Source organism: Bradyrhizobium sp. sBnM-33 (assembly GCF_032917945.1).
Classification (GTDB): domain Bacteria; phylum Pseudomonadota; class Alphaproteobacteria; order Rhizobiales; family Xanthobacteraceae; genus Bradyrhizobium.
This window is the reverse complement of record NZ_CP136624.1, coordinates 6,213,841-6,267,946: the sequence shown is the minus strand read 5'-3', so window position 1 is coordinate 6,267,946 and position 54,106 is coordinate 6,213,841. Positions and strand designations below refer to the sequence as shown.

General features: G+C 60.4%; 61 protein-coding genes and 10 pseudogenes (2 of these 71 running past the window's edge). 31 read left to right on the top strand and 40 right to left on the bottom strand.

The features are described 5' to 3' along the window. Positions 1-648 carry the 3' portion of a LysR family transcriptional regulator gene (locus tag RX328_RS29690; RefSeq protein ID WP_213257389.1) on the top strand. The gene continues 315 nt to the left of window position 1, outside the view, so 648 of the gene's 963 nt are visible here — the last part of the coding sequence; its start codon lies off the left edge, out of view; its stop codon occupies positions 646-648. Between the two features lie 102 nt (positions 649-750). Then, positions 751-1,815 carry an IS110 family transposase gene (locus tag RX328_RS29685; RefSeq protein ID WP_317258531.1) on the top strand — a complete coding sequence of 355 codons (1,065 nt, stop codon included), beginning with the start codon at positions 751-753 and terminating at the stop codon, positions 1,813-1,815. Between the two features lie 859 nt (positions 1,816-2,674). Here the strand turns inward: RX328_RS29685 and RX328_RS29680 are convergent. Continuing rightward, complete coding sequence (locus RX328_RS29680; RefSeq protein ID WP_249727323.1) at positions 2,675-3,097, bottom strand: group 1 truncated hemoglobin; 423 nt, start codon at positions 3,095-3,097, stop codon at positions 2,675-2,677. 733 nt (positions 3,098-3,830) lie between these two features. Between RX328_RS29680 and RX328_RS29675 the strand changes: the two genes are divergently transcribed. After that, positions 3,831-4,154, top strand: coding sequence for a VOC family protein (locus RX328_RS29675; RefSeq protein ID WP_317258530.1), 324 nt, complete (start codon positions 3,831-3,833; stop codon positions 4,152-4,154). Between the two features lie 118 nt (positions 4,155-4,272). On the opposite strand, the pseudogene RX328_RS29670 reads toward RX328_RS29675, so the two are convergent. From RX328_RS29670 to RX328_RS29645, 6 genes and pseudogenes are all read right to left on the bottom strand, one after another. Then, positions 4,273-4,502, bottom strand: a pseudogene (locus RX328_RS29670) (pentapeptide MXKDX repeat protein). A 111-nt stretch (positions 4,503-4,613) separates the two neighbouring features. Beyond that, positions 4,614-5,861 (bottom strand): MFS transporter, encoded by a 1,248-nt coding sequence (locus RX328_RS29665; protein WP_213257263.1) that lies wholly within the window; start codon positions 5,859-5,861, stop codon positions 4,614-4,616. A gap of 109 nt (positions 5,862-5,970) precedes the next feature. Next, the gene (locus tag RX328_RS29660; protein WP_213257261.1) at positions 5,971-6,459 is read right to left on the bottom strand and encodes a cupin domain-containing protein; all 489 of its coding nucleotides are present in this window, start codon (positions 6,457-6,459) and stop codon (positions 5,971-5,973) included. A 146-nt stretch (positions 6,460-6,605) separates the two neighbouring features. Continuing rightward, entirely contained in the window at positions 6,606-6,887 is a 282-nt protein-coding gene (locus RX328_RS29655) for a hypothetical protein (RefSeq protein ID WP_312018168.1), read from the bottom strand. A 25-nt stretch (positions 6,888-6,912) separates the two neighbouring features. Continuing rightward, positions 6,913-7,509 (bottom strand): annotated as a pseudogene (locus RX328_RS29650) (phage terminase large subunit family protein); the annotation flags it as partial. A 106-nt stretch (positions 7,510-7,615) separates the two neighbouring features. After that, positions 7,616-8,293 carry a hypothetical protein gene (locus RX328_RS29645; RefSeq protein WP_317258529.1) on the bottom strand — a complete coding sequence of 226 codons (678 nt, stop codon included), beginning with the start codon at positions 8,291-8,293 and terminating at the stop codon, positions 7,616-7,618. Between the two features lie 135 nt (positions 8,294-8,428). Here RX328_RS29645 and RX328_RS43885 point away from each other — a divergent pair. Beyond that, positions 8,429-8,790: pseudogene (locus tag RX328_RS43885) on the top strand (DUF6876 family protein). A gap of 175 nt (positions 8,791-8,965) precedes the next feature. Then, positions 8,966-9,247, top strand: coding sequence for a hypothetical protein (locus tag RX328_RS29630; RefSeq protein ID WP_213257250.1), 282 nt, complete (start codon positions 8,966-8,968; stop codon positions 9,245-9,247). 112 nt (positions 9,248-9,359) lie between these two features. Here RX328_RS29630 and RX328_RS29625 read toward each other — a convergent pair whose 3' ends face one another. The 4 genes from RX328_RS29625 to RX328_RS29610 form a co-directional block, all read right to left on the bottom strand. After that, complete coding sequence (locus RX328_RS29625) at positions 9,360-9,623, bottom strand: PepSY domain-containing protein (RefSeq protein WP_213257248.1); 264 nt, start codon at positions 9,621-9,623, stop codon at positions 9,360-9,362. Continuing rightward, complete coding sequence (locus RX328_RS29620; protein ID WP_249727321.1) at positions 9,620-9,847, bottom strand: hypothetical protein; 228 nt, start codon at positions 9,845-9,847, stop codon at positions 9,620-9,622. The genes RX328_RS29625 and RX328_RS29620 overlap by 4 nt, the downstream gene beginning before the upstream one ends. Then, positions 9,840-10,391 (bottom strand): PepSY domain-containing protein, encoded by a 552-nt coding sequence (locus tag RX328_RS29615; RefSeq protein ID WP_213257246.1) that lies wholly within the window; start codon positions 10,389-10,391, stop codon positions 9,840-9,842. The genes RX328_RS29620 and RX328_RS29615 overlap by 8 nt, the downstream gene beginning before the upstream one ends. Positions 10,392-10,533: 142 nt before the next feature. Then, a complete protein-coding gene (locus RX328_RS29610) occupies positions 10,534-11,247 on the bottom strand; it encodes a hypothetical protein (protein WP_213257244.1) in 714 nt (237 codons plus the stop codon). A gap of 250 nt (positions 11,248-11,497) precedes the next feature. Between RX328_RS29610 and RX328_RS29605 the strand changes: the two are divergent. Then, positions 11,498-12,528: pseudogene (locus tag RX328_RS29605) on the top strand (IS110 family transposase). Positions 12,529-12,922: 394 nt separating this feature from the next. Next, entirely contained in the window at positions 12,923-13,228 is a 306-nt protein-coding gene (locus RX328_RS29600; protein ID WP_249727327.1) for a hypothetical protein, read from the top strand. 330 nt (positions 13,229-13,558) lie between these two features. Here RX328_RS29600 and RX328_RS29595 read toward each other — a convergent pair whose 3' ends face one another. From RX328_RS29595 to RX328_RS29545, 11 genes and pseudogenes are all read right to left on the bottom strand, one after another. After that, on the bottom strand, positions 13,559-13,867 hold the full coding sequence (locus RX328_RS29595; RefSeq protein ID WP_213257283.1) for a hypothetical protein: 309 nt from the start codon (positions 13,865-13,867) through the stop codon (positions 13,559-13,561). A gap of 9 nt (positions 13,868-13,876) precedes the next feature. Next, the gene (locus RX328_RS29590) at positions 13,877-14,188 is read right to left on the bottom strand and encodes a ParB/Srx family N-terminal domain-containing protein (protein ID WP_213257285.1); all 312 of its coding nucleotides are present in this window, start codon (positions 14,186-14,188) and stop codon (positions 13,877-13,879) included. 1,602 nt (positions 14,189-15,790) lie between these two features. Further along, entirely contained in the window at positions 15,791-15,967 is a 177-nt protein-coding gene (locus tag RX328_RS29585; RefSeq protein WP_213257287.1) for a hypothetical protein, read from the bottom strand. Positions 15,968-16,037: 70 nt separating this feature from the next. Further along, on the bottom strand, positions 16,038-16,571 hold the full coding sequence (locus tag RX328_RS29580; protein WP_213257289.1) for a hypothetical protein: 534 nt from the start codon (positions 16,569-16,571) through the stop codon (positions 16,038-16,040). Between the two features lie 93 nt (positions 16,572-16,664). Further along, positions 16,665-17,309 (bottom strand): hypothetical protein, encoded by a 645-nt coding sequence (locus tag RX328_RS29575; RefSeq protein WP_213257291.1) that lies wholly within the window; start codon positions 17,307-17,309, stop codon positions 16,665-16,667. Between the two features lie 10 nt (positions 17,310-17,319). Then, positions 17,320-17,488: pseudogene (locus tag RX328_RS29570) on the bottom strand (SOS response-associated peptidase); the annotation flags it as partial. A gap of 21 nt (positions 17,489-17,509) precedes the next feature. Continuing rightward, positions 17,510-17,962 (bottom strand): hypothetical protein, encoded by a 453-nt coding sequence (locus RX328_RS29565; RefSeq protein WP_213257293.1) that lies wholly within the window; start codon positions 17,960-17,962, stop codon positions 17,510-17,512. 126 nt (positions 17,963-18,088) lie between these two features. Then, the gene (gene tcmP, locus RX328_RS29560) at positions 18,089-18,424 is read right to left on the bottom strand and encodes a three-Cys-motif partner protein TcmP (protein WP_317258528.1); all 336 of its coding nucleotides are present in this window, start codon (positions 18,422-18,424) and stop codon (positions 18,089-18,091) included. 13 nt (positions 18,425-18,437) lie between these two features. Then, a complete protein-coding gene (locus RX328_RS29555) occupies positions 18,438-18,671 on the bottom strand; it encodes a hypothetical protein (protein ID WP_317258527.1) in 234 nt (77 codons plus the stop codon). A 1-nt stretch (position 18,672) separates the two neighbouring features. Beyond that, positions 18,673-19,422, bottom strand: a complete 750-nt coding sequence (locus tag RX328_RS29550; RefSeq protein ID WP_213257298.1) for a DUF5131 family protein — start codon at positions 19,420-19,422, stop codon at positions 18,673-18,675. 138 nt (positions 19,423-19,560) lie between these two features. Continuing rightward, positions 19,561-20,949 carry a tyrosine-type recombinase/integrase gene (locus RX328_RS29545; protein ID WP_213257300.1) on the bottom strand — a complete coding sequence of 463 codons (1,389 nt, stop codon included), beginning with the start codon at positions 20,947-20,949 and terminating at the stop codon, positions 19,561-19,563. 921 nt (positions 20,950-21,870) lie between these two features. Between RX328_RS29545 and RX328_RS29540 the strand changes: the two genes are divergently transcribed. Continuing rightward, on the top strand, positions 21,871-23,058 hold the full coding sequence (locus tag RX328_RS29540) for an IS4 family transposase (RefSeq protein ID WP_317258526.1): 1,188 nt from the start codon (positions 21,871-21,873) through the stop codon (positions 23,056-23,058). Between the two features lie 187 nt (positions 23,059-23,245). Here RX328_RS29540 and RX328_RS29535 read toward each other — a convergent pair whose 3' ends face one another. The 3 genes from RX328_RS29535 to RX328_RS29525 all read right to left on the bottom strand — a co-directional run bounded on the left by RX328_RS29535 (position 23,246) and on the right by RX328_RS29525 (position 26,185). Further along, positions 23,246-23,596: a hypothetical protein gene (locus RX328_RS29535; protein ID WP_213256179.1), complete on the bottom strand. Its 351-nt coding sequence runs from the start codon at positions 23,594-23,596 to the stop codon at positions 23,246-23,248. Between the two features lie 129 nt (positions 23,597-23,725). Then, a complete protein-coding gene (locus RX328_RS29530) occupies positions 23,726-24,310 on the bottom strand; it encodes a peroxidase-related enzyme (protein ID WP_213256181.1) in 585 nt (194 codons plus the stop codon). Positions 24,311-24,421: 111 nt separating this feature from the next. After that, positions 24,422-26,185: an ATP-binding protein gene (locus tag RX328_RS29525; protein ID WP_213256183.1), complete on the bottom strand. Its 1,764-nt coding sequence runs from the start codon at positions 26,183-26,185 to the stop codon at positions 24,422-24,424. 487 nt (positions 26,186-26,672) lie between these two features. Between RX328_RS29525 and RX328_RS29520 the strand changes: the two are divergent. Then, positions 26,673-28,575, top strand: a pseudogene (locus tag RX328_RS29520) (putative bifunctional diguanylate cyclase/phosphodiesterase). Positions 28,576-28,672: 97 nt separating this feature from the next. Next, positions 28,673-29,932, top strand: coding sequence for an MFS transporter (locus RX328_RS29515; protein ID WP_213256237.1), 1,260 nt, complete (start codon positions 28,673-28,675; stop codon positions 29,930-29,932). A gap of 29 nt (positions 29,933-29,961) precedes the next feature. Here the strand turns inward: RX328_RS29515 and RX328_RS29510 are convergent, their stop codons facing one another. Continuing rightward, complete coding sequence (locus tag RX328_RS29510) at positions 29,962-30,939, bottom strand: tripartite tricarboxylate transporter substrate binding protein (RefSeq protein WP_213256185.1); 978 nt, start codon at positions 30,937-30,939, stop codon at positions 29,962-29,964. Positions 30,940-31,029: 90 nt separating this feature from the next. Here RX328_RS29510 and RX328_RS29505 point away from each other — a divergent pair, with 90 nt between their 5' ends. The 9 genes from RX328_RS29505 to RX328_RS29465 all read left to right on the top strand — a co-directional run bounded on the left by RX328_RS29505 (position 31,030) and on the right by RX328_RS29465 (position 38,423). Next, positions 31,030-31,755 (top strand): TetR/AcrR family transcriptional regulator, encoded by a 726-nt coding sequence (locus RX328_RS29505; protein ID WP_213256193.1) that lies wholly within the window; start codon positions 31,030-31,032, stop codon positions 31,753-31,755. Between the two features lie 34 nt (positions 31,756-31,789). After that, positions 31,790-32,659, top strand: a complete 870-nt coding sequence (locus RX328_RS29500; protein WP_213256195.1) for an amidohydrolase family protein — start codon at positions 31,790-31,792, stop codon at positions 32,657-32,659. Between the two features lie 13 nt (positions 32,660-32,672). Beyond that, complete coding sequence (locus RX328_RS29495; RefSeq protein ID WP_249727174.1) at positions 32,673-33,026, top strand: hypothetical protein; 354 nt, start codon at positions 32,673-32,675, stop codon at positions 33,024-33,026. After that, a complete protein-coding gene (locus RX328_RS29490; protein WP_312018132.1) occupies positions 32,942-33,676 on the top strand; it encodes a Bug family tripartite tricarboxylate transporter substrate binding protein in 735 nt (244 codons plus the stop codon). Before RX328_RS29495 ends, RX328_RS29490 begins: the two co-directional genes overlap by 85 nt. A gap of 55 nt (positions 33,677-33,731) precedes the next feature. Then, a complete protein-coding gene (locus tag RX328_RS29485; protein WP_213256197.1) occupies positions 33,732-34,457 on the top strand; it encodes a PIG-L deacetylase family protein in 726 nt (241 codons plus the stop codon). Then, positions 34,454-35,146 (top strand): 4-carboxy-4-hydroxy-2-oxoadipate aldolase/oxaloacetate decarboxylase, encoded by a 693-nt coding sequence (locus RX328_RS29480; RefSeq protein WP_213256199.1) that lies wholly within the window; start codon positions 34,454-34,456, stop codon positions 35,144-35,146. Before RX328_RS29485 ends, RX328_RS29480 begins: the two co-directional genes overlap by 4 nt. A 7-nt stretch (positions 35,147-35,153) precedes the next feature. Then, positions 35,154-35,999: a hypothetical protein gene (locus RX328_RS29475; RefSeq protein WP_213256239.1), complete on the top strand. Its 846-nt coding sequence runs from the start codon at positions 35,154-35,156 to the stop codon at positions 35,997-35,999. 142 nt (positions 36,000-36,141) lie between these two features. Continuing rightward, entirely contained in the window at positions 36,142-37,092 is a 951-nt protein-coding gene (locus RX328_RS29470) for a catechol 2,3-dioxygenase (protein WP_213256201.1), read from the top strand. A gap of 122 nt (positions 37,093-37,214) precedes the next feature. Beyond that, positions 37,215-38,423 carry a cytochrome P450 gene (locus RX328_RS29465; protein ID WP_213256203.1) on the top strand — a complete coding sequence of 403 codons (1,209 nt, stop codon included), beginning with the start codon at positions 37,215-37,217 and terminating at the stop codon, positions 38,421-38,423. 233 nt (positions 38,424-38,656) lie between these two features. Here the strand turns inward: RX328_RS29465 and RX328_RS29460 are convergent, their stop codons facing one another. Next, positions 38,657-39,586: a hypothetical protein gene (locus tag RX328_RS29460; RefSeq protein WP_213256205.1), complete on the bottom strand. Its 930-nt coding sequence runs from the start codon at positions 39,584-39,586 to the stop codon at positions 38,657-38,659. A gap of 151 nt (positions 39,587-39,737) precedes the next feature. Next, positions 39,738-40,019, bottom strand: coding sequence for a hypothetical protein (locus RX328_RS29455; protein ID WP_213256207.1), 282 nt, complete (start codon positions 40,017-40,019; stop codon positions 39,738-39,740). Between the two features lie 319 nt (positions 40,020-40,338). Here RX328_RS29455 and RX328_RS29450 point away from each other — a divergent pair, with 319 nt between their 5' ends. The 5 genes from RX328_RS29450 (at position 40,339) to RX328_RS29430 (ending at position 43,429) form a co-directional block, all read left to right on the top strand. Further along, a complete protein-coding gene (locus RX328_RS29450; protein WP_213256209.1) occupies positions 40,339-40,593 on the top strand; it encodes a DUF6538 domain-containing protein in 255 nt (84 codons plus the stop codon). 14 nt (positions 40,594-40,607) lie between these two features. Further along, entirely contained in the window at positions 40,608-42,320 is a 1,713-nt protein-coding gene (locus RX328_RS29445) for a tyrosine-type recombinase/integrase (RefSeq protein WP_213256211.1), read from the top strand. A 230-nt stretch (positions 42,321-42,550) separates the two neighbouring features. Further along, positions 42,551-42,682 carry a hypothetical protein gene (locus tag RX328_RS29440; protein WP_283772447.1) on the top strand — a complete coding sequence of 44 codons (132 nt, stop codon included), beginning with the start codon at positions 42,551-42,553 and terminating at the stop codon, positions 42,680-42,682. A gap of 248 nt (positions 42,683-42,930) precedes the next feature. After that, a complete protein-coding gene (locus RX328_RS29435; protein ID WP_213256213.1) occupies positions 42,931-43,161 on the top strand; it encodes a DUF6894 family protein in 231 nt (76 codons plus the stop codon). Between the two features lie 46 nt (positions 43,162-43,207). Further along, the gene (locus RX328_RS29430) at positions 43,208-43,429 is read left to right on the top strand and encodes a hypothetical protein (protein ID WP_317258525.1); all 222 of its coding nucleotides are present in this window, start codon (positions 43,208-43,210) and stop codon (positions 43,427-43,429) included. A gap of 95 nt (positions 43,430-43,524) precedes the next feature. Here the strand turns inward: RX328_RS29430 and RX328_RS43880 are convergent. From RX328_RS43880 to RX328_RS29420, 3 genes and pseudogenes are all read right to left on the bottom strand, one after another. Next, positions 43,525-44,000, bottom strand: a pseudogene (locus RX328_RS43880) (DNA ligase). Between the two features lie 44 nt (positions 44,001-44,044). Beyond that, positions 44,045-44,440 (bottom strand): hypothetical protein, encoded by a 396-nt coding sequence (locus RX328_RS43875; protein WP_409410904.1) that lies wholly within the window; start codon positions 44,438-44,440, stop codon positions 44,045-44,047. Positions 44,441-44,518: 78 nt separating this feature from the next. Further along, complete coding sequence (locus tag RX328_RS29420) at positions 44,519-45,217, bottom strand: Crp/Fnr family transcriptional regulator (protein WP_213256219.1); 699 nt, start codon at positions 45,215-45,217, stop codon at positions 44,519-44,521. Positions 45,218-45,311: 94 nt separating this feature from the next. Between RX328_RS29420 and RX328_RS29415 the strand changes: the two are divergent. Further along, a pseudogene (locus RX328_RS29415) lies at positions 45,312-45,526 on the top strand (DUF3606 domain-containing protein). A 146-nt stretch (positions 45,527-45,672) separates the two neighbouring features. Here the strand turns inward: RX328_RS29415 and RX328_RS29410 are convergent. Continuing rightward, positions 45,673-45,870, bottom strand: coding sequence for a hypothetical protein (locus tag RX328_RS29410; protein WP_213256221.1), 198 nt, complete (start codon positions 45,868-45,870; stop codon positions 45,673-45,675). Positions 45,871-46,083: 213 nt separating this feature from the next. Between RX328_RS29410 and RX328_RS29405 the strand changes: the two are divergent. Beyond that, positions 46,084-46,212, top strand: a pseudogene (locus RX328_RS29405) (DUF3606 domain-containing protein); the annotation flags it as partial. A 142-nt stretch (positions 46,213-46,354) separates the two neighbouring features. Here the strand turns inward: RX328_RS29405 and RX328_RS29400 are convergent. Further along, positions 46,355-46,555 carry a hypothetical protein gene (locus RX328_RS29400; RefSeq protein WP_213256225.1) on the bottom strand — a complete coding sequence of 67 codons (201 nt, stop codon included), beginning with the start codon at positions 46,553-46,555 and terminating at the stop codon, positions 46,355-46,357. A gap of 263 nt (positions 46,556-46,818) precedes the next feature. Between RX328_RS29400 and RX328_RS29395 the strand changes: the two genes are divergently transcribed. After that, positions 46,819-47,907: a DUF4142 domain-containing protein gene (locus RX328_RS29395; protein ID WP_213256227.1), complete on the top strand. Its 1,089-nt coding sequence runs from the start codon at positions 46,819-46,821 to the stop codon at positions 47,905-47,907. A 770-nt stretch (positions 47,908-48,677) separates the two neighbouring features. Here RX328_RS29395 and RX328_RS29390 read toward each other — a convergent pair. Continuing rightward, positions 48,678-48,863 carry a hypothetical protein gene (locus RX328_RS29390; protein WP_213256229.1) on the bottom strand — a complete coding sequence of 62 codons (186 nt, stop codon included), beginning with the start codon at positions 48,861-48,863 and terminating at the stop codon, positions 48,678-48,680. A 206-nt stretch (positions 48,864-49,069) separates the two neighbouring features. Between RX328_RS29390 and RX328_RS29385 the strand changes: the two genes are divergently transcribed. Further along, the gene (locus tag RX328_RS29385; protein WP_213256231.1) at positions 49,070-49,378 is read left to right on the top strand and encodes a hypothetical protein; all 309 of its coding nucleotides are present in this window, start codon (positions 49,070-49,072) and stop codon (positions 49,376-49,378) included. A gap of 22 nt (positions 49,379-49,400) precedes the next feature. On the opposite strand, the gene RX328_RS29380 is transcribed toward RX328_RS29385, so the two are convergent. Both RX328_RS29380 and RX328_RS29375 read right to left on the bottom strand, forming a co-directional pair. After that, positions 49,401-49,655, bottom strand: coding sequence for a hypothetical protein (locus RX328_RS29380; RefSeq protein ID WP_213256233.1), 255 nt, complete (start codon positions 49,653-49,655; stop codon positions 49,401-49,403). Further along, positions 49,652-50,275 carry an SOS response-associated peptidase family protein gene (locus tag RX328_RS29375; RefSeq protein WP_317258524.1) on the bottom strand — a complete coding sequence of 208 codons (624 nt, stop codon included), beginning with the start codon at positions 50,273-50,275 and terminating at the stop codon, positions 49,652-49,654. Before RX328_RS29375 ends, RX328_RS29380 begins: the two co-directional genes overlap by 4 nt. Before the next feature lie 107 nt (positions 50,276-50,382). Here RX328_RS29375 and RX328_RS29370 point away from each other — a divergent pair, with 107 nt between their 5' ends. Continuing rightward, entirely contained in the window at positions 50,383-51,417 is a 1,035-nt protein-coding gene (locus RX328_RS29370; RefSeq protein ID WP_317258523.1) for an IS110 family transposase, read from the top strand. Between the two features lie 276 nt (positions 51,418-51,693). Here RX328_RS29370 and RX328_RS29365 read toward each other — a convergent pair whose 3' ends face one another. After that, positions 51,694-51,891: a hypothetical protein gene (locus RX328_RS29365; protein ID WP_249726243.1), complete on the bottom strand. Its 198-nt coding sequence runs from the start codon at positions 51,889-51,891 to the stop codon at positions 51,694-51,696. A 260-nt stretch (positions 51,892-52,151) separates the two neighbouring features. On the opposite strand from RX328_RS29365, the gene RX328_RS29360 reads away from it, so the two are divergent. Continuing rightward, entirely contained in the window at positions 52,152-52,577 is a 426-nt protein-coding gene (locus RX328_RS29360) for a hypothetical protein (RefSeq protein WP_213249675.1), read from the top strand. A gap of 211 nt (positions 52,578-52,788) precedes the next feature. Here RX328_RS29360 and RX328_RS29355 read toward each other — a convergent pair whose 3' ends face one another. Then, entirely contained in the window at positions 52,789-52,980 is a 192-nt protein-coding gene (locus RX328_RS29355) for a hypothetical protein (RefSeq protein ID WP_213249676.1), read from the bottom strand. Between the two features lie 69 nt (positions 52,981-53,049). Here RX328_RS29355 and RX328_RS29350 point away from each other — a divergent pair, with 69 nt between their 5' ends. Next, positions 53,050-53,208: an FAD-dependent monooxygenase gene (locus RX328_RS29350; protein ID WP_249726261.1), complete on the top strand. Its 159-nt coding sequence runs from the start codon at positions 53,050-53,052 to the stop codon at positions 53,206-53,208. A gap of 98 nt (positions 53,209-53,306) precedes the next feature. On the opposite strand, the pseudogene RX328_RS29345 reads toward RX328_RS29350, so the two are convergent. Further along, a pseudogene (locus RX328_RS29345) lies at positions 53,307-53,525 on the bottom strand (alpha/beta fold hydrolase); the annotation flags it as partial. A 261-nt stretch (positions 53,526-53,786) separates the two neighbouring features. Next, positions 53,787-54,106 carry the final stretch of an ABC transporter substrate-binding protein gene (locus RX328_RS29340; RefSeq protein ID WP_213249678.1) on the bottom strand. 655 nt of this gene lie beyond the right edge of the window, so the window shows 320 of its 975 coding nt (coding positions 656-975); its start codon lies beyond the right edge, outside the window; its stop codon occupies positions 53,787-53,789.

Below are 54,106 nucleotides of genomic sequence, written 5' to 3'. Positions count from 1 at the left end.
TGCGAGGAGAATCTCGCGACGGGCCTGCTGCCGACCCTGATTGATCAGCTATCGCGTCAATACCCCGGGCTCGTTTTCGACCTTGCGCTGGGCGATCCAGCAACGCTGCAGCGCCGCGATCTGCTCGGTCGGAAGGTAGAGCTTGCGATCATGCGCTCCGAGGTCCACGAGTTGGACGAAGGTTTGGAGCAGACCATCCTGTACGATGATCGGCTCTGGGTCGTCGCTGGCGCGAACAGCCCGTGGGTGGCGCGACGAAAGGTGAGCCTCGCCGATCTGGTGCAGGAGCGCTGGTGTTTGCCCCCGCCGGACCATCCAGTGGGCGCGCTGGTGATCAAAGCCTTCGATCGCGCCGGGCTCGTTCCTCCGGCGCGCACTGTCACCGTGGCGTCGGCACAGTGCACCAGCAACCTCGTTGCGCGCGGGCAATATCTCGGCGTCCTCGGCAGCCTTTTTCTGCAATTCAACCCGCCGAGCGTCCAGCTCAGGGCGCTGCCAGTGACTTTTCCGGTGGCGGCTCCTCCGATCAACATCGTCACGCTAAAGCAGCGTGCGCTTAGCCCAGTCGCAAGAATGTTCGCCGAGTTTGTCCGCAAGATCGCAAACCCTGCCGCGAAAACACGGCGGGCGCGCGCGCCGCTTAATTAGGTCATGAAATTCCGCGATTTCCGCTAATGGGATGGTCCGGCCGTGCTCCGGCCCTGCCAGCACGAGAAGCTGGCAAGGGGCGCTCAAGACAAGGAGCACGCCATGTCTCAGAAAATCAACGCAGCGATCGCCGTGATCGGCATCGATATTGGCAAAAACTCGCTCCACATCGTGGGGCATGATCACCGCGGTGCCATCGTGCTGCGGCAGAAGTGGTCACGCGGCCAGGTGGAAACGCGGCTCGCCAACCTGCCGCCGTGCTTGATCGGTATGGAGGCCTGCGTAGGCGCCCATCATCTCAGCCGCAAACTCCAGATGCTTGGCCACGACGCCCGCCTGATGCCGGCGAAGTACGTGCGTCCGTATTCGAAGGGACAGAAGAATGACTTCCGAGATGCGGAAGCCATCGCCGAGGCGGTCCAACGCCCGACGATGAAGTTCGTCGCGACCAAGACCGCCGAACAGCTCGCCCTTCAGGCACTGCACCGCGTCCGCGATCGATTGGTCGGTCAGCGTACCGGCGTCATCAATCAGATCCGTGCGTTCCTGCTGGAGCGGGGCATCGCCGTGCGGCAAGGCCTGCATTCCCTGCGGTTCGAGTTGCCGGGCATCTTGGCGACACGCATCGATGTGCTCTCGCCTCGCATGTCGCTCATCATCGAGGGCCTGGTGGAAGACTGGCGCCGGCTGGATCAGCGTATCGAGAGGCTATCTAGCGAGATCGAAACACTAGCCCATCAAGATGAGGCCTGCCGGCGACTGATGACGGTGCCTGGTATTGGCCCGATCATCTCGAGCGCAATGGTGGCCGCGATCGGCGCTGGAGACGTGTTCTCGAAAGGCCGCGACTTCGGCGCCTGGCTTGGACTTGTGCCGAAGCAGACATCGACCGGCGACCGCACGATCCTCGGCAGTATATCAAGGCGCGGCAATCGCTACCTGCGCGCGCTGTTCGTGCAAGCCGCTTGGGTTGTGCTGGTCAAGATCAGGGGTTGGGAGCGCTATGGCCTCAACTCTTGGATCCGAGCCGCCAAGAAACGATTGCATCACAACGTGCTGGCGATTGCGCTCGCTAACAAACTCGCCCGAATTGCCTGGGCGGTCCTCAACAAGGGACGCGCCTTCGCGAGCGTCAAGACGGAGGAGACAGCGTCCCGACCTGCTTGACCCTCGCGCCGTGCGCGGGGCCGTCAAGGCGCAGCCTGGCAGCAGAGAGCAAGACGTCAGGAAAGCACGACGGCCGGCCTTGACCCCTTGCGCGCGGCGCGTCTGCGCGCGCAGGCCGGGACGAAGGAACGACCGCCAGGCACAAACAAAGGAACAGCGCGAAGTGAGGAGCTATCGATGACGTAACAACACCCCTTACCCGCCGAGGTCTGCGAGAAGATGAGACGACGATGGAGAATCGGTCTTCCCGGCGCATGCGAACACTGGTGACCCAAATGGCCCGGTCGAGGCCTGTCCGCTAACCAGATCACATGCGCGCTGATATCCATGATGGCCCGGAGCACTGCGCTCCAAGCAGAGGCCGGATACATTGATGCAAGACCGCATCTACCGGATCATCGAAATCTTCTTGCACCGCACGGCCGGACCATACATTGGGTCAATCGCGTCCTTTTGGCTCTCGGCCGGCTAATTCCGCTCTTCCCCTGATAGTGTTGCGAAACTCCCAAAACGCGGTGCGAATAATTTTCCGCTAAAAAGCGAACCAAGCGACAGTCGTCGATCGATGTACCCCAGCGCGCCAGCGAAGTTGCTAGTGAGTTGCGCTAGTCGATGTGGTCCTCCACATTCTTACTCGATTGTCGCGCCTATGGCCCGGGAAAACTATCTTCGGTGACCCAAAAAGACTTTTGCAACACTATCCCCCTGTAAGCGGATGTCGTAATGGCCAGTCGTCATGCCTCAAAGGTGCCAGAAACAGTCTCTTTGCACCGTAGCTCGTCGGTCATCTCGTCGGGCGCAGCAACACTTCCCGCCCAGCTCTGGCTGGCGGGACCGTGGACTGAGCAGCACGGCAGCTTCAGCCGCGCTTAGCGGCCGCGACGTAGCCAGCCGTGACCTCGTCCTTGTGGGCGGCGAAGGCTGCCAGTACTTCAGCCTTCTCGCGTTGGGGGATCTTCGCGAAGTCCAGCGTCCGTCCAAGTTCGGCTGCGACCTCATCGAATTCGGCCGGAGAGATCCTGAGGTTCCGGTGGGCCTCCTCTAGGCCAACAGGCGTCTTGCCGGGCTTGGTGGCGGTGAACTGGAAAGGCCCACCGGAAACGTTGCAGACCCACAGCGTGCGCATGAACTTGAGACCGGGCAACTTTTTTAGGTTCTTGGTGTGCCATTCCCGCAGTTGCGGGTTCTTGGACTTCTGGCCGACGATGGGGTTCTTGACGACGGCGTCGCTGAAGTGATCGATGACCGCCGCGATGGCGAATACGCCCCCATAGCCGCTCATACAGACTTTTCTTAGACGTAGGTTCCTTTGCTTGCGCGTAGGCGTTATCAGCCCCCGCTAAAGCGACTGGGGCGGCGCTCAGCGCCAGTCCCGCGACCAAGCAGCTTCGTCTTGTGATGGAATTCGAAAGGTCCCGTGTCATTGGTTGTCCTCCTTGGTTATGTTCGAAGACATTCCCATCTCGCGCCGCGTGCGCGCCGCACGAACTCGGTATTGTCCGGTGCCAACGGGTTCATCCGCAGGTCCATGAACCTGTCGCTTCGGCGCTTGTGCCTCGCTGCCTACCTTGGATGGTATTGAAAGGAAAAGGTTCCCGGCAAAAACTGGAGGCGCGTCGCATCCACAGGACTGCAGGACGCAATGGCGAAACGTTCGAGAACGTCTGCGTTGGGTCAAGTTTCGGGCCTGGCCGTCGTCCAGACCAATGGCCGCTTTTTCTATCGAGAGCAGACATGAGCGCAGGCCGACCCAGGCCTGTTTGGATGCCACAAACTGCTATTCGCCTACCTGCACTCGGCGCCAACCTCAGCATCCGTCGGGTTGGCCACGGCTGTTCGGTTCACGAGTCGCAAAGTGCGGTGTCGGATCGAATTGTCCGCAACGCTCGGCCCGCCCGAAAACGCCGCGCTCGTTGAAACGCGACGCAGATCTGTACGTTGACCCATCTGTGCGGTGAAGACGGAGCGCGGACAATGGCATCATCCGATACGTTGTGACGGATATAGATAGATCGGTGGAATTCTATCGCGAGAAACTCGAGTTCTCGGTGGACATGCACAATCCTAGCAAGTTCGCGGCGCTAATTCGTGATGATCTGAGGCTCTACTTGAGCGCCCCAGGGGCGGGCAGCGGAGGAACTGCTGGCGGCAATCCGGAGCCTGGTGGATGGAATCGGTTCATGATTATTACGAAAGATATAGACGGTCTCATCGGCCGGTTGAACGCTGGTGGGGCCAAGTTTAGAGGAGAAATTAGCGAGGCGGGAGCCGGTCGCGCGAGGCTTCTGGAAGATCCATCGGGTAACCTGATTGAACTGTTTGAGTTCAAGGAAAAATAAGTGATGTGACTGCCTGTCTACTAGGAAGCTCGAGGATGACGGTGCGGTTTGTGTATAGGGACTAACGCGGCCAAACGTCGGCTTAGGGTAAGTCCGGGCGCGTAACTCGGCAGTCCGCCTAATTCTTCATGCTGTCCTTCGACATGAAGTCGTGCTTCTTCATGCCGTCCTTGGATATGGCACCGTCGTTTTTCATGCCATCCTTGGAATCGCGTCCTTGGACAGGCTGTCCTTGGCCATCCCGTCCTTGCCCATTTTGTCCTGTGCGAATGTTGCAGGTGCGGAAGCGAGTCCCACCAAGAGAGCGAGAGCGGAAATCGAGAGCAAGGCGCGCAAAGTCTTTGTCATGTTGAGTACCCTTTGTTGTGCTTGTTCGCGGTTAACCGCTGTTTCGATTACGTCGATCGATCGGCCTTCGTTACGAACAGCGATCGAACGGTGGTGAACAAATCGCTGTGATCAATCGGCCGTCGTTGCCGGCATCATTGGCGTCTCTCCTATTGTTGGAAGTTTGAGCTGCGTGGTAAGCCATGCGGCAATCGCGAGTGACGCGCCGACGCCGGCGACGCACGCACTCCAGTCAAAACGGTCGAACAATTGGCCGAGAACGGCGCTGCCGACCATGCCGCCGAAGAAATAGCAGGCGAGGTAGGTTCCGCTGGCGACTCCGCGATTGTCGTGTGCGGCCTGGCCGACAAAGCCCGTCGCCGAGGCCTGCGCGAAGAAGGTGCCGACGCCGACCAGCACCATGCCGATCAGAACGTGCGGAAGATGAGAGGACAGCATCAGGGGCAGTCCAACAGCGGCGACCGCGAGCGCAGCCCAGATCACAGGCGGGGTGCCGAACCGCGCCACCGCCTTGCCGGCGAACATCGTCGTGATCACGGAGGGCGCAAAGACAAAATAGACGAAGCCGAGATCCATCCGTCCCAGTGACAGCGGCGCGCGCACCAGGACGAAATTGACGAATGTGAAGGTGCCGATGAAGGCAAACAGGATGCAGAAGCCGATCGCAAAGGCGGCGCGCAGCGACGGGCTCCGCCAATGCGTGACCGTCGCCGCGAAAGGCGATTGCGTCGTGGAGATCGTGTGCATCGACCTGACGCGCGGGATCGTGAAGTACACCAGTACCGCGCCGGCGAGGTTGAGCAGCGCGAAGAAATAGAAGTTCGACGCCAGCCCGAGCGCATCAACGACCGCGGCCGAGACCAGCCGTCCGATCAGGTTGCTGGCGACGTTGCCGGTGATGTAGGCGGCAAAGGCGCCGCCGGCGTCCATCGAGCTGCACTGTTCACCGAGATAGGCCAGCGTCAAGGCGAACGCCGAGGCCATACATAGCCCCTGCAGGACGCGAAGGGCCGTGAATACCGTGAGGTCGGGCGCGCTCGCCAGCAAGGTGGTGGGGACGGCGAGCAGCACGAGACTCAGGAGAATACCAAGCCGGCGATCGATATGCGGGCTGAGAAAGCCGACCACGAGGCCGGCGAGGGCCATGCCCATGGTGCTGGCATTGACCGCAAAGCCCATCGCGGCCGGCGTGACGTTGTAATGCCGGGTCAGTGAGGGCAGAATCGCCTGCGTCGCGAACAGATCGACCACGGTAAGAAAAGCCGTGAGGCCGATGATCAGGGATCGCAGGACCACGCCCGGCGAGTGACTGTGCATATCCATCGCATGCGGCTTCATAGGCGCGGATAGGTCGGTCATGAGGCGTCTCGCTGGGCGATGGAGAAAGGGGGATGTGACGCCTGGGCGTGTGGGGCAACACGGGGGATCCGAGGACGTCACATCAGGCAACGGGCGCCAGAGGCGCGCGTTACATGTTGTGGTCGTGCGGATCCTTGCGGACGTCGCCGACATAGAGAATGACGGTTTCATTGCCGAGATTCTTCCACCAGTGCGAAGTGCCGGATACTTCGGGCCGGATCTCGCCGGCCTTGTGGATGATCGGCTCGGCGCAATTGCTGGCGTATTCGACGATCTCGCCCTGCTGCACGTAAATCAGCGCCGGACGGTCATCATGGCTATGCCACGGCACGATGCCGCCGGGATCGATCGTCAGCTTGCGGAAACGCAGCTCGCGATCCTTGATGTTGGCCGGCTGCTTCTCGAGGTTGATCGCGCCGAGCGTGACATCGGTGACGCCGACCGGCTTGTAGTCGACCTTCTCGCGCACATTGGCCTTCGTCTTGTCGGCCGGGCATTCACCGGCAAATGCCGTCGAAGCCGATGCGACGAAGCCTGCGATGATGCCGGCAAACGCGAGACCCCGCCAGGGCGTGCGGGATGAGTTGGATTTGGACATGTCGTGGTCTCCTCTGTTGTTAGCTTTCCGCCTTTGAAGTCGCCTTGGCCCGAAATGATTTGGCCGGCTACGTCATCACCATCAGGGAAATCACCGGCGAAATGAAATGCCGGTTGGCTCTGGAATCGATAGCGCCGAGCTATGAGCTATCCATGTCCGAGCATGTGCTTGATGTCGGATGAAAACGTCGGATAGGCATAGACGTTATCGCGAATCTGCGCGGCGGTGAGACCAAAGCGCATCGCTAGGCCGAACAGGTTGACCAATTCCTGGCCGGCGTGCCCGACGAAATGCGCGCCGAGAATGCGGTCGTTGGTTTGATCGACAATGATTTTCGACCACGCGACGGTTTCGGCATAGGTCTTTGCCGAGAACCAGTGGCGCATGTCGTTGGTGTGCACGTCGATCGCTGTCCTCGATGACGCCACCGCAGTGCGGGCATCCGAGATAGACCGCGCGCGCCGCTGCCATCGGCGTGCTGTTCGGCGGCCAGCGCATCAGGTTGAACCGCGGGACGAAATATTCCTCGCAATGAGGACAGGGCCAGCACCAGTGGTGCCGGGTGCCTTGCTGCCAGAGTTGCCAAATCGGGCTTTCGATATCTTCCGACATGGCAACGTCCCAAAAGACCAGCTTGCTTTTCTGATCCTCGATCGCCGCGACCTGTCCCTTTTTCGGCGTTGACGTGACCACGCAAACAAAGTCGGCATAGGTATCGCCGCGCCGCTCGACGAGACCGAGTGGCCCGCCTTGCGTGTTCACGTTCGAAACCATTTCGTCGTATTCATCGACCAGCGCCAGCACCGCCGGATCGGACTTCAATGCGGTCGATGATCCCGAATGCGCGAGACGAAACAGCACGCCGCTGACCATCTTTCGCGTTTTCGTCATCCGCTTGCCGCGCGCCAGCTTCATTGTCAGCGTTGGCGACTGATCAAGCAGCGCCAGGACACGCGGCTCGAACTGCTCGGTCAGGAATTGCTTGTTCGGGCCCACGTATAGGATCGGCCCCGGCCGCTGATCGAGCCGCTGCCCGGCGCAATCAAGCATCAATTCCGACTTGCCGGTTTGCGCACCGAAAACGAGAACCGCGCGGCGCTACTTGCCGCTGGCGATCATCCGCTCGGGCTCGATGACGTAAGGCGTAAGCGTCGGGTCACGCGGCCCGGGGACCGCCGCTGTCTGCGGATATATCCGGTTCTCCGCCGCCCATTTGTCGGGCGGAGTTGGACGCGACGGCCTCGCTAGCAGCGCGAGTTTCTGCCACAGCGCGTCCCCTTTCGGCGGCAATATCGGCCACCCTTTCGAGGATGTCATTTACAGCGGTCTCGATTGTTCTTCGGAATTGCAAGTCGCGCGTGACGCGCGCCGGCAGGCCGGCCGTCTGCGCGCGAAACAGTCCGATCATGTCCTCGACGATCGCCATGGCCTCGTCGATTTCCATCAAACGGCGCTCGCGGGTCGCGTTTCGCAATTCGATTTCGCGCGCTCGCGCATCGCGCACCCGGCTGTCGGCCGCGCTCTTTTGCGCGCGCCGGTCACTGTCATTGCGAAGGCGGATATAGCCTTGCACGACATCGACCAGAAAAAACTGGTCGCGCCCTTGCCTCTCGATCCAGCCCTCCTTTGACAGTTGCCGGATGCGCTCCGGGCTCACCATGAGGAGCCGCGCGGCAAGGGCCGATGTGATCAGTTGGCCGCGCCCGGCGCCCGTATCCGGCCCCGGGGGCGCGTTTTGGGCACTCGCCCGGCCCGATCCGCCAGCGGAATTCTCGCCCACCAGTGGCGCCCCTATTGGTGCCGTGGGCCCGCCTTTAACCTTTTGATTTTCCATCGTTATTTCCCTCGGGACGGGGTCAAAAAGATCTTCCAACCACCGACCAGTGGCCTAGTTCTGGGCCGTTCCCCCGGGGCTTTGGCCCATTTCCGCGCCGGTGCCGCCGGGGGCAAAAGAAAGGCGTATGTGGAAATGACGAAGCTAACCCCGGCCGATCTGGCCCACTTCACCGGCACCGCCGAATGGTATCGCCACGGTCTCAACCGGCGCATGCTCTACACCGAAGGCGTGCAGTTCTCGCCGAGAAGGGCGGCGCGTATTGGCTGCTCGACAAGATCGCTTGCCTTCAACTCGAACTGAAGATTCGGGCCGAGGAATTTCAGGTCTGGCGATTGCACGTCATGGATGACCGCACCGCGCGTCTCGTTTGCGACGACGGCAACGATAACGGCACCGCCATCTATTCCGAGGACATCGACTTCACCGATTTCCCTCTCGATCAAATCTCGATTTGGGTCGAGGGCAATGTCATCCTGCTGCCGAGTGAGCACTGATCATGAAATTCGTCGTAACCATCCGCACTGACAATGCCGCGTTTAATGAGGACCGCTCGGCCGAGGTCGCGCGTATCCTTCGCGATGTCGCCAATCAGGTCGAAAAGCACCGCTACATTCCGCCACGCCCTGGACATCAATGGCAACGGCATTCGCAAATTCGCGGAGGTCGATGATGATGACGTTTGACCCGATCGAGACCCGCGCGGTCCAAGCCATCCGTACCGCCGATCATTTCACCGCCACCCTGTTCGTTGGGCGCGGCGAATATCTGGTCGAGCGCCGCGACACCGTTCTCGCGGTGATGCAAGCCGCCAGCGACATTGAACGCGATCCCCGCGCCTGTACCCGGCGCGCGATGATCTACGCCATCGCGGCCGACGGTCACGCCACGCTGCTGACCGCCGCGCTAATCGCAAAACTGCTTTCCCTTCAAACCGTAAAGATGTCCGCTTAACGCCAACAAGCGACACAATAGTTGACATTTTCTAACGAACGCAGGCCAATAGGCGACGTTGCGCCTATGTTTGGCTTGGAATGTCCGTCAACCGAGGCGGCACCCGACGCTCTTAGTCGTCGACCTTTTCGGACGTGATTACGCCGGTTTTCGGATCGGCGTGAAAGTCCATCTTCTGGCCGTTCTTGATGCCTTCGCCTTCCCATTGATCGTCGTCGGCTTCTAGTTTGGTGACCTCCGTATAACCTGACTGAAGAACCTTTTGCTTTACCTGTTCGGCAGGCATCCAGTCCGGTCCCGGCTGATCGGCCTTGGCGAGGTTCAGCGAAACTGCTGAAAGGGCCGCAGTGAAAACAACTGTCGCCAATTTGTTCATTGCTTAGCCTCCTTTTTCTTCGCGGCTTTCCGCTTTGCTTTTAGAATGTCGGCCTGACTGCGATACGCCCGCGCCATGCTCATGTATCGTTGCGAGATCTCGACATCCGTCACGGTCTGGGCAATCCGCTCAGCCTTATCGGCCTGCTTGCGGAGGAATTTGGTCTCTTTCACCATCGTTGGGCCCGACAGAAAGCCCCGCCTGCACATGGCACGCTCAGTCATCCAATTTGCGTGCTGCGCTGAGCACGCGGCCGCTGTCGGGATCCACGTGCACAACGTGCAGCCCGTTCTGCTCGATGTCTACCACGTAAACCACTTGGCCTCCTCTAGACTTAGCCTCGGCGGCGGCAATTATGCCGCCGGGAAACCGTTTCTCAGCAAGTGCAATTGCTTCAGCCATCGTGACCTTGGCTTGATCAACAGCCTCCACTCGTTTCAAATCCTTCGCTGCAACGTTCTTCTGCGTGACCTCGATGACGCTCCCGTTTTGCATATCGACGCTCACCTTGTGCAAGTTGTGCGCGTCGTCTTTTACTAGTTCGATGGAGTAGATGACTTTACCGTCCTTTGTTGTCACCAAATCTGCATCGACCGGTTTTGCTCCAGCGATCTCCTTCTGAGCGACGGAAATCGCATCGGAAAGCAAGACTTTTGCTTCCAGCAGCGCCGCCGTTTCGCGCTTGCTTTTGGCGAGAGCCGGATGGAGCGAGGCGCCTAACGACAGCATAATAAGGAAAATGCTGGTGGTGCTAAGCAGGTACCGCATTGCTTCCTCCTGGATTGCAGAACGGCTCCGCCTCACCATAGCCCGGCCGCCGTCAGGCTGCTACGTCTCTTATGGGTCATATCCGTAAGGCTCGGAATGAGCACATGATTTCTGCTTCTCTTCCAAAACCCGACATGTCGGCTCAAGCTGGAGCGTGGCGGTCGCCGCTGCCGCGCCGCTGTGCCGAGGGGGCCTCGGCCATCGCCTGCTTACCACGCGCAATTCCGCGATACATGCGCGCCCCCCGTCGTTCGATTTCCGAGTAAGGGATTTCCGGGCACGTCAGTCGCGCCCGCGCCGCCGGCTTGAGAAAATAGATATATCGCATCTGGTAACCGTCGAGCGGCACGCCCTGGCCCGACCATGAACCTCCGGTTTTTGCGAAATGCGCCGCGCGGTTCTTTCCGGTCACTTGCGTCATCTTGTGAGTGACCGAGCCGTCGGGCAGTCGCAAAAGACTTTTGTTCAGCTTGATCCCGGTCAAGACGAATCCGGCCGCGCGATAGATCGTGCCGTCGCCGCACTGACATCCATCGGCGAACGAGATCACCCATTCGATGTGCGGATAGTGCTTCCTGATCATCCGCAGCGCGATCGAGAGCGCGCGGCTTTCGCTGTTGCGCGGCAGCGCCTCCGAGAACGCCAGCCGGTTCAATTCGAGAAAGCCGTTCCATGCGGTATCGCGCACCAGCCGTTGGATGTGGCTTTTGTCCATCGACGGGCCGAATGTCATCGCCCCTTCAAGCCTGCCGTTCAAAAAGACGCCGAGCGCGAGGAAAGCATTGTTGACCGTCTTGTGACTGTAATGCAGCCGGATGAAGCGCGTCCGCGTCTTTCTTCGCGATCGGCGCGACACGGATTTCTTTAGCCTGTCCCATGGTTGATCACTGAGTTCGTAGCGAGGCTCCGGAGTGCGGCGGTACCGTCAAGTCGCGGAGGCGCCAATGCTCTGAATTCACTTCAGCTTTGGGGGCATGGCGGATATTGCCAGACTTGCTGCTGGCTCGACCCGGCCGAGAATGATGCTGTGGACGGCGCCCACTCTGCGGCATCGAAGTGCCATAGGGTGGTTGCGTTGAAGCAAACCACTTTGAGGGGAGCCGTCCATGGGCGAGGTTAGCACGATTGGTCTCGATATTGCGAAGTCAGTCTTCCAGGTTCACGGCGCAGATGTTGATGGCGCGGTTGTGATCCGCAAACGTGTGAGCCGCGCCAAGGTGCTGGAGTTCTTCTCGACTTTGCCGGCTTGCGTTGTTGGCATTGAAGCTTGCCCAAGTGCCCATTATTGGAGCCGTGAGCTCCGGGCGCTCGGCCATACGGTGCGGCTGATGCCCCCCAGTTATGTGAAGGCCTATCTCAAGCGCAGTAAGAACGACGCTAATGATGCTGCGGCGATCTGCGAGGCAGTGACACGTCCGTCGATGCGTTTTGTACCGACCAAAAGCGAGCAGCAACAATCAGGCCTGATGCTGCATCGCAGCCGACAGCTACTGGTCCGTCAACGAACGATGCTGTCGAACGCGATCCGTGGTCACCTGGCCGAGCTCGGCATTATCTCGGCAAAGGGGCGCAACGGCACAGCCGAGCTGTTCAAGATCATTGCTGACGAGAAGGATGGTCGGATACCCGCGGCCGCACGGTTCAGCCTCGATGTTCTTGCCGGCCAACACGCCGCGATCACAGCAGAGATCGGAGCTATCGAGAAGCGCATCCATGCCTGGCATCGTTCGAGCGAAGAAAGTCGCCGGCTCGAGCAGATCCCAGGCGTTGGTCCCATCGTCGCCACCGCCCTGGTCTCAGAAGTCGGTGACTGGAAAGAGTTCTCGTCCGGACGAAGCCTGGCGGCCTGGATCGGGCTTGTTCCCAAGCAGCATTCGACCGGCGGCAAGGAACGTTGGGCAGAATTTCAAAGCAGGGAAATCGGTATTTGCGATGGCTGCTCGTCACGGGCGCCATGGCCGTTATCCGATATGCGCGGCAGCATGGCACGCGGCGCCTCTGGCTGGCGCATATTATGGAGCGCCGGCCGATCAAGGTCGCCGCCGTGGCGCTTGCCAATAAGATCGCGCGCATGGCCTGGGCCATGATGGTACGCGGAGAGCAGTTCAAAGAGCCAAGATTGCTGCCAGCAGCATAGACAACAGGAGTTTCAACGATTGGCGAGGGCATGACGACGTAATGCAGATACGGTTGTTCCGGGGATTGGGAGAGCCCGTTTGGGTCAACGCACTTTCAAGTGCATGCGAACGATTGGGACCCGATCCGCGCAGAGCATTAGGGCCAGCGGCCACACCTGCCGCATTAAAAGGCCGGACACGTGACCGCACCCGACCAATGCTGCAAAACGTCAGAAAGTTCTTGCCAGGGCGCCGTCCACACGTGACCCAAAGCGGTCCTTGCGGATCGAATCGGTAGAGAATTTGAGCTCTGTTAACCGATCGTTAATTGCTTAGGTTGAATCCTAATAGGAGCGGATCAGCAACTTCCAGGCTCGGGCGACAAATGGCTGTCGCGTCATTCGGAGAACGCAGATGACTTTGCTGGGCACCGTACGCCAGCCAACTACGTGGGCGTTGGCAGTGAGCCTGTTAGTGTGGAGCGTCAGCCCGACCAGAGCAGAGAACGGTCAGATTGCAGCCGGGATTGCGGGCGGACTGATCGGCGGTGCCTTGATCGGAGGTGCTTTGGCCAGTCGTCCTGTCTACGCGCCGCCACCGCCGCCGGTCTACTATTATCCAGCGCCTGTTGTCGTGGAAGAGCCGATTTGCCGGATCGTGCGCCGAAGCTATTGGGACGGATATGGCTACAGAATACGGGAAGTCCGCTTCTGCGACTGACTCTGCTGCTTCGCGCCAACGAAGTGATTGACATACCTCCTAGTGGCCCCAAGCCGACCAACTTCGTCGCTTGCGGCCGTCTGGTATTAGGGCAGTCAGGACTTCGCATCAGCGATCCTTCGACCGCCGCTTGTGATCCGAAGCTGCCGTCACAACGCTCGCTGGGAAGCGAGCGTTGTGGTCAATCACGTCCATGTGCCCACGTGTGGGAGCCTCACGGCGCAGGTCAGGCCGAAGCTTGATCGCCCATCGCGTCATTTCGCTGCGCTGCGGTTTGGTCGGTATCGGAGCATAGCGGACATCAAGTAAGCCGCACCAGTCAAACTCGATTTATGCCATGCGCCCAAGATAATCGGCGCAGATTGCGGCGAGCGCATTGCCTTGCGGCGATCGATTTGGATTGTTCGGCTCACGTGGTTTGGTCGCCTTGGCTATCGCCCGCTGGACGATCCCGAATTGGTCCCCGTACAGAATAAACGTCGCGTCGCGGAACGGCGACCGATCGCCATCCGGCAATTCCGGCATCTGTTCTAACTCGCCGACCCCGACCGATAGCCGCGATAGCTCGTCCTCGGTTATGCCGGTCAGCGCGATCTCGAAGCCGCCTTCCACGAGGTCGGCCAATTCGGGTCGCAGCATTTCGTCATCCTAATCGCTGGCGTCGGTCAGGCGATTATCGGCGATGACATAGGCGCGCTTCTGCTGATCGGTCCAACCGCGCGCGACGATGACCGGGACTTGCGTAAGTCCGAGCAGCCTGCCGGCGGCTAGGCGCCCGTGACCGGCTAAAACCATGCCGTCATCGGCCGCCAATATCGGCATCGTCCAGCCCCATTGCTGGATCGACGCCGCGATCTGGCGGATTTGCTCGTCCGAGTGCCGGCGCGAATTCCGTTCATAGGGCCGTAATTGGTCAATCGGCAATGTTTCCACGGCCGGTTTATCCGGGAAATCGTCCATCTCTACCCGCCTGTAGGTCTGTTTATGGCCCGGAAAGGCGGGCCCGATCGAGAAACCAAAGGCCGAAAACGGCGCCGCCAAATATCCGAAAGGTCCGGGGTCCCGCGTACCCGCCGGCGCATGCCTACCCCAAAGTACCTACGGCCGGTTCTCGGGCTGGACCGGTAAAATTACTGAATTTTGATTGAACATTTGCGCTGTTCTCCCGCCCTAGAGTCATGGATAGTCAAACGGAGAGACAGGAATTGGAACCGCATCACATCGGAACCGAAACATTCCGAACGTCGGCGAATTAGTGCCTAAGGCTCGGGGCTTCGCAAACCGCGAGGCACGCCATGAACTCTCTTTCGGCGAGCGACGTGTTCCTGACAGTCGCCATTATGAGTGCCACTTTCCTGACTGAAGTTGCTGCTTTCATCCTGATTGGACTGCTCTGAAATGGGTCTTCAGCGCCGAGACCCGCTAAGGCAAATGCCGGCGTGGCTTTAACGGCTACCGTTTGCGCGGTGCATTGGGAACGATTGAGGGTGAGCGCTCCTCCAATTCGCGGAGCCGGTCTAGTTGCTTTTGAAGACTCGCTGGTACTTCGGGCTCTGGTTTCAGCGACTCGCGCAATCTCTCGCCTATCTTTCGAGCGATGGCCCGGCTGTGTTTGTCGTCAATGTCAACGCGCTTACGCACCGCGAAGCCCTCGTCACAATAAAAACGAACGCTCGCCCACAAACCAACGCTCGTCCCTTCCGCATCCTCAATCGAAGCACGGATGGAACCGGAGACCGCCGTTTTTGGCTATCTGCGCGAGCGCTGTTTTGCGACAGCGGGTCTTGGTGACCTTTGGCTACCCGCGACCTGCGCCGTGTTGTCTACCGGCGAGCGGCGGCCTCTTAGTGGCTGAACTGGTCGCGGGAGCTTTCGTTCCCAATCAGGTCTCGAACGCCATCGACGGCAACTCGCCAATAGGCGGAGTTCCCTTTGCGCTACATCAAGAACACGCTTGCTGGTCGCGCTAACCAAGCGGTGAACCGAACAGCCCCGTCGGCTGCTGAGGCTATGGGGCTCGGGCTCCTAGGCACGCCGAGCCCCGCTTCGTGAAGGGACGGCGCGATCCTGGCAACGCCGGGCGGCACGGACGGCAACACGCAATGCCCTTGCTGGAAACGGTGTTACCTCGGTTCACAAAATTAACCGCAGTGCTGGCCGACGGAAGTAGGATCGCGTGTCTCGCTCGAATGCGAATTGGAGAGCGCCATGACGTTACCCATATGCTCCGCCTGCAACGTGGAGCGCAGGCTCACAGCCACTGCACCTATCACCAAGGACCATGACATCCGGTCGTTTGAATGCCCGGTATGCCAAACTATTTTGCGATTGGTGGTACGGCGGGAATCGATGCTGGCGCGAGGGGCCGGGCACGCCTGAGCACCGCCTGCCTAACACCGTACTGGCCCAGATAGAACTCCCACTAGAAACGCCGCATAATCACAGCTTACATGAAGTTATATTTGCGTTCGCCCGGCGGCCTTGATTGGCAGCCGGGCTTTCGCTTGGTGGTCGAAGCTAGATCAATCAGAGCTTCGCGGCCCGTATAGCGAGGGATGTTGCTCAGAGATTGCCCTTCTTCGGCTTTAATCCAAGATCCCGGCACTTTTTGATGACCTCGTCAATCCGGTCTGCGCGGTCCAAAACTTCCGCCGCTTCCTCAACCGAGAGGCCATCCTCGATCGCAGCTTTTAAGGTATCGATTTCCGTCGCCGTCCAATCTTCGTCGCCATCATCCATCACAGGTCCTCCCGCAGGCCCTTGAAGAACGGATGCCGGACTTGCCTTCCTGCTGATTTCGCCGCCATCACTATGCTTCAGTAGCGGGATCGGCCAGCAGTTCCCGGTTGTTGCGGTACTTTTCGACGGACCTACGCAGCCGTCGTTTTTGTTCGGCCCTATCCTGGTGCCTAATGTCAGGAAAGGCAGTCCGGAAGACATGAAAATCGGCATCCGGTGAAAGTTTCTCTTCATTAAGCGCGTACCACCACACCTGGTACACCTGCACGTTGATCGGCAGCTTTTTCTGTATCGTCATGTAGTCCCACCAGCCGACAAATAGCGCGACATCATTCTTGGTGTCGTTGAAACGGCGGAGCAACTCATCGTCATCGCGCGCAAGCTCCTGTCTGTCAGAGAAATGTTTAAACGCGTTCCAGCATTGGTTTCTCAACCTTCGGATCGCCTTGCGGTCCATATCCGGTTGGGTTTTCAGGATGTGCATTGCGAAAGGTTCTTCGCCGTGAGCAGCGGAAAGCCCCTCGACGAGTTCTCCACCCCCGCAGGCCAAGCACTGGACCGAGATCGGGTCTTTATCGCGGATGAAAAGGTCAAGCGCGGTCATCAATAGCGCTCGGGGTTATTTTCGTCAGAGGTTCGTTGCTTGGGGTGTTCATCTCTCGCGACCTTGTGGAGGTTGGAGATGCGCGGCGCGGGCTCACGCGTTTCGCGGTGACAATATTGGCCCCTCAAGTCTTTCAAGCTCAAAGGCGTGCACCTTGCCATCGCTCTCAGCATGCATCATTACCCACAGTTGACGGTGCCTATCAAACAGCTGAATTTGATGGTGGTTGAGCAGGACGGTAATTTTCTTGAACCATGTGTCGATCTCAGAGAAGTCCGGCAATCTCCGGCCTTTCATAAGCTGCTCTATGTTTCCTCTATGGAGAAAGTCGCCGCACTCTCCATATAATCGTTGCAGCTCGCGTTTGGTCAGGTGCGGTTGGTCAACAGGAACGACCTCTACTACCTTGCCAGCTTGATTGCGCACTTGCCGCCCTGGAACGGGGTAAAAGTCGGGGTGGAGGTTACCCAAAGCCTTCATGATTTGGTCGGCATTGTAGGCTTTCGTCAGCCTTTTGCTTGTTGTTTGCGGTACGTCACCGTGCGCGGTCAGGCAGGCCAAAGCGATTAACTCGCAGATCATTCTGAGCTGCAAATACGCAAGTTCGAGAGCGACGTTTTTTGGCACTGGTATGCGGCCCTGAACGATGGTGCGAACAACGTCACCTCGTTTCTTGATCTCCTCCATCAGATCGCAGTACAGACTGAAGCGACGCGGTGGCAGCTTGGAACTTGTCATTACATTTCAATCATGCTGCGGTCCGATCTTCCTTGTCAGCCCCACGCGCCACAATCTTCAACGTGTCATCCTGCAATGGTCGCTGCAACGCCTTTGCCTCATCCCATAGCGCGCCTCCAAACATCGCGCTCTTCATCGGTCATCTGGATCACTGGCATCGCCTTCGGATGGATCGGCTCGGGCCAGACGAACGCCAGCGATCAAGTGCGCTGCAAGCGATAGCCGTCCTGCGGGACACGCCTGTGTTTCTCCCAATCAGGAATGAGCAGCTTGTCGTCAGCCCGCAGTCTCGCGACGATCTTGTTCACATCAACTTTGCTTACAGTGTGCAGGGCAAGCACCTGAGGCCACAATTGACCGTACCGAATCGCATTGGGCTGTGTTGGTGTTCGTTCCAGAATGGTCCGAGCAGCCGCGTCACGCTCCAAGCGCAGATCAACAAGCTGACGATCCGGTGCCATCTCGTGAAGAGACTGAAAAATCTCGCCTTGGCCGCTGGTCGCCTCTGCGCGCTTTATCTTTACGGCCGCGCGTGTGCGCGATTGCTCTTCAAGGGCAGGAATCTGACATGCTCTGAATGTTTCGATGCCTTTTGCGCTTCGCGTGCCGTAAAACAGGCAATACAGGGTGCGATCCTTGTCCGGGCGTAACACGACGGTCTCGGCAACGTATCTATAGCTGCCGACGTGGCCGAGGTTATCGCGGAACGCGTTTAGCAAAATCTCTTTGCGATGTTCAGGTGAAAGTCCGCCTCGACGTTCTCCCGCGAGGGTGGCTCGCTAATTTCCGAGCGGGATCAATTCATTCAGTCCCGCAACCACCTTCGGCTCATTAATGCTCGCAGCGCGGTTGATGAAGTCGAACATGAAATTGAAGATCACTTCGGAATTGGGGCGGGCGAGCAGCGGCCTAAGTGTCTCCAGCGGAACGCGCCAGCCTTTTGGATCGATCAAGAAGAACGTGAACGCGCTCGGAGGGATTTCCGCCAGGATCGTCGGAACCACATTGAGGAAGTCTGCACAATGGGTCTTGATCGTCACGTCCGGATATCTCGCGGGCACTTGCGCCAATCGAGTGTGAGCCGTTTTGTCTCGCTCGACCAGAAATGCGGACATTCTTACGTCACGATCATTCTGCTTCCATGTAGCCTTGGCGCGTCGCAAGGCGTTCAACGGCAACGCCGAATGATGTATCCTCGAACCTTTCGTTGGCGCTTTGCCAAGGTCCCGCAAATCCATCCACATACGCCACTTCGTTGTAACTGCTCGCAACTTTGTGGACCAATCGTTCGAGATAGCTCTCAAGAAGGACGTGCTTTACGTACGCCTGCTCACGGTCGGCATAGTCAGCGAGGGAAACCATGTCACTCTGCCGCCACTGAGTACGCCGGTCTGATCTCAGGGAATTGACTCCACTCCCGACCGTCGAGTTTCCGACCGCCCGATTTGGGTCGTAACCCGCCCCACTGTTTGAAGAAGAAGGCCACCTTATGGTCGCGGCACTGATCCCGCACCTCACGCACCCACTCACGCTCCATGGGTCGCGCGCCGGGACCGCTTTCCCCGCCGACGATCACCCAGTCGATTCCGGTGAGATCGAGGATCCCGACGGGGCCGATCAAAGGCTCGATCGAAAGAAAGCGGACGCCCGCCGGAGCATCCTGCAAATGACGGATGCGGCTCTTCTTGGTGCCGTCCTCGACAGAGACGCCGAACCACATGTGGGACGGACCTCGGCTCTGGCCGTAGCGTCGGCGCAGGAAATTGCGCATCAGCGAGGACCGCTTTGTGAGTATCTGGAACGTGTGCCAGTGCGCGCGCTCCATCGTCTCAAACACGCTACCAATGAACGCGTTCGGTACCTCCTTGTGGAACAAATCGCTCATTGAGTTGACAAAAATCATCCGGGGACTTCGCCACCCGAGCGGCTGCTGGAGCCGTTCGGGCCTCAATGTCAGATCAAAGCCGTTCTCGAACGGGTGTCCGGGCGTCCCTCGGAAACGCTCGGAAAACCGTTCCGCATAGCAGTGATCACAGCCTGCACTGATCTTTGTGCAGCCAGTGACGGGATTCCACGTGGCATCCGTCCATTCGATAGTGGTGCTGTTAGCCATTTGCGACTCCAGAGCGCAACAGACGAATCATACACGTATCTTCGAGACAACGGGTTAATTTAGCGCTGCTCGGCGCGAATAGGCAAACCCGCCGGACGGCTCCGGCGGGTTCGATTGGCCGAGAATTTGTTGAGACGATCAGGCAGCCATACGCACCTCAACCTGTTGCGTTTCGCCGCCGATGATCCGCCGCAGTTCGGCCGCGACGCCGTCGAGCACGGCGCGCTTCTCCTTCATGCGCCCGCTGTGAACGTAGACCCGGCCAGTGACGCTGGGCACCATGGCCTCGTTCTTCTTCACCACGGCATGGTCGAGGCACTTGGCAATGGCGGCATCATCAAAACCGAGGTCGCCAGCCAAAGTCGCCGCTGTCCGGCGCAGGTCGTGCGGCGTGAACGGCCTGAGGCCGAGCAGCGCGCAGATGCCGGGCGTTTTCACCTTGCCCTTGACCTTCGTGCCGCGCAGGGCGGTTGCCATGACCTTTCGGTTCATCGGCATATCGCCCAGCGGGCTTGCGAACACGAACTGCTTGTTGCTGCCGCGCAGGGCCTCCTTGACGATCTCCACCGCCAGATCGGAAAGCGGCTGCTGGATTACCCGCCGCTTCTTGACGCGCTTGAGCGGGACGTCGAAGCGTGGATTTTCGCCGTCGAGGTCGAACAGTTCGTCTTGGTGCGCGCCGAGCAGTTCAGCCGACCGCAACATGGTGACCAACTCAAATTTGAGCGCGAGCCTCGTTCGGCGATCCCACGGCAGGTCGTCACGATCGAGGCCGTGCCAGAAAATCCTGATCTCGTCCTCGGAAAGGATGCGCGTGCGCGGATGCTCCGGGTCAAGCTTCGGCAGGTTGACACAAGGGCTGGCGGTTACATAGTCGCGGCCTGCCTCTGCCGCCCAGTTGAACAATCCCGAGACCGCCTTGCGCATATGCCGCGCATTGCTGACCGAGGGAACCCCGAACTCACCCGCAACGATATCGTTCGAGAGCGTCGCAATGTCGTGCTTGGTGACTTCGCTCGGCAGCTTTTTGCCGAGCCGTGGGCTAACCAAGCGCCGCAAGTGGCTGGCGGTATTGTCCCAGCTTTCCAGCCGGGGGCGCATTTCCCCGTCCGGCTTGCGAACCGGCGTCTTCATCCACTCGATCCGTTCCTCGATGATCTCATCGACAGTCTTGCCCTGTTTTGCCTTCTGCGCCTTCTGTTGCCGCAAACTCTCTGCCACGTTCTCGCCGTTGCCGATCCGGGTTTTCAGGGCATAGACCTCGGTGCGGGCCTGCTCGACCGCGAAAGTCTCGGGGTTATAGACGCCCAGCCATTTGGACCGTTGCCTGCCAGTGGTCCGGTCGGTGAACTTAAAGAAGAACGTCGCGACGCCGGCCGGGATGATGCTGACGTAGAGGCCGGGACATTTGCGGTCGTAAATCTTGACCCGCTTGGGGACCCGCTTTTCGCAGAGGCGGTCGGTCAGGATGACGCTGCCATTGCGCGCGCGCTTGCCAGCGGGTTCGGTGGTGATGGTAGTATCCATTTCGGTTTCGGCTCCTAAGGGTTGAGACCAAAGGGGCTCGGCTTTGGGGCTTTCAGTTCGTTGTGAGGGCACTGAAAGGCTTAGGGCCGGGCCCTAGATTTGGCGAAACCCGCAGAAACAGCCCGCAACAGGCTAGTCGAAAAGCGCTTGTTTTAAAGGGTTTTCTTAGTTTCGGCGTGTTTCACCGAATGCCAAAATATAGACGTGTGGTCCTGGCACCCGTGGCTGGTGTTAAGCCGGCGGAGGTTTTTGCGAGACCCGACCGGGTTTCCGATACCTTCAATCCGCCGGCGATGGAGGCAAAAGGAATTCGTCTCCAGGGAGAGCGCGGCATAAGCCGTCAAACCATCGCGCAGGGAATGCCGGGCTGCTCCGGCTGTACCTGTATGCTCGTGTGCGCATTCTTGAGTGTATCTTGCACACGAGACCGCGGGTGCAGCAAAGCACCCGGCATTCCCTGCGCCCTCTCGTTTTGAGGGTGGGAAATCGGATGCAAGCCTCGGGCGGGTCACGTCGCGAGAACGCCGACATGCATTCAGTTGTCGTCACTCGCGAAAGCGGGTGACCAGTATTCCAGAGACAGCAGTGATTGAACCGATAGGCCGCAGCGTACTGGATACCCCGCCTTCGCGCTAGCAGATGCACACATTGCCGGCTGCGACGGAATGACTCGATGTCTTGATTTGGCCTTCCGCAGCGACGGTCTGCTGTGATTCTGTATCTGGCACTTCGATTCCATTGAGGTGCCAAGATGTTGAACGAACAATTCAGGCTTGGTCGGTTCGGGGATGGCCGTCTCGATAAAGGGGGGCGGCTCTGCTCGAAGGGATGGTCACGCGCGCCAGCTCGTGCTTGCGTCGAGCGGCGGATGGTGATCGGGCCAAGATAGTCCGATACGGCCGATTTCTCGCCAATGAGAACGTGAGCTTGGAAGCACTGCTCGCAGGCTGGGGCGAACAGACGGCGGTTGCGGCGGCCGGCCGGCACGTGCTGGCGATCCAGGATACAAGCGAGATCAACTTTAGGACCCAACCCGAGCGTCGGCGCGGGCTGGGTGAGATCGGCAAAGGGAACAGCCACGGCTTGCTGTTGCATGCGATGGCCGCCGTGGATGCCGCCAGTGACGCCTGTCTGGGGCTGGTAGGCGGGAAGATTTGGACGCGCCAGGGCCGGGTTACGGTGCCGCACGATCAGCGGCCACTGGAGCAGAAGGAGTCGGAACGTTGGATCAGCACGGCCCATCGAGCCAAGCAGGTGCTCTCTGCGGCCACGATGGTCACGGTGATCGACGATCGCGAGGGCGACATCTATGCCAAATGGGCGAGCGTATCGGCCTCAAACTTCCATCTGTTGACGCGGAGCATGCATGATCGCGTGCTGGCCGACGGTGCAAGCATGTATGCCACCGCCAGCAGTTGGCCCGTCGTCGACACTGCCACCATCGACGTTGTGGCGCGTGCCGATCGGCCCGCCCGACAGGCCAAGCTGGTGCTGCGGTTCGGTCGGGTCACCCTCAGAAGGCCGCAGAACGCGTCTGCCGACTTACCGCGGACAGTCGAACTCGCTTTGGTCGAGGTCGTTGAAGTCGATCCGCCAGCGGGCGTCGAGCCGCTGCACTGGTACCTGCTGACGACCCATGACGTGAACGATGTCGCGTCTGCCTGGCAGATCGTCAACTGGTACAAAAAGCGTTGGATTATCGAGCAGCTGTTCCGCCTGATCAAAACGCAGGGGCTGCAACTCGAAGACAGCCGGATCGAAACCGCCGATCGGCTGCTCAAGCTCACCGCGATCGCCGCCAAGGCTGCCGTCGTGATCCTGCAACTGGTTCAGGCTCGCGACGGACGCAGCGCCGAACCTGCCAGCAACGCGTTCAACAAAGAGCAGATCAAGCTGCTCGCCGCACTGGCCACCAAGTACGAAGGCAGAACCAAACTCCAAAGCAATCCACATCGCCCGCAAACCTTGGCTTGGGCCTCATGGATCATTGCTCGCCTCGGCGGATGGGATGGATACCCTCGCACCAAACCCGGCCCCATCACCATGAGGCATGGCCTCCAATACTTCTTGGGCGTGGCTTCCGCCTGGGAGACCCTCAAAGATGTGTGAATCAGCTAGCGCCTTCGCGGGGTATGACAATCGTTGTGGCGCTTCGCTATTTCACCGTCATTGCGAGCGAAGCGAGGCAATCCATCTCACGGATTCGCTCGCAAGGGCGTGGAGAAGGCGCGTCATACTGGATATGCCGCCCTCGCGGCGTACGGCGGTCCAAAGTTTTGGATGTCGAAACGCCCTGCTACCCCTGCGGCGCCACCGAAATCCTTGCGCAGTCGCGGCGGCCCATCAGGACGCAGTCCTGGGTCTTGCGGAGATCGGCGATGCTCACGGCGAGCCAGATGCCGATCGCGGTCAGGGCCACGGTGAATGCGAGCGCTGCGATGTTGGCGAGCATGCGATGACGAAAGTCGTCAACCTCATCGCGCGGCCGTTCGTAACGGGACAGATCGTTCGCCGTTTGCGGGCCCTTGACTTGACGAGTGGCTTGGCTAGGTTCTTCCCGCCCGCCCGGCGGGTGCGCCGAGGTACGCGGCCGGAACTTGAGCACGACGTGCTCATCGTCCGTGGTAATGGGCCGCTGGGTTTTCACTGCGTTCGTCCGACGAAAAGTCCTGCTGCCGTTTTAGCACGGCGGCAGCGCTTCCAACATGAAATCTTGCCAACTGCAGGACAGCCATCCATCTCCGCAACGTCTGATGGAACCGTAACGACGCTGGGCTCAGTCCTGTTTCGGCAGCCGTCCCATCATGTAAAATTCGTCATTCGGGCGCATCGCGGTGACGTTCGCGAGCCGGTTCGACAGCGCGAAGAAGGCCGAAATGGCCGCGATGTCCCAGATGTCGTCCTCGGAAAAACCGTGGCTTGCGACCTCGGCAAAATCGGCCTCGGAGACTTCATTGGCCGCCCGGCTTACCTTCATGGCGAAGTCGAGCATGGCGCGCTGCCGCGGTGTGATGTCGGCCTTGCGGTAGTTGACCGCGATCTGGTCGGCGATCACGGGGTTTTTCGCCCGGATGCGCAGGATCGCGCCGTGGGCGATCACGCAGTAATGGCACTGATTGGCGGCGGACGTCGCCACCACGATCATTTCGCGCTCGGCCTTGGTCAGCCCGCTGTCCTTCTCCATCAACGCGTCATGATAGGCAAAGAAGGCGCGAAACTCGTCGGGCCGGTAGGCCAGCGTCAGGAACACGTTCGGCACGAAGCCGGACTTCTCCTGCACCGCGAGAATTCGCGTGCGGATATCCTCCGGCAGCTTGTCGATAGCGGGCGGCTGAAATCGCTTGGCGGCAGGCTTGGTCATGAAAGGGTTCCAGCTGATGGCCGCGGGATGCGGCGCTGCCGGAATCATATAGCGTTTTGCGACGAAGTGGATAGCGCCGCGCGCGCAGAAATCGCGCGAAGCTGTTGCGCCTCAGCGCAGCGGCTTTTTAAGCAGCGAGAAGCGGTCGGGATCGAGCCCCATCGAGGGCTGCAGCATCGGCGCTTCGACCGGCGTCATGACGCGGGCGGCGGGGCGATCGCTGATCGAGGGGTCGTTCGGCACGTCGCGGTGCGAGGTGGCGCCGCGCCAGCGTTCCAGCACGGCGGAGACGAAATGCATGTCGTGGCCGGCGGAAACCGACGGCACTGTCGCAATGGTAGCTTCGCTGCGCGGCAATTGATGGACCGGAACCTCCTTGAAGCGCAACCGCGTCGGCAGCGCCACGCCTTCGCCGAAGGCCAGCACTTCGCGGGTGCCGAGCGAGGGCACGAACGACAACAGGTTGGCGGCGGCGTCCGAGACGGCCGAGCGCAGCAGCGCCTGGTCACGGTCGTTGGCAAGGCGCATCGCAAACAGCGTATTGCACTGGGAAATGATGGTGGCGTCGAGTTCGGCCGGGCGCTGGGTGACGAGGCCGAGATAGACGCCGTATTTGCGCCCCTCTTTGGCAATGCGCGAGACCGCCTTGCGCGTCGGGCCGAAGCCGATGTTGCGGTCGGCGGAAGCGTAACGGTGCGCTTCCTCGCACACGAACAGCAGCGGCGACACGCCGTCGCTCCACAGGCCGAAATCGAACGCCATGCGGCACAGCACCGACACGACGGAATCAACGACTTCGGCGGGGAAGCCGGCGAGCTGCATGATGGTCATCGGCCGGCCGTTGGCAGGCAGCCGGAACAGATGGCTGATGACTTCCGCCATGGTGTCGCCGCCGACATTGGCGTTGTCGAACATGAAGGCGTAGCGCGGATCGTTGCGTACGGTCTCGATGCGCGAGATCAGCTTGTGATAGATGATGCGCGAGGAGCGGTTCTCCAGCTTGCCCATCCGCTCGTCGATCAGCGAGATCAGGTCGACGAGGCGATACGGCACCGGCGTATCGACGGTGTAGCCGACCGACTTGGGATCCATGCGCTTGAGTCCGAGCCGGTCGGAGTTCTGATACTGGGTATAGATGCCCTTCGCCATCGGAATGACTTCGGCGAGGACGTCGAGCTCTTCCGGCACGCCCGGGCGGCCGCCGAACAGCACGTCGACGATCTCTTCGAAATTGAACAGCCAGAAGGGCAGTTTCAAATTGCGCGGGTTCATTACCAGCGCGCGGTCACCGAAGCAGCGGCCATATTCGTTGTGCACGTCGAGCAGGAAAATCCGCAGGTTCGGCCGCGCCTTGAGAATCTCGTTGAGCAGCAACGACACGCTGGTCGATTTGCCGACGCCGGTGGAACCGAGGACCGCGAAGTGCTTGGAGAGCATCTCCTCGACGTCGACATAGGCGATCACCGAGCGGTCCTGCTGCAAGGTGCCGACATTGATCTGGTCCGACCCGCTCGGCGCATAGACGGTGCGAAGGTCCTGGGCGGTGACGAGGTCGACGGCGTCGCCGATCGTCGGATAATTGGTGACGCCGCGTTGGAATTTAGGGCGGTCGCCGCCGAGAATTTCGCCGAGCAGGTCGACCGATGCGGTCGCGATGTATTCATCAGAACTTGGCTGATTCTCGCACGACACCTCGGTAATCATCGCGATGATGGTGGTAGATGTCGCACAGCGAATACTGATGAAGCGGCCGACGGTGGCGCGCACTTCGGAAAGGGGCATCTGGCCCGTTGCCAGAAGTCCGACCCGGGCGAGGGAGCCGCGCACGGAAATCACACGTCCGAAGGATGTCACGGTGTTGAACCTGGATCTCATGAATTGGGGTCTGGCCAGCATTATGGGCGCCCCCGACTAGAGAAACGGTTAAACCGGCGTGGTTCCGTATCAGCTAAATCTGCGGCATCTCGGTCAGGATTCGTATTTGCAGCGAAACTTCGCCAGTGCCGTCGAGTGCCTGTCGCGCTGGAAAATAAGGGCTTTCTTGCATTTCCGACCCGGCGCGACGCCGGCTGCGGATTAATCATTCATTTACCACTTCGAACGGGAGGAGCCTCCCGATGACCTCCTCTCGGTAACCTCCCATTCCAGATTGCGGATCGGACCCGGGTCGTGTGCAGGGTAAGAGATTGCTAACTGCAAGTTGTAACGGGCCTTCCTCAGTGCTGCGCCAATATCGCCAACGCGCGATCGGAAAGCCAAGTTCCGTTTTGGAGTCCGACCGCACGCCAACTTTTCATCTGGCGCATGCCGCTCGCCAAATCGGGGCATCTTGGCGGGGCATGCGCGCGGGGAGGCATCTGGGGTGGACATCGACGGCGGCCCGCAAACGTCGAGCGGTTCGGCCGGACCTGCGCAAAGGGCCGGAGCGATCACGCGGCTTGCAGTATGCTGCGCTCTGCTCGCAGCGGCCGTTATCGGCGGCATCGCGACCTCCGGATGGGGCCTGCGCGAACGCGTCCTGCTGGCGCTCGTCGCCGTTCTGGCCGTCGTTGCCGGACTGTTGCTGCGGCGCGACCGACTGACTGATCAGCGGCTGGTGGCCGAGCGGCGCCAGCTCTCGATCGCCGTGAACAATATCCCGCAGGGCCTTGTTCTGTATGATGCATCCGCACGGATCATCATTTGCAACCAGCCCTATCTCGATATGTTCGGATTGTCGCCCGACGTGGCGAAGCCCGGCTGCACGATGCAGCGGCTGATCGCCCACCGGAAGGAAACCGGATCCTTCGATGGCGACGTCGATGAATTCTGCAACGCGATCATCCAGAAAGTGTCGCTCGGCAAGGCCACGCGTCAACTTACGGAAGCACCGGGCGGCCGGGCGATCGAGATCATCAACAGGCCGCTGAAGGGCGGCGGATGGGTGGCTACGATCGAAGACATCACCGAGCGCCAGCGTGCGGAAGAAAAGATAGCGCATCTGGCGCACTACGACGGTCTGACAGACCTGCCGAACCGGATCCTGTTCCGCGAGCGGCTGGAACGTTCGCTCACAGCGATCCGGCCAGGCGAGCAATTGGCGGTGCTCTATATCGACATCGACGAATTCAAGAGCGTCAACGACGCGCTCGGCCATCGGATCGGCGATGAGCTGCTCAAAGGCGTCGCCGATCGCCTGCGCGGTTGCTTGAGGGAAACCGACGTGGCGGCCCGGCTCGGCGGCGACGAGTTCGCCGTCATTCAAATGCCTATCAAGGATCGCTCGGAAACCACTCGGCTCGTTGATGAAATCTATTCGGCGATCAGGCAGCCCTTTGAATGCATGGGGCACCTGATCACCACCGATGCCAGCATCGGCATAGCGCTTGCCCCCGGCGACGGGGTGGACCTCGACCATCTGTTGAGGAATGCAGACCTGGCGCTCTACGGCGCCAAGGGCGACGGACGGCGAACCCATCGATTCTTTGAGGCCGGCATGGATCAGCGCGCCAAGACGCGGCGAAGCCTGGAACTCGAGCTGCGCCAGGCGATCAACGACGGCAGCCTCGAAACCTACTATCAGCCGGTGGTCAACATCGAGGACGGCAAGATCTCATCCTGCGAGGCGCTGTTGCGGTGGCGGCACCCCGAACGCGGTATGATCTCGCCGGCGGAATTCATCCCGATCGCGGAAGACAGCGGTCTGATCAATCAGCTCGGACCATGGGTGCTCAATGCCGCCTGCGCCGAGGCCGCTACCTGGCCGGACCATGTCCGCGTCGCCGTCAACGTCTCGCCGGTGCAGTTCAGGAGCCAATCGTTGGCGTTGAACGTAGCCGCGGCGCTCGCCGCGTGCGGCCTTCCTGCGGGCAGGCTGGAGCTCGAAATCACCGCTCATTCGCGACGACGAGGCGGCGCTCGATATGCTGCACCAGTTGCGCAAGCTGGGTATCCGGATCGCGCTGGACGATTTCGGCACCGGCTACTCCTCGCTCAGTTACCTGCAGCGCTTTCCATTCGACAAGATCAAGATCGATCGCTCCTTCATCAGGGATATCGCAGGCCCCGGCGCATCCTCGTCCATCATCCAGGCGGTAGTGAACATCGCAGCCGCCAGCGACATGACGACGACAGCGGAGGGTGTCGAAACCGAGCAGCAACGGAACTTGCTGTACATCCTCGGCTGCACCGAGATGCAGGGCTATTTGTTCAGCCCCGCGATATCGGCCGCCGAGGTGCGGCGGCTGTTGCTCTCGCACCGCGCCAGGGCCATGTCGGCTGCTTGAAACGCGGTTGCTTGAAACGCAGGGCTCGGCTTGCTATCCAGTTCTTCATAACAAAAAACAGGGCAGGGTGGACCGCGATGAATCGCGACAACGCACTTTGAGCGAGCCGGCGCAATCCTCCGCGCTCGCACCATTCCGCGTCAGGAACTACCGTTTTCAGTGGCCGGCTGATCTGCTCACCTCGTGGGCGTTCGAGATGGAAACGCTGATTCTCGGCTGGTACGTGCTGGTCGAGACCGGATCGGTCCTGCTGCTTACTCTGTTCGCCTCACTCGGCTATGTCGGTACGTTGGTAGCGCCGATGTTCGGCGTCGTCGGCGACCGCATCGGTCATCGCGATCTGCTGGCGATGATGCGCGCGACCTACGCGATACTGGCGGCCGTGCTGATGACCTTGGCGCTGTCGGGCCACCTCGCGCCGATTTTCGTTTTTGTCATCGCGGCCGTGATGGGCATCGTCCGCCCATCGGATCTTGGCGTGCGCGGCGCGTTAGTTGCGACCATCATGCCGCATGGCCAGTTGATTGGGGCAATCAGCATCTCGCGCACCACGATGGATACCGCGCGCATCGCCGGCGCGCTGAGCGGTGCCGGCTTGTTTGCCTCGCTCGGCATGGGCCCGGCCTATGTGGCGATCGTCGCCCTCTATATTATCGCGACCGCGCTGACGCTGTGCATCGTCGCGCCGGCAAAGCCGGATGCGGCGGGCGAGGCTTCTCGCGGGGCATTGCAGCACTCGCCGCTGCGCGATCTCAAGGAGGGGGTCGCCTATGTCTGGACCACGCCGCGGATGCAGGCCGCGCTCTGGGTGGCGTTCCTCGCCAACTTGACGGCCTATCCGCTTTCCAACGGCCTGCTGCCCTATATCGCCAAGACGATTTACGGCACCAACCAGACCGGGCTCGGCTATCTGTCGGCAAGTTTTGCGATCGGCTCGCTGGCCGGCTCGATCGTATTGAGCCTGATCCGCGACATCCGGGTGGCGCGGCTGATGATCGGCGCGACCGTCGTCTGGTACGCGACCTTGCTGGTGTTTGCGCAGATGCAGACGGTGCCGACCGCGATCGTGTGTCTGGTGGTAGCAGGCTTTTCGCAAAGCCTCGCCATGATTTCGATCGCCGTCATCCTGATGCGGACCGCGAGCGAGAATTTTCGCGGCCGGGTGATGGGCGTGCGCATGATGGTGATCTACGGCCTGCCGATCGGCCTGTTGGCCGCCGGCAGCCTGATCGACGAGATCGGATTTGCGGCGACCGGCACACTCTACGCGGCTGCCGGTCTCGCGCTAATGCTCGCGATCGTGCTGCACTGGCGCGCCGATCTCTGGCACGTGCATGCACCGGCGAATGCGCGGTGATCTGATCGCGCAACGCCGGCTCGCAGTCCTTATTGCACCTTGATATTCGCCTCTTTCAGCACCGGCTCCCACTTCGCAGCTTCGGCGCGCATGAAGGCGTCGAAATCCTTGGGCGAATTGCCGACCGGCGTGGCGCCCATCTTTTCCAGCGCGGTGAGCACCACCGGATCCTTCAGGGCGGCAGCAAGGTCGGCGTGGATCTTGGCGACTAGGTCAGGCGCCATGCCGGCCGGACCGAGAAAACCCCACCAGACCGAGGCGTCATAGCCGGGCAGGCCGGCTTCCGCGACCGTTGGAACATCGGGCAACACCTTCGAGCGCTGGGCCGTTGTCACGGCAAGAGCGCGCACCGCATTGCCTTCGAGTTGGCCGACCACCTCGGGCAGCGGGTTGACGCTCATGGGAATCTCACCTGCGATCACGGCCGTGAGGGCAGGTGCGCCGCCTTTGTAGGGGATCGCCTGGATTTTCACCTTCGCCATGTGGTTGAGGAGTTCACCGGCCAGATGCGCCGAGGTGCCGTTGCCGGACATGCCGTACGACAATGCCTCAGGCTTTGCACGCGCTGTCGCCAGTAACTCCTGCAAATTCTTCACTGGGTTGGTTTTGGACACCACGATTGCGAGCGGCGAGTAGGCGATCTCGCTGATGGCGGTGAAGTCCTTGAAGGTGTCGTAGGGCAGCTTTGGATAGAAGAACTGGTTCAGCGGATGGCCGCTGGCGACCAGGATCAGCGTGTAGCCGTCCGGCGCCGATTGCGTGAGCGCCTGCGAGGCGATGATTCCGCCAGCGCCCGGCCGATTTTCGATGACGGGCTGCTGCCGCCAGGTCTTCGACAGCGATTGCCCGAGCGTGCGCGCCAGCACGTCGACGGCGCCGCCGGCAGCATAGGGCACCAGGATGCGCACGGGCCGGGTCGGGAACTGCTCCGAGGAGGCGTGTGTGGCCGCCAGCGAAAGCGTGGCGGCTGCGAATACGGTGCGCAGGATCTTGCTGAAAACGGACATGCGGGCGCCTTCCTCTGGAATAGGGTTTTTGTTGACTAGACCTGATATTTTGTACAAACGTACAAAACTCGAGAACGGAAAGCAAATGCCATGACGCGAAACCCGAACATGCGGGAAGCCATCCTGAGCGCGGCCGAGCTGTTGTTCTCGACGCGCGGCTTCAATGCCGTCTCGATCCGCGACATTGCGCTGGAGGCGGGCGCCAACCCCGGCAGCATCACCTATCACTTCAAGAGCAAGGACGGCTTGCTGCTCGAAATCTACAAGCGCCACTGCGGGCCGATGAACAAGCGCCGCATCGAATTGCTGGTGGCGGCACGGCGCGTGCGCGACGTTCAGGACCGGCTGGAGGCGATTGTGCGCGCCTATGTGCAGCCCGCGTTTTCGTCGAGCAGCGATCTTGCCGGCGGTGGGGCGCGGTTCACGCGGCTGCGCGCGGTGATGTCGGCCGAAGGCAACGCCGTGGTGGGCCGAATCATCGCGGAAATCTTCGACGACACCACCAACGCATTCATCGATGCCATCGCGGAAAGCCTGCCGCATCTGCCGCGGACGACGATCGTGTGGCGGTCGCAATTCCTGCTCGGCGCGCTCTATTACACCCTCGTCAATCCGGAGCGGGTGACGCGGCTCTCCCGCCGCGAAGCCGACGGCGCCGATATGGCGGAAGCGATCGAGCAACTCGTCTCGGCGACGGTCGCCTCGTTGCAGGCGCCCGACATCAATCACATCGACGGCGCGTCACGCCGGACCAAGCCAATACAACCGCATGCGGTGGGTACCGCTCGAAAGCGGAAAGAAAATCCACCCGACTAGATACCTGCCCGAACCGAGCACCGCAGAAGGCACCATGGACAAGCCGACCATCCCCGGACCCGATCCCAATACACGAACGCCGAAATTCAAGCTTCCGGAGCTGGCGTGTGACGCGCATACCCATATCTTCGGCCCCGGCGACAAATACCCTTACGCGCCCGGTCGGCCCTATACGCCGCCCGACGCGCCGCTGGAGGATTTCCGGGGGCTGCACAGGAAGCTCGGGATCGGTCGCGCCGTCATCGTCAATGCCAGCGTGCACGGTATCGATAACCGCGTGGCGCTCGACGCGATCGCTGTCAGCAACGGCACCTTTCGCGCCGTCGCCAATATCGACGACACCATCACCGAGCGCGGCCTTCGCGACTTGCATGAGGGCGGTTTCCGCGGCTGCCGCTTCAATTTCGTGCGGCATCTCGGCGGGGTGCCCGACATGGCGGCGTTCCACCGTATCGTCGCGATGGTCGCGCCGCTCGGCTGGCACATCGACCTGCATTTCGACGCGATAGATCTGCCCGAATATGCCGAGACGCTGGCAAAATTGCCGGTGCGCTACACCATCGATCATATGGGCCGTGTGAAGGCGTCCGACGGTCTCGACCAGCTTCCGTTCCGGACGCTGATCGACCTGATGAAGCGGGACGAGAAATGCTGGGTCAAGGTGTGCGGCTGCGAGCGGGTATCGTCCGGCGGGCCGCCATTCCACGACGCGGTGCCGTTCGCGCGGCATATTGTCGAGACGGCGCCGGACCGCGTGATCTGGGGAACCGACTGGCCGCACCCCAATGTGAAGGTGATGCCCAACGACGGCGATCTGGTCGATCTCATTCCGCTGTTTGCACCGGAGCCGGAACTGCAGCAGAAGATTCTGGTCGATAATCCGGCGCGGCTGTTCGAGTTCTGAAGGAGCGCGAGCGATGGCGGAAAAACGCGAGCGATATACCTCGGGCCGGCGCGGCGCGTTGTTCGCCGCGATCGCTGCGCTGGCGGCGGCATTGTTCCTGCCGCAAATCGCCGACGCACAAAATTATCCAAATAAGCCGGTGCGGTTGATCCTGTCGTTCGGCGCAGGCGGCGTCGCTGACGTCACGGCGCGGCTCGTTACCGAAAAACTCGGCGAAAAGCTCGGCCAACGCTTCGTCATCGAAACATGCCAGGCGCCGGGGGTATCAACGCGGCGCGCGCCGTGCTGTCCGCCCCCGCTGACGGCTATACGCTGGCGCTGTTCAGCAACGGCACCGCGATTTCCGTGTCGCTGTTCAAGAACCTGACGTTCAACCCGGTGACCGATTTCGTGCCGGTTTCGAGCATGGGCTATTTCGACTTCATCTTTGTCACCCAGGCTGGCTCGCCGTATCCGACGCTGGCGGAATTTATCAAGGCGGCGAAGCAAAAGCCCGGCGCGCTCAATGTCGGCACCATCAATGTCGGCTCGACGCAGAACCTCGCCGCGCAATTGTTCAAATCGACCGCCGGCATCGATGTCACCATCGTGCCTTTCCGCAGTTCGCCCGAGGTTCTGATCGCGCTATTGCGTGGCGATATCCAGATGGCGATTGAAAACTATAGCGCGGTGCAGTCGCACATTGCCGACAAGGCGGCGATTGCCGTGTCGACTTCAGGACCCGTGCGCACCACGTTACTGCCCGACGTGCCGACCGTGAAGGAAGCTGGCGGCGGGGACTTCGAAGCGCGGTCCTGGAACGCGATCTTTGCCCCGAAGGGCACGCCGCCGGAGGTGATCAGGACGCTCAACGCCGCACTGCGCGAAGTGCTCGATATGCCCGACCTGAAGAAGCGCGCGCTCGATCTCGGCATCGAGGCCAAGGCCAGTTCGCCCGACGAAATCCTCGACCGGCTGAAGGCCGACATCGGCAAATGGGCTGAGGTGATCGAGCGGGCAGGAATTGCCAAACAGTAGTCATGCTGCCGGTGCGGCCGGCAACGTGCAATAAACGAAGGAGGAAATCCCGATCATGAGCAATACTGGAAAAGCGGGCCTCGTGGTTACGGCGCATCCCGGTGATTTCGTCTGGCGCGCGGGCGGCGCGATCGCGCTGCACGCCAAGAAGGGCTATCGCGTCAAGATTGCCTGCCTCTCGTTCGGTGAGCGCGGCGAGAGCCAGTTCGCCTGGAAGGAAGCCGGCGCGACGATGGAGAAAGTGAAGGCCGGAAGGCGCGACGAGGCGCAGCGTGCGGCGGAGATGCTGGGCGCGGAAATCGAATTCTTCGACGCCGGCGATTATCCGCTGCGGCTGACGGAGGCGCATTTCGACCGCATGGTCGATATCTACCGCGAGCTCAATCCGTCCTTCGTGCTCACGCATGCGCTGGAGGATCCGTATAATTTCGATCATCCGAGCGCAGCGCACTTCGCCCAGGAAACCCGCGTGGTCGCGCAGGCGATGGGCCATAAGCCCGGCGCCAAATATACCTATTCAGCGCCGCCGGTATTTTTGTTCGAGCCGCATCAGCCCGAGATGTGCAATTTCAAGCCGCAGGTGATCCTCAACATCGACGAGGTCTGGGAGATCAAGCGCAAGACGTTCGAAATTCTCGCCGCCCAGAAGCATCTGTGGGCCTATTACGAGCGGGTCGCGCTGCAGCGGGGCGTGCAGGGCGGCCGCAACACGGGCAAGCCGATGACCTATGGCGAGGCCTATCAGCGGCTATTCCCGATGGCGATGGAGGAATTGGCATGAAGACGGTCGTCGTCCGCAACATCAAGCGCACCGAACCCGAGCTCGTGACGCGGCTGGGCGCCCTCGGCGTCGCCACCGCGCACGAGGCCTATGGCCGCTTCGGGCTGATGAAGCCCTATATGCGTCCCGTCTGGAGCGGGGCCGAGACGGCAGGCACCGCCGTGACCGTGCTGGCGCAGCCCGGCGACAATTGGATGATCCATGTTGCAGTCGAGCAGTGCCAGCCCGGCGACATCCTGGTGGTCGGCTGCACGACCGATAATACCGACGGCATGTTCGGCGATCTGCTGGCGACCTCGCTGATGGCGCGTGGCGTCAAGGGCCTCGTCATCGATGCCGGCGTTCGCGACGCCAAGTCGCTTCGCGAAATGGGCTTTCCGGTGTGGTCGAAGGCGATCTCGGCCAAGGGCACGGTCAAGGCGACGCTGGGCGCGGTCAACGTGCCCGTGGTCTGCGCCGGCATCAATGTCGTGCCCGGCGATGCAGTCGTTGCCGATGATGATGGCGTCGTGGTGATCCGGCGCAAGGACGCCGCCGATGTCGTCGCCAAGGGCGAGAAGCGTGTTGCCGACGAGGATGGCAAGCGAAAACAGTTGGCGGCGGGCGTGCTCGGGCTCGACATGTACAAGATGCGCGAGCCGCTGGCGAAGGCCGGACTCGTCTATGTCGACGAACTCGAGGAGGACTGAGGTGGCAATGCGCCTGCGCACCTTGCTCGGCGACCATCCAGGCACAGCCGCGCTGAAGAAGGGCTCGATCAGATCGGATCTGGTCGCGTTCGATTTTGCGCCGTATTCGCTGACCAACAAGGGCTTCAAGCCGATGGTCCGCGAAGCGGCGTTCGACGTCTCGGAGATGGCGATCGTCACCTATCTGATGGCAAAATCGTTCGGCAAGCCGATGGTGCTGCTGCCCGATGTCGTGTTGGCGCGGTTCCAGCATGCGCATGCGCTTTACAATGCGAAGGCAGGCAAGCTCACGCCCCGCGATCTCAGGGGCAAGCGCGTCGGCATTCGCTCCTTCACCACCACGACCGGCGCATGGCTCCGCGGCATCCTTGCCAACGAGTACGGCGTTGATCTCGATTCGATCGAGTGGGTGACGTTCGAGGACGCCCATGTCGCCGAATTCGTCGATACGACCAGGCGGGCACCTGCAGGCAAGCAGATCGTGCAGATGCTGATCGACGGCGAACTCGATGCGGTGCTCGGCGAGAAATCGGACCATCCGGATTTGAAGCCGTTGTTTGCCGATGTCGCTGCTGAAGAGAAGGCCTGGTTCGAAAAGCACCGGGCGGTGCCGATCAACCATATGGTGGTGGTGAGCCGGAGATTGTCGGAGGAACATCCGGATGTCGTGCGGGAGGTGCATCGGCTGCTTGCCGAGTCCGCGACCGCTTCGCCAGGAGCGCCGCGTTTCAGCCGGGACGAAATGCAGCGTTCGCTGCAACTGATTATCGATTATTCCGCGCAGCAGAATCTCATTCCGCGCGCGTTCGGCGTTGACGAACTGTTCGACGACGTGACGCGGGCGCTTTGGTAGCCTTTACAGGAGTCGTCATCCGCGAAGGCGGGTGACTCAGTATTCCAGAGACAGCAGTGATTGAGCCGAGAAGCCGCGGCGTACTGGATACCCGCCTTCGCGGGTATGACGATCCGAAAAACTTGCGACCAGGAGCGACACAATGACCCCCGAGCCGATCTTCGATCTCGCCCATCTCGGCCACATGGAATTGCTGACGCCGAAGCCGGACGAGAGCCTGAAATTCTTCGTCGACGTCATGGGCATGACTGTCAGCGGCCAGAAGGGCGAGTCGGTCTACCTGCGGGGCTGGGATGATTACGAGCGCTATTCGCTGAAGCTGACAGCCTCGAAGTCATCGGGGATGGAGCACATGGCGTTGCGCGCGCGTAGCCCGCAGGCGCTGGAGCGCCGCGTCGCTGCGCTGAAGGGCTCCGGCTTCGACATCGGCTGGGTTGACGGCGACATGGGGCAGGGGCCGACATTCCGCTGCCGCGACCCCGACGGCCATATCGTCGAGCTCTATTACGAGACCGAATGGTATCAAGCGCCGCCCGAACTCAAGCCGGCGCTAAAGAACCAGGCGCAGCGCTTTCCAGCGCGCGGCATCAACGTTCGCCGGCTCGATCACCTCAATTGCCTGGCCGTCGACATCAAGGCGAACCGGCTCTTCTTCGAGAACTATCTGGGCTTGCGTACCACCGAGCAGATCGTGCTGAACGACGGCACGGAAGCCGCGATGTGGATGACGATGTCGAACAAGAGCTATGACTTCGCCTATACCCGCGATCACTATGGCAAGGCCGGCCGCTTCCATCACGTCACCTATGCGCTCGACAGCCGGGAGGAGATTTTGCGGGCCGCCGATATCTTTCTCGAAAACGGCGTGCACATCGAGACTGGTCCGCACAAGCACGCGATCCACCAGACCTTCTTCCTCTACGTCTATGAACCGGGTGGCAACCGCGTCGAAGTCGCCAATGCCGGGGCGCGGCTCATTCTGGCGCCCGACTGGAAGCCGATCGTCTGGACCGAGGAGGAGCGCAAGAAGGGCCAGGCGTGGGGGCTGAAGACGATCGAGTCGTTTCATACCCACGGCACGCCGCCAGTGTGAGGCGACGTTTGCCCGCCCTCGGTCAGCGGACGTCTAAAAAATGGGGAAGATGACCGGCCTTGCGGCCGCGATGTTACGCACCATTTTGAAGCGAACGTGCGAGTGACATCGTGGGTGGGTCGATGGCCGAGCTTGTGGATTTCTCCAGCGAGGCTTTTCTTCGTAATCCCCAGAATGGCGTGGCCCTGTTGCGGTCATCCGGACCTGTCGTCGCGACGAAGTTTCCCATTCTAGGCCGGCTCTGGGTCACCACGACCTATGACGCGGCGGCGCGCGTGCTGAAGGACAGCACGACGTTCACGCTGCGCAAGGAGGGTGGCTCGCTCGTTGGTTTGCCTTGGTGGATGCCGAATTTCATCGGGTCACTCGCCAACAACATGCTCACAATGGACGAACCGGATCACACGCGGCTGCGCGATATCGTCGACGAAGCGTTCCGTCGCCGAGCAGTGATGGACATGGAGCCACACATCCGCGCCATCGCCGATCGCCTCGCCGATGAATTGTTCGCGGCGGGCAACCCCGCCGATCTGGTGCAGCGTTATGCGCGGATGTTGCCGCTCGCGGTGATCTGCGAACTGCTTGGCCTGCCATCGGCCGACCGGCCGAAATTCATCGCCTGGGCCAATTCAATCTCGAATCTCACCAGCGCGTTGGGCTTTGTGCAGTTGATCAGCGGAATGATGAGGATGCGGCGCTATCTGAAAGTGCGTCTGCAGGTCGCCCGGGAACAGGGCGGCGAAGGATTGATCGCCGAGCTTGTGCGGGTCGAGAAGGAAGGCGGACGCATCACGCCGGACGAAATGGTCTCGATGGTGTTTCTCTTGCTGGGGGCGGGCTCCGAAACCACCACCCATCTGATCAGCGGATCGGTGTTCGAGTTGCTGAAAAATCTAGAGCGGCGCGATTGGCTGGCGGCGGACTGGAGCCGCGCTGGCCTTGCGGTGGAAGAATTTTTGCGCTTCGTCTCGCCGGTGCAATTTTCAAAGCCGCGCTATGTGCGCCACGACGTCGGTCTCGACGGCGTGAAATTGAAGAAGGGTGATAGGGTGATGGCGATGATTGTCGCGGCCAATCTCGACCCGCAGGCGAACGAGGGTCCCGCACGTCTCGATCTCGAGCGGCGGCCGAACCGGCATCTCGCGTTCGGGACGGGAATACATTTCTGCCTCGGCCACCAGCTTGCGCGGATCGAGGGAATTTGCGCGCTGCAGGCGCTGTTCACGCGCTGGCCCGGACTGAAGCTGGCGGTCGAGCCGTCGCAGATTCATTGGCGCAGACGGCCGGGCATTCGCATGATCGCGGAGCTGCCGGTGGTGGCTACCGGCTGAGGAGAGCGCGACTGGCTGGGGAACTAGGATTCCCAGCCATACTCCGCGCCACTCCCAACACGCTGATCGACCTATCTTTTTTTCGGCAGGCGATCGATTTGCATCGCTAACTTGGACCATATGTTTGGACCATGCAACTCGCTGGTCCAAATAGCCGGAAGGCGCAGCAGTTTGGGCCCTGGACCTATTTCGGCGGAGCGGCCGGATTGCACCGGTCGGAGGCGATTTGGGCGCTAAAGCGGAAGGCGCGGCGGAGCTTTTCGATGATCCCATGCCAGGGTCGCCGCATGGGCGCGACGGCTCGGATTTCTGCCTTGCCAGTCGCTGTGCGCATAATTGGGCAACGGCCACCGCAAGCCTCGGAGCGCAGCCACCACACGCCACCCGAGGTGCGCGCCGACCAAACGGAACAGATCACCATGTTCGACGACAACCTCTTGCTCGACCTCGTTTTCCCGTACGCGTGAACTGTCGACTTTGGCCAGCCACTCGACGGTGCTGCATCGGCCAAGTCGTCCGACGCCGCTGACGGTGGGGAAGGCCGAAAAGACGGCGAGGCTGAGGGCCGACAAGATAGCGGCCCGGCCGGCCGACAAGACACCGCCGCTCAGGCCGACAATAACGAGGGTGACCTGCCCGGGCTGCTTGAGACCATCGCCAAGGCCGAGCGGTGTTGCGCTCGTGTCCCGGAGCGTATCGTCAGCGAGAAGACGGCGAAGAACTATATGAAGACCTTCTTGCGGATGTGGGAGGCGGGAAGCCTGGATCCGTTCGCCCCCGGCATTGCGTTCGACACCTTTTACTGCCGGCGTGCAGCCCTGCATTTTGGAGGAGTGACCGTCCTCCGGGAGCTGACTGAACGGGTTCGCGCCGCAGTCGAACAGCAGGATAATGCCGGGGCGGCAAAAATGAGCCGGAAATTGGCGCAGCTTGTGAACAAGATCGAGGCCGCTTTCGACCGCGACCCTCCCGGTAAACCGAGTGCTCTTCCGTGGGAAGGTCCTGCCTCGCGCTTCCATGAGATGACCAGCGAGACCATGCCCGCGCGGGGCGCGAACAGCAAAAAGCACGTTCTTGGAAAGCTGGACCGTGACTGGGATCAGCAGCTCTGGTCCAAGGCAATGCAGATCAAATTCCAGTACTTGCTTGAGTTGGCAGTTCATTTGACCGTGCCCGTGCGGCCCGAAGACATGGCGCCCGGTGATCGCGCCACGGGCTGGTCAGCCGGCGTCGTCCTCCGCTTGCTTGAGCCTTGCTGCCTCGAAATCAGCTTCATGCCCTCGAAATCGCACCACGGCCTTTATGGCACCGAGCTCACGTCACCGTCCGACCATTGCGGACGCGCCGACCAAGTACCTTGCCGAGCGCTGCCGCGAGGCGGGCGGACAGCTGGTCGTGAGCGTCGAGTCCAAGAATGCGGTGCGCAAGGCGATTGGGCAAACTGGCCTTTCCGGAAGGTCCCGTGACGATCACGCCCAGCGTCGCCATCAGCTGATCGCAGATTTGAAGAAGACGTTCGGGGCCGGCGAGGCAGTCGCTGCGGCTTCCGGAGACGGTACCGACCGCACGCAGGCCCGGTACGGCTACCTTCAGCACGGCCGCAAGCGCCGCGGCTATATCAGCATCGTCAGCGCCAAGACCCCGCGTGTGGGAAACGTCGAGCGCGCGAGGCAGTTTTCGCGGGACAAAGCGCCTCGTCGCAACAGATAAGGACAGCAAGTCCACAGCGGTGGAGGCAACCCGTGGCCTCGTCACGCCACGTGACATTAGCGCGCCCCGACCGCCGACAAGCCCTAGTCCCTCCCGCCCCAGCCAGTGCGCCGACCACCCTTGAAAACACTGAAAAATCGGCCTGGCTGGGGAGCTGATGCACAGCTCTGCGACACACTCCTGCTGCACACGGTGTCGTGTTTCCATGGCTGTCCACATCTTTCGACGCGAGGCGACCTACTATTGGCGGCGGCGGACCCCCCGCGCCCTTGCCATTTTCACAGGCCGCCAGCATGTTTTTCTGAGCCTGCGGACGACGAGCCGGGTGATGGCGCGTCGGCTGGCAGCCCAACTCGACGCCATTCTGGAAGATGCTGCGATGCTTGCCGAGAACACCGACCTGCACCTGTCACGGTCTCAATTGAGACAATGCTTGGCGCTGTCGTGGAGCGGCATCTGACCAAGCTGGAGCGGGTGGCGCTCGCGGCGAAAAGCGCGTCCGGTTTTGACGTCGACCAGGCGCGGTCGGACGACAAGCGGGCATTGTGGACCTACACGCTGCTCGACGCCCAGGGCGCCGCCGCCGCCGTGCGCCCGGAGGATCGCATCCGCATGGTCGCCGACGGACTCTCGGAAGCAGATATCGAGGCCGTGCAGCGTCATCTGACCATGCTTCGGAAAAACGACCTGGTCCCGACGAAGGATCATGTCCTTCGACAAATGATCGATGGCGTGGAAGCCGTACCGACTGCCATGAATTTCAGCGTGGCCCAGGGTACTTACTTCCGCGGGATGAAGCTTGCACTCGCCGAAATCGACCGCCGCTATGGAGGGCAGCGTGTCGAGGATGGCGACGTCGTGGATCGCCTCCTCCTTTCGAGGAGCGATCCACGGCTGCAGGTTTCATCGGTTGAAGCCGACCGCGAGGATCGCCGTCGCGATCCACCGGAGGCCGAGCCTGCGCCCGTACCACAAGCCGTTCCGATGGCGGACTTCTCGAAATTTGCGGAAGACGTCATCAAGCTAAACGACAAGAACTGTCACTGGGACCAAAAGACGCAGCGGCAGGCGAGGAGCGTCTCGAACCTGTTCATCAAGTTTATGATTCAAGACCAAGGTGTCCACGATCTGAATTCCCTGCGCCAGTCGCACGCCGGCAAGTTCGTCGATTTCCTTTTCTTCGAAATCTACAAACACTATGGCAAATCAGTCAGGGATGAACACCTCACGATTGCACAGCTTCGCGAGAAGGGACGATCGCACGGGCAGGGCAAAAAAGGCGAATGCGGTCTTAGCAGCGGAACTGTCAATCGGCATTTGACCTTTCTTGGTCAGATATTCGAGTACGCCAGCGCTCGCGGCTTGGAGAACCTCGACAAGATCGATCTCTCAAAGCTTCGCGCTAAGAGCAACAAGGATACGCGTGATCGCGACGAAAGGCGCAAGCTGCCTATCGATCGCGCTCATGCGATCTTTCGCACGGCCCCGTTCAACAATTGCGCGAGTTGGGACGCGCTTGAAAAGCCGGGAGGGGATGGCGCTCAACAAATCTTCCATTGCGCGCTCTATTTCGTGCCGATTCTCATCTATTACACGGGGTGCCGCCGCGAGGAAATCTGTGGAGCGATGGTCGACGATGTGATCTTCGAGAAACGTGAGACCCCTTATCTGCACATCGCCAAAAATGAGCGACGACGGATCAAGAACGCCCAATCGCAACGCAACGTACCGCTGCATCCGGAAGTGATCCGGCTGAATTTCCTGGCCTACGTGAAAGCGATCAAGGCGCTGGGGTACAAGTTGCTCTTCCCGGATCTGTTTTCGCCGACCAGCAGATCGCCTCTTGGCGATCGCTTCTACAAGCAGTTCAAGCCGATCCTTGTAGCGGCCGGTGTGACGGAGGAGGGGCTGGGCTCTCACGCGGTGCGGCATCTGTTCGGGGCGCAGTTGAAGAAGAAGCTGGTGGCCGTGGAAGATCGCGCCGATCTGCTCGGCCACGGTGGCGATACCGAAACGAGCGAGCGGTACTGCGAGCCGCACGAGATCGCCACGTTGCTGGAATTTGTGATGAAGCTGCCCACGATCACGGCTGATCTGCAGCCGCGGGAAGTTAATCTGATTCCTTGGGTGGCGGAGAAGCAGGTCGCACCGTTTTCTCAGCCCTCTCGTGCGAAGCGTTTGCTCTGAGCGGGTTGCCGGCTTTGTCTGACAGCACTTGCACCATGGAGATCGAAGCCGGCGCAATATGGAGCACCTCACGCCCTCCATCGCCCTTCGCGGAGCTCCGCTGTAGAACGCAGAAGCCTTGCCGCGGGGGTTGGTAGCGCTCCCCCGCTACCACGGGCCACGATTTTGTACGCCAGACTACGATTTTGTGCGATTTGCCCCAAACCGTTTGCGCGCGCTCGTGACCGCGGATGAAGCAAACCGATGGTAGCGATCTGATCGACATGCGCGGTACTGACGTCACCCTTGCGAACGCGGCGCGCAAAAACACGGAGTATACCGAGGGCGGCGTGCTGATCGAATTCGGGGGATCTCAAGTTTAGCTCGAAGGCATAAACAGAGGTGAGCTACGATATGCAGCACCGAGGGCGACGAATTCAGCACGGCAGAATTATTTTAGTCGGTGGGCCGCAGAGCAATCTGGGGCCATTTTGTTTTCAGGGCAGCGCCAGCGCGCTCGATTTCCGGCCTGTCCGGATCGTCAACATCGCGTCCGGCATAGATCGTCACGTGATCGCGATCCCTCCCGATTAGCTGGAACTCGCAATGAAGTCCGGGATTGCAAATTCAAATGCCCCAATTTTTCTTTATCATTCAGCACGACGAACAGGTCGTTGAGCCGGATATCGGGATAGAACTTCCAGACATGGAGGCTGCTTGGAACGAAGCCACGAGAGCCACCGGAGAGATCGTTAGAGACCTCGACGGCTCACTGGAAGTCGGCACCGAATGGTCGATCCAAATCCAGGACGCGGAACGTAAGCCGCTGAGGACCATCAAGGTAATCTCGAAGCGGCACTAGAAGTACGGCGCTCGGTGGCGGCCTCGATGAGACGGTGAGTTAGTTCATGGCGCGAGGGCAGACCGTCGCCCTCGATCACCTCAATCTCGGCGTCATGGACGTGCAGCACCTGGCCGAGATCGCGCATGTCGTACCATTGGCCGCAGCCGGGACATTTCATGTGATGGTCGGCTTAGCGATGCCGTTGGCGTCCTTACCCGATTTCGTCATCGACAACGCCCATGACCTCGTATTCAAACGCGACGCCTTCAGGATCGTTCTCCTGTAACCATTCATCGGCAAGGCCCGGCCTTGCGAACACCTTGAGGTGGTCAACATCGCCAACCGGTTTGCTGGTATCAACGTAAATCCAGACCGTATTCATCACAGGTCCTCCCGCAGTCCCTTGAAGAATGGATGCCTCACCTTGCCCTCGGCCGATTGCGCCCGGTATTCGATCTCGGCCATCAGCTCCGGTTCGACCCAGATTCCCTTATGGGCGATGCGCCTTGTGTAGGGCTGGTCTTGCGGATCAATGGCGTTAAACGCTTGCGCAGCTCGGCGGCGGATTTCTTGTCGAAGCCGTGGTCGACCTTGCCGGCATAGATCAGATCGCTGCCCTTGCGGCGGCCGACATAAATGCCGTCCCATTCGTTGCCGTCGAGCGCGAAGCCGGCGATCGTCAAGGTCTCGCGCTGGACGCAGGTTTTCTTGACCCAATCCCGGCCACGCCCGGAAAGGTACCGGCTGTCGCGGACCTTGGAGACGACGCCTTCCAACCCGACCTTGCAGGCGTGCGCAAACATCTCCTTGCCGTCGACCTCAAAGCTTTCGCTGAACTGGATGGCCGTCTTCTCAATCAGCTTTTTCAGATGCGCCTTGCGCTCGAGAAGCGGCAGTTTTCTCAGGGGCCATTGAGGTAGAGCAGATCGAAAGCGATCATGACGAGCCGGTTGGACTTGCCGCGCAATTCGTTCTGCAGGACGGAAAAGTCCGTGGTGCCATCGGCGGCGGGCACGACGATCTCGCCATCGATGATGGCGCTGCCGGCGTTGATCAGGTACGCGTCGGCCGCAATTTTGCTAAAGCGCCTGGTCCAATTGTTGCCGCGGCGGGTTAGGATTTTGATGTCCTCATTATGGATGTGGAGCTGGACGCGATAGCCGTCGAACTTGATTTCATGGATCCAGCGATCACCGGACGGCACCCTTTCGATCGACGTGGCCAGCGCGGGCTCGACGAATCCGGGGAAGGGCGCCTTGACGCCGATCGCTGCCGCCTTCTTGCGCTGAAACGCCACGCCAAAAACTCCACGCCACGAACAACGTCGACTCAAACTGGCACAGGTCAAATCGTTCCAGCCGGGAAAAACCGGTATTTAAACGTCGCCCGGCCAATCGGGAAACAATTTTGCGAAGTGTTTGCGGAGGATACCGTAGCACTCGCACGCGCGGCTCCGCAAAGCCTCCGGTTGCAATATACGGATATGGCCACGGCCGGTGTCGATGATACCTTCGGCGTGCAGAACGCCGCAAAACTGATTGATCGTCGACCGCGCAACTCCCACCATTCGGGCAAGAAATTCCTGGGTGATTTCGAGATCATCCATGCCGGATTGGTCCTGCGCGTTCGCCAGCCAGCGGCATAGACGTGCGGTGGCTGTGTGAACCGCGTTACAGGCGGTCAATTGACGGCCCTCGGCAATGAACATCGCGTGGTGCCGATTGAGAATGGTGCGGAGTTTATCGTGGGAACGATATGCACGTATGAATGACGCCGTACTGATGCGGGATGCCGCCGCGCCAACCTCAACTGTCGCCTGATCGATGGCGTCCTGGATATCCAGAACAACCCCAGAGCACACCAGTCCCTCCCGACCGATCAGCGATACTTCGACGGTTTCTCCTGATTGCATAGGAACAACGAGCGAGACCAGTCCTCCATGTGGAAAAAACACATGCGTGACAGGTTGATCGTTCTGGTACAGCACGTCGCCTTTTTTGAGTCGGACAACGCGCAAGTCCTTCTCGAGAAGCTCACGCGCATCTGCCGGCAGGGATGCCATCAAACGATTCATGTATATCGCCCCAGGATCGCATGTCCGGAACCCAACGTACCAGAGTTCTCAACCGAAGTTCCAAGGATCTGCCAGGGCTGGAACCCGGCCCATGATGACTTGGCAATCGGGAGGTATTGAAGATGGCGAGGGCAAAGAACCCCCGTACAGCCGCGGGCGCAATCAGGACCGGGCGCGGGTTGGCGGCGGGCAGGACTACGAAGTGCGCTACGCGGCGAAGAAGACGCAGCGATCGGCGGCTGCGGTGAAGAAGGCGGTCAGAAAGTTGGCACCAGCCGAAATCGGGTCGAGCGCCGGCTCGGACGTTAGGAACGGCTCAAGAGAATCCCGAGTTTCGTGAATTGTAGCACCGTGTCCCCCGGTGCGGCTGTCCATGTGGTGGATGGAAGGGTCTCAGCGTCTCCGCTGAGGCCCTTCTCGCGTTCTGGGGACTGGTGTGTTTCACCATACAGCGTTTACGCGGGAGGCCGTAGTCCGGGAGATTGTAACCACTCGCTCACATGCGAGCCGATCTCAGCCTGGCGTGCTTTCCTTTCGACCGCATCGCGCAGCGCGCCGGGCGGGAGCAAGTCGGCTTGCTCATGCAGGCGCTTCGCTTCTTCGGCGAGACGTTCTTCGAGGGACTGGGTGTGATTGAAACGGCGACGCATCATGGCCGCTGCTCCATTCCGTTAGAGGAGGGCGGGAGCGCAACCGAGCGTTCTCATCACCGATGACTGCCATGGGACCGTGCGGTGATAAAAGTTAACGTACATACCTTGGGGCGGGTTCCGCAATGGGACGTGCGAGAAGAGCTCAGGAAATAGGTCACGGTCACTACCCCGATCTTGCGGTCAGGCGAACAGCTCGGCGCCGGCGGGTAGGATTACGAGGTGAGCTACGAGGCGAAGAAGACGAAGAGATCGACGGTTGCCGTGAGGAAGGTGGTCAAGACGATCGGAAGCAGCCAGAAGAAAGTTGAGCGACGGCTCGGCCGAGGACGACCCTCACAATGATGCAGGCCGTCAACCAAGGCGGCCTTTTTCAACTAAAGCAAACGGTAAACGGCGCTACCGACTATTACGACGATGACGATTCCAAGGCTCATGAGAAGCCATGGCATATCTTTGCGCTCCCGCGGCGTCACTCGACCATCCCTTACTGCGGCGCTCGCAGCGCAGGCGACCGCAACCAACCACTGATGCGCGAGCCGGTCTCAGCTTCTCGAGCCTTCTTTTCGACCGCATCGCGCTGATAGCCGTGCGGGAGCAATTCGGCTTCCCCTCGTAACCGTTTCGCTTCTTCGGCAAGACGTTGTTCGAGGGACTGGATTTGTTTGAAACGGCGACGCTTTTGCATGGTGCAACTCCGTTCCGTTAGAGGGAGGCAGAAGCGAACATGGGGCTTTCATCGGCGACAATTGAGACCGCACTGCCGAGGCCGCGCGGTGAAAAAGGCTAAACGTATGTCACTCGGGACTGGTTCCGGCGGGCCGCATTTCAGAGGAGTTAGAAACCCCTATCGAAGATGCGGATCGCAGGAACTTCGATTGTTAGAGTGACTTGTGGTGGTAAGGCCCGGCCTATCAAGACCTAGACGTCGATCCTCACAGGAGCTCAGCCATGAAACAGCTCATACTGGCAGCCGCCCTCGTTGCGCTTGCCTTACCAGCGTATTCGCAGTCATCGCAGAACCAGAGCACGTCCACCCAGCGGTTCGTAGAAAAGGCCGCTATCAGCGACATGTTCGAGATTCAGTCCAGCCAGCTTGCGATGGAGAAATCGAACAATAACGAGATAAAACAGTTCGCTCGGATGATGGTCAATGACCACACGAAAGCGAGCGAAGAATTGAAATCGATCGCGCAGAAGGTACAGGGCGTTCAGCTTCCCACCAAAATGGACGCGGACCATCAGAGCAAGCTCGATCAGCTCCGCTCTGCAGCAGCCGCCCAGTTCGATCAGCGCTACCGCAGTGATCAGATCCAAGGCCATGAAGCGGCTGTGTCGCTTTTTGATCAATATGCCAAGACCGGAGAGAACGCGGAGCTGAAATCCTGGGCGCAGAAGACTTTGCAGCAGCTGCGTACTCACCTGCAGCACGCGCAGGCGCTTCCCCAATCGACCGGAGCGCCGGTCACGGGCGCCGCTCCCGGTCAAACAAGTCCGCGGACCGCACAACGCGAACAAGCGCAGACAGGTGATGCCGGGCGGGGGCAGAAAGGCAAGGCAGCGGCAATTGCTGCACCCGAGCCGAACCAGATGCTGGGATCGGATCTTCGTGGAACCCAAGTTCGTGGGGCGAACGATGAGAACATCGGCGAGATCAATGATATCCTCGTCGATCGCAAAGGCGGAGTGGTTGCCGTGATCGTCGGCGTCGGCGGTTTTCTCGGTATCGGAGAGAAGAACGTTGCGATCCCGTTCCATGCGCTCGAGATCGTAGAGGGTCGGACCAGTGGTGGCGGCGCCGATCGAACCGGCACTGGCACCACAGGTGCTGCGGGTCGCGGCGACACCGCAGCTGATCGCTCGCAGAGTGGAAGGCAGCAGCAAGCACAAGGAACGATGGAGCCGGATCGCATCGTACTGCGTGGCATGACGAAAGCCGACCTCGAGGCTGCCCCGGCTTTCCGCTCCGAGGGTACAGGGACTACGGGTCAGCAGGGCCGTACCAACGGCAGTCTTGGGGGCAGCAGCGCTCCTCGGTAACAATATTGGGGGGCGTGGCTGAGCGGGGCGCCTTAAGTGGTCGCCCCGCTTGGCACGAGTTCTCTTACTCGCAGTTTATTGGAATAGCGCCACCGGGGGTGAACGTCACGAAGGGGCCGGATTCGTGCATCATCAGCCGGCCGCGCTCGATCGCGAGTTTGAGGCCCGCGCCGTACTCGGCCGGGTTGCTGCCGTCGCGGAACAGAAGAAGACGAAGCGATCGGCGGCTGCAGTGAAGAAGGCGGTCATGAAAGTGGCACGAGCCGGAAGCGGGTCGAGCGCCGGCTCGAAGTTAGGAACCGCTCGAGAGAATCCGAGTTTTGAATAGCAGCACCGTGTCTCCGGTGCGGCTGTGGATGGAAGGGTCTCGGCGTCGCCGCTGAGGCCCTTCTACGTTCTGGACAGCAGTATTTCGGCGGTTGTAGGCCCGGCGAGGTCAACCATTCATTCATGTGAGCCCCGATGTCAGCCATTTGCGCCTTTCTCTCCATGCGCTCACGTTCCTTGCTACCGGGGGGGAATGCTTCGGCTTGCGCTCTGATCTCGCCTCCACAGGTTCCACGTATGTGCGAAAGCCAGATTTTGCGGTCAGGCGAACAGCTCGGAGCCGGCGGGCAGGTTTACGAGGTGGGCTACGAGGCGAAGAAGAGGGGCAGGTCAGCGTCCGCGCTGAAGAAGGTCTCAAGAAGGTCGTACCAGCCGTAGGCGGGTCGAGCGCCGGCTCGACGTTAGTAACGGCTCGACAGAATTCGATTTCGGGTTGCAGAACGTCATGCTGACCACTTGTCTTCTTCGCGCCTGGCTTCGTCTTCGTTAAGGCGCTCTACAATTTCGGCAGCGACGGCGGGAGTCTCCGCATCTGCGATGGGGGTCCCGTCCTGCTTCTTTACCTTCTGACCGTCGACATCCATGGGAAAATCTTCGGGCCTTAGTGGCTTCTTTGAATTCGGTGTCATGTCCTTCCTCCCTGCGTTGCGCCGGGCGATTGCTGCTCTGGTTAGGTTCTACGCGAGGAATGGTTCCTATGGCGCCGATATCGCCGTCGACCTACTTTGTCGCAGCAAAAATAGGAACGAAGGCAGCGCCTGAAAAATTGCTAGTGCTTCCATGGTTATAAGGAGAACGACCATGAAAGTATCAGCGATCGCGGTAGCATTGTTCTTTGCGCTCGGCTCAACGTTGGCTGTCGCCCAAGGTGGTGGTGCCGGAGGCGGTGGAGCCGGGGGCGCAGGCGGCGCTGGAGCGGGCGCCGGCGCAGGTGCGGGCGGCGCAGGTAGCGGAGGCGCCGGTGCCGGCGGCGCAGGTAGCGGCAGTGGCGACGGGTCAGGTGCCTCCGGCGCAGGGGGTCCACCCGCACCAACAGTCGGCACAACCCGTAGCCCTGCCGACGTACAGACGCCAGACCAAGAAACGAAGAGGAAGCAAAAGTAAATCGGCCGGCTTTGCCGACCAAAAGCCTCTCAACCGTTGAAGGGTGGCACCGGACTAGTGCGTCAGGCGAACAGCTCGGCGCCGGCGGGCGTGAAGGTGACGAAAGTCCCTGACTCATGTAGCGTGAGCCAGCCGCGCTCGATCGCGAGCTTGAGGCCAGCGCCGTACTCGGCCGGGCTGCCGCCGTCGCGAAAAAGAAATGGCTCGTTGATTTTCTCGACGTGGATGCGCCCTTGAACCGGCTCGACCGCGTTTGCGATCTCGAGGATCCGGCGCGCAGCTTTTGCCGGGTCGGCATAGGGGCGGGCGTATTTCATGCGGCCGCCTTGTCTTCTTTGTCAGCGCCTCGAGCGACGATCCTGATCGCGTCGTCGGGCAACGGCCGCTGCAGCGCCTTGGCCTCATCCCACGGCGCGCGCATCCAGACGTCGCGTTCTTCATCCGTCATCAGGATGACCGGCATGGCTGTCGCATGGATCGGCTCGACGACGGCATTCGGCGACGTCGTCAGAAAGCCGTAGACCTGGTGCGGGCCGGGAATTGGTTTCGATTTCGTCCCGCGGTCACCCTTGAACTCGGTCCAGATGCCGGCAAAGCAGATCAGCGGCCGATCGCCGTTGATCGCGAACCAGACGACGTCCTTCTTCTTGATCTCCGGATTCGGCTCCGGCGCGTATTCGGCGAAGCTGTTGGCCGGCACCAGGCAGCGGTTCTCGGGCTTGAGCCAACTCCTCCAGTGCGGAGACGACGTGTTGCGGATGTTGGTCACGGGTGGCCCGCCGGTGCGCGGCGGGGGTGGCATGCCCCAGCGCATCAGGGTCAACTCGCGTTCGGTGCCCGCATTGCGAATGACGGGCGCGGGATAATCGGGAAACACGCCTGGCATGGGGGGCAGGTTGCCGACGTAACGGTTCATAACGCGGAAGAGCGCGCGCATCGCTTCTTGGTTCGTCGTGATGCTGTAGATGGGGTGATTGCGGTTGCTGCTCGAAAGGCTCAGCCTGGAAGGGAAGCCGGCGAGCCGGCGGCAGCAGGAGCGGGAACATGAAGCACTATGTCGGTCTGGATGTTTCGCTAAAGGAGACGGCTATCTGTGTTGTGGACGAGAATGGCGTCGTCATTCGCGAGGGCAAAACATTTTCGGAACCGGAGGCTATTGTTGCCTGGCTCAACGAAAGCGGATTGCCCCTTGCCAAGGTCGGGATTGAGATTGGTGGTCTCGCTCGTTGGCTGTACGGCGAACTGCGTGCTGCCGGCTTACACGCAGTCTGCATCGATCCCCGAAGACTGCGCGGCGTGACTAGGACGATGCCGATTAAGACCGATCGAAACGACGCTCGCGCTATTGCGCAGGTAATGCGGGTCGGCTGGTACACCGTTGTTCATATCAAGGGTGACGTGAGCCAGGAGCTACGAATGCTTCTCAATAATCGCAAGACGCTTTTGATTAAGCAGATCGATATCGAGAATGAAATTCGGGGCGTCTTACGCGTCTTCGGCTTAAAGCTGTCTGGTCGTATATCTCAAGTAACGTTTGAGCAGCAAACGAATGAACTCACAGATGGCCATCCACGACTCGCGGCGATGCTGCGCCCAATGCTTGTGGCTCGAGCCGCGCTGCGTGAACAGTACGGCGTCCTACACAAGATGGTACTTGAAATAGTACGCCGCGAGCCAACATGCCAGCGGCTCATGACGATACCAGGCGTAGGCGCACTGACGGCAATCACTTTTCTAACAACTATTGATGACCCGGATCGCTTTCAACGCTCCCGCGATGTTGGCGCGCATCTTGGCCTTACGCCACGCAAATACGCATCTGGCGAAACCGATCGGAATGGCGCTATTTCGAGGTGCGGCGATGTGATGCTCAGGACCATACTTTATCAGGCAGCGCTTGCACTTCTAACCCGCACCCAGCGTTGGTCTGCATTGAAAGCCTGGGGTGTAAGGGTGGCCAAGCGACGCGGTCTTCGCCGAGCAGTCGTGGCGGTCGCGCGAAAATTAGCGATCGTGATGCATCGGATCTGGGCAGATGGAAGCGAGTTCCGATGGACCCGCGAGGAGGCGACCGCATGATCGATTAGCAATTCAGCGGATCCGCCGAAAAGGCGGAACGACGTCCTGCGAGGACGAGGTCGGGGTGACTGCGCTGCAACCTCTGTGCCTGCAGCACGCGCTAATAGATAGCAGCTCCCGATCTTCGGACTACCATCGTGAGGCGGCAAACGTCGACCTCGTAGACAAGAGCGAGCCTCGCAGGCTGTCGGTAACGAGCTGAACCCTTGTGCCAGCAACCGCAATCAGACAAGAGATTGCACATTTCTGGAGGGCTGCTGCGATAGATGTTTCCCACTAGTCTCGATCAGTATGCAGGTCTCTCAGCTTGCGCATGTAGTAGCCCTGCGCCTGAAGCGCTGACCTAATCTCCTCGCTAACTTTGACAACCCGTTTCTTGCTCTTGCGCCATTTTCCCGGCGGCGCAATAGGCGGTATCGGAAATCCCTTCTTCACAACGAGCAGATCACGTCTGGTGTTCAAATACACATCCATATGCCTGTCTCCCAAAACGACTCAGCTTATCGCTTTGAGAGCAGAGAGCGGGTTACCGAAAGGCAACACCGGTCTGATGTTGTGCGCCCTCCTAATTTACCGCTGGCGAGGTCGGTCCCGAGGCGCAGGCAATCTACCGCCAGCGGCCGCCCCGGCCGGACGCAAGAGAGCGCTTGACCAAGTTAAAGCGGCACAGGCCCGATTAGCAGCTAGGTCTCGTGGATTGCTCAGGGGCTTTGATGCCGCTGTAATGGCCACCCATGAGCACGAAGAAACGTGAAGTTATTTGGGGCGGCCGGATCATGGGCGCGGATATGCGCGCCCGGACAGCCCGCCAAAACGCTAAGAAGGCCGCCGGTGCCGCTGATCGTGCCGAGGCAGAAGCATGGTCGGTGCGCATGGAAGGCTATGGCGGTCCGGCCCAGCCGTCTCCAACAATTGGCCAATGCCTGAAAGGTGGTTACGGCTGGCTGGAAATCGAATGCTGCCGATGCAAGACAAGGGCGAGCCTGCCGCTTGATGCAATCCGCAGGGCGCGTGATACGCCGATCTGGAAGCTAGAGCCGTCCTTCCGATGTCGGTCTTGCGGCACGCGCCGCTACAAGCCGCCTGTGCGCATGATCAAGTTGACCGAGCAACGCGAGATCACTCCGTACAAGTGGGTTCATCCTGATGAGGAGCGATGAGACGAGTGCAGGGAGGAGCGGACCTTGGGCATCAGGCTTTGCATATCCGCTAATGACTCGCCGATCTCCCGCGATGGATGTGCGGAGGCTGTTCGCCGCCATCGCGGCACTAAGCTGCGACGGCAGGGGAAATTCCAAATGACGGCGCTTCACCCGATCCGGAGGGCGTGCCCGGCGTGCGGCAGGCCGATGGCCGCCGTGCCCGACGTAGTCAGATAAACAGATTGGCAAAAGCCAAAGCAACAAGCCCGGCGAGGCCGACGTACACAAAGCGGAAAACCCGACGATCCTCCGCGGCATGACGTTCCGAGAGTTGCCCAGTCATGAAGTCGGCGAAAGGGTCTGACACGGCCGTCCCCCGTGCGGAAAGCTGCATCGAATCTGAGTTGCGATTCTCGGTCAAGCAAGCACTGGTGTGATATTCATGTCGTCGCAACGAGAGGTAGAGCTGACATACTCGAGGAGGTGTCCAATGAGGACGCGGGCAAACATCTCGATGGGCGCGACCGTCGCCTTCAACACCGAGTACTTCGCACATGAGCAGGACGCGGAGGGCGTTACCGCCACTCTGTGCGATTGGTTAAAGCGCGATCCCGCGGGCGTCGCGTTCGAATATGAGGTATTGCAGTAAGCGCACCAGCCGCCGTGCTGGTCGATTGGTTCTGCTTGACAGGCATGATGGGTCATTCCCCCGAACAGGATAAGGTGCGACACGCGCTCTGGATATGAAGCCGCAAACGTTGCGCTCATCGCGCAGCCTTCGGAAAATCCCAGCAGTACTGCTCGCCGAGAGCCAATATCGTCCATAACTGCGCGGACATCGTCCATTCGCTGCTCCAGCGATGGCGCACCAGATATCCTGTCGGACAGTCCCTGACCCCTTTTATCAAACGTGATCACACGGGCGAATTTTGAAAGTCGATGGAGGAAAGCGGTATAGCCGGGCATTTCATGCAGGAACTCGATATGCGAGACTATTCCGGGATCATAATGAGATCGATGGGTCCGTCGCCGACTGCTTGGTACGCGAGGTTGACCTCGCCGCTGACCGCATAACGTGTGGGAGGCAACTGTTCCAAATCACTCATTGGGTCGGCGGACCTCCGCGGAGTGTGTTCTATGATTAATGTCAAGTAGCACATCCGCCGGCATACTGCGAGGTCCGTTCCGGGTCAGGAGCGGGCTCATGCCCTGCAGCAAAGAGCAGAGCTATTCAATCACTGCCTCAGCGCGGGCAAGAAGAGGCGCTGGGACTTCGAGACCCAATGTTCTGGCAGTTTTGAGGTTGATGTAAATCTCGTATCGATCTGGTTGTTCGACCGGGAGGTCGGCGGGCTTGGCCCCGCGAATAATCTTATCAAGATAGACCGCGCCTTGCCTCGCTATCGCAAAAAGATCCGGTCCCAAGCTGACAAGGCCTCCTGCCACAATCGATTCCCTAAACCCGTGGCAAGACGGCAGGCGATGGGCAAGGGAGAGCTCGGCAATCAATTTTGAATTTACAAACGTGAGTCCGCCCGCAACCACGA

What these genes read in the sequence shown, in the direction of transcription:
- RX328_RS29525 (WP_213256183.1), bottom strand. Translation starts at nt 26,185, where the DNA reads ATGAGATCCAGGTTCAACACCGTGACATCCTTCGGACGTGTGATTTCC.
- RX328_RS29435 (WP_213256213.1), top strand. Translation starts at nt 42,931, where the DNA reads ATGCCCCAATTTTTCTTTATCATTCAGCACGACGAACAGGTCGTTGAG.
- RX328_RS29545 (WP_213257300.1), bottom strand. Translation starts at nt 20,949, where the DNA reads ATGGATACTACCATCACCACCGAACCCGCTGGCAAGCGCGCGCGCAAT.
- RX328_RS29550 (WP_213257298.1), bottom strand. Translation starts at nt 19,422, where the DNA reads ATGGCTAACAGCACCACTATCGAATGGACGGATGCCACGTGGAATCCC.
- RX328_RS29390 (WP_213256229.1), bottom strand. Translation starts at nt 48,863, where the DNA reads ATGACACCGAATTCAAAGAAGCCACTAAGGCCCGAAGATTTTCCCATG.
- RX328_RS29365 (WP_249726243.1), bottom strand. Translation starts at nt 51,891, where the DNA reads ATGGATGTGTATTTGAACACCAGACGTGATCTGCTCGTTGTGAAGAAG.
- RX328_RS29555 (WP_317258527.1), bottom strand. Translation starts at nt 18,671, where the DNA reads ATGGTTTCCCTCGCTGACTATGCCGACCGTGAGCAGGCGTACGTAAAG.
- RX328_RS29660 (WP_213257261.1), bottom strand. Translation starts at nt 6,459, where the DNA reads ATGTCCAAATCCAACTCATCCCGCACGCCCTGGCGGGGTCTCGCGTTT.
- RX328_RS29495 (WP_249727174.1), top strand. Translation starts at nt 32,673, where the DNA reads ATGGCGGAAAAACGCGAGCGATATACCTCGGGCCGGCGCGGCGCGTTG.
- RX328_RS29620 (WP_249727321.1), bottom strand. Translation starts at nt 9,847, where the DNA reads ATGACTGAGCGTGCCATGTGCAGGCGGGGCTTTCTGTCGGGCCCAACG.
- RX328_RS29680 (WP_249727323.1), bottom strand. Translation starts at nt 3,097, where the DNA reads ATGAGCGGCTATGGGGGCGTATTCGCCATCGCGGCGGTCATCGATCAC.
- RX328_RS29470 (WP_213256201.1), top strand. Translation starts at nt 36,142, where the DNA reads ATGACCCCCGAGCCGATCTTCGATCTCGCCCATCTCGGCCACATGGAA.
- RX328_RS29465 (WP_213256203.1), top strand. Translation starts at nt 37,215, where the DNA reads ATGGCCGAGCTTGTGGATTTCTCCAGCGAGGCTTTTCTTCGTAATCCC.
- RX328_RS29350 (WP_249726261.1), top strand. Translation starts at nt 53,050, where the DNA reads ATGAGGACGCGGGCAAACATCTCGATGGGCGCGACCGTCGCCTTCAAC.
- tcmP (WP_317258528.1), bottom strand. Translation starts at nt 18,424, where the DNA reads ATGTCCGCATTTCTGGTCGAGCGAGACAAAACGGCTCACACTCGATTG.
- RX328_RS29510 (WP_213256185.1), bottom strand. Translation starts at nt 30,939, where the DNA reads ATGTCCGTTTTCAGCAAGATCCTGCGCACCGTATTCGCAGCCGCCACG.
- RX328_RS29485 (WP_213256197.1), top strand. Translation starts at nt 33,732, where the DNA reads ATGAGCAATACTGGAAAAGCGGGCCTCGTGGTTACGGCGCATCCCGGT.
- RX328_RS29440 (WP_283772447.1), top strand. Translation starts at nt 42,551, where the DNA reads ATGAAGCAAACCGATGGTAGCGATCTGATCGACATGCGCGGTACTGAC.
- RX328_RS29645 (WP_317258529.1), bottom strand. Translation starts at nt 8,293, where the DNA reads ATGGAAAATCAAAAGGTTAAAGGCGGGCCCACGGCACCAATAGGGGCG.
- RX328_RS29630 (WP_213257250.1), top strand. Translation starts at nt 8,966, where the DNA reads ATGATGACGTTTGACCCGATCGAGACCCGCGCGGTCCAAGCCATCCGT.
- RX328_RS29375 (WP_317258524.1), bottom strand. Translation starts at nt 50,275, where the DNA reads ATGCGCGCGCTCTTCCGCGTTATGAACCGTTACGTCGGCAACCTGCCC.
- RX328_RS29410 (WP_213256221.1), bottom strand. Translation starts at nt 45,870, where the DNA reads ATGATGCGTCGCCGTTTCAATCACACCCAGTCCCTCGAAGAACGTCTC.
- RX328_RS29600 (WP_249727327.1), top strand. Translation starts at nt 12,923, where the DNA reads ATGACTTTGCTGGGCACCGTACGCCAGCCAACTACGTGGGCGTTGGCA.
- RX328_RS29395 (WP_213256227.1), top strand. Translation starts at nt 46,819, where the DNA reads ATGAAACAGCTCATACTGGCAGCCGCCCTCGTTGCGCTTGCCTTACCA.
- RX328_RS29580 (WP_213257289.1), bottom strand. Translation starts at nt 16,571, where the DNA reads ATGACCGCGCTTGACCTTTTCATCCGCGATAAAGACCCGATCTCGGTC.
- RX328_RS29400 (WP_213256225.1), bottom strand. Translation starts at nt 46,555, where the DNA reads ATGCAAAAGCGTCGCCGTTTCAAACAAATCCAGTCCCTCGAACAACGT.
- RX328_RS29530 (WP_213256181.1), bottom strand. Translation starts at nt 24,310, where the DNA reads ATGACCAAGCCTGCCGCCAAGCGATTTCAGCCGCCCGCTATCGACAAG.
- RX328_RS29460 (WP_213256205.1), bottom strand. Translation starts at nt 39,586, where the DNA reads ATGAACTGCCAACTCAAGCAAGTACTGGAATTTGATCTGCATTGCCTT.
- RX328_RS29625 (WP_213257248.1), bottom strand. Translation starts at nt 9,623, where the DNA reads ATGAACAAATTGGCGACAGTTGTTTTCACTGCGGCCCTTTCAGCAGTT.
- RX328_RS29615 (WP_213257246.1), bottom strand. Translation starts at nt 10,391, where the DNA reads ATGCGGTACCTGCTTAGCACCACCAGCATTTTCCTTATTATGCTGTCG.
- RX328_RS29575 (WP_213257291.1), bottom strand. Translation starts at nt 17,309, where the DNA reads ATGACAAGTTCCAAGCTGCCACCGCGTCGCTTCAGTCTGTACTGCGAT.
- RX328_RS29430 (WP_317258525.1), top strand. Translation starts at nt 43,208, where the DNA reads ATGGCGCGAGGGCAGACCGTCGCCCTCGATCACCTCAATCTCGGCGTC.
- RX328_RS29590 (WP_213257285.1), bottom strand. Translation starts at nt 14,188, where the DNA reads ATGGACGATTTCCCGGATAAACCGGCCGTGGAAACATTGCCGATTGAC.
- RX328_RS29450 (WP_213256209.1), top strand. Translation starts at nt 40,339, where the DNA reads ATGGCTGTCCACATCTTTCGACGCGAGGCGACCTACTATTGGCGGCGG.
- RX328_RS29665 (WP_213257263.1), bottom strand. Translation starts at nt 5,861, where the DNA reads ATGACCGACCTATCCGCGCCTATGAAGCCGCATGCGATGGATATGCAC.
- RX328_RS29685 (WP_317258531.1), top strand. Translation starts at nt 751, where the DNA reads ATGTCTCAGAAAATCAACGCAGCGATCGCCGTGATCGGCATCGATATT.
- RX328_RS29475 (WP_213256239.1), top strand. Translation starts at nt 35,154, where the DNA reads ATGCGCCTGCGCACCTTGCTCGGCGACCATCCAGGCACAGCCGCGCTG.
- RX328_RS29595 (WP_213257283.1), bottom strand. Translation starts at nt 13,867, where the DNA reads ATGCTGCGACCCGAATTGGCCGACCTCGTGGAAGGCGGCTTCGAGATC.
- RX328_RS29420 (WP_213256219.1), bottom strand. Translation starts at nt 45,217, where the DNA reads ATGAATCGTTTGATGGCATCCCTGCCGGCAGATGCGCGTGAGCTTCTC.
- RX328_RS29360 (WP_213249675.1), top strand. Translation starts at nt 52,152, where the DNA reads ATGAGCACGAAGAAACGTGAAGTTATTTGGGGCGGCCGGATCATGGGC.
- RX328_RS29500 (WP_213256195.1), top strand. Translation starts at nt 31,790, where the DNA reads ATGGACAAGCCGACCATCCCCGGACCCGATCCCAATACACGAACGCCG.
- RX328_RS29585 (WP_213257287.1), bottom strand. Translation starts at nt 15,967, where the DNA reads ATGGATGATGGCGACGAAGATTGGACGGCGACGGAAATCGATACCTTA.
- RX328_RS29380 (WP_213256233.1), bottom strand. Translation starts at nt 49,655, where the DNA reads ATGAAATACGCCCGCCCCTATGCCGACCCGGCAAAAGCTGCGCGCCGG.
- RX328_RS29505 (WP_213256193.1), top strand. Translation starts at nt 31,030, where the DNA reads ATGACGCGAAACCCGAACATGCGGGAAGCCATCCTGAGCGCGGCCGAG.
- RX328_RS29370 (WP_317258523.1), top strand. Translation starts at nt 50,383, where the DNA reads ATGAAGCACTATGTCGGTCTGGATGTTTCGCTAAAGGAGACGGCTATC.
- RX328_RS29480 (WP_213256199.1), top strand. Translation starts at nt 34,454, where the DNA reads ATGAAGACGGTCGTCGTCCGCAACATCAAGCGCACCGAACCCGAGCTC.